We start from the raw sequence: 56,680 nt of genomic DNA on the forward strand, positions 1-56,680 counted from the left end.
CCCGCGTCCGCGTCGCGGGTCTCGGGTTCGCCGACGACCTGATACGTCTCCTGGCCGCGGGCGTCCATCACGGTGATGTCGGGATCGTCGAACACCAGTTGCTCGCCGTCGCTCTTGGTGATGACGACCTCTTCGGCGTCGAGTTCGTCTACGTCGATACCCATCTGCTTCATCATCTGCTTCATCTTACGGGGATCGAGTCCCCCGCCGCCTCCTCCGAACATACTCGACTCGTCGGAGCGTGAAGAAATAAGGTTGGCGGACCAGTCGCGTCCGAGGCGGTGGTCGGAGATGGTCGGGGGGCGGGGATGGCGGTGCCAGTCTAGAGCAGTCAGTCCTCGCCCGCGCCCTCGCGGACCATCACGGCCATCCCGGTGTCGAAGTCGGCCATCGCGTCGGCCGAGAGTTCGGCCCGACCGACGCCGAGTAGCGAACCGTCTTCGTGGACGATGGCAACCTCGTCGCCGGGCCGAATCTCGGGACCTGTCGCGGAGACGAACTTGGCGAAGACGTTCTTGCCGTCTCGGACGAACGGTTCGCTCTCGTCGCCGACGACGACCCGGCCCGCCGGAGATTCGAGCGCGGCCGCGACTCGACGGCCGCCCTCCAGTCCGAGCGTGAATCGGCCGTCTGTGCCGTAGGTCACGAGTCGCTCGGCGTCGGCGACGACCTGCTGTGGCCGCCCCGACGAGGACCGCTTGACCTCCAGGTCTTCGTCCTCGGGGAACAGCGCCGCGCCGACGCCAGCCCCGAACTGGTAGTCTGCGGTCGTCCGGAGTCGGGGGAGGTCGTCGGTCTGACTCGAACTCATTGCACGCGGGTTCGGGTCGCCCGGCGAAAAGCCTTGGCTCTTCGGCCCGGAGCCGTCTCGGAGTCGGGACGAAGACGACGACCCATCGCCGACACTCAGCGTGTCAAGAGGTAACACTAACCGCGTCCCTCAGGAACAATTTGATTGTAAATCATGATGGTTACTGGCGGCTTCGGTTTGATTTATATCCTTGGAGCGATTACGGGCGACTACAATGAAAGCGAACCTCGGCCTCGCACTCGTCGTCCTCGCTGGTGCAATCATCTTCGCAGTCGCAACCACCCAGACGTTCACGACCTACGTCGTCTCGGCCGTCGCGGTCCTCGCCATGGCGGCGGGCGCACTCCTGAGCGGTACCGCCGACGAAGACGGCCGTCCGGTCTGAATCGGTCGTCCGGAGCGACAGTTCGCGGGCAGTCCGCGAGAGTTACAGTAGGAACGTGTCGGGACGCTCCGACATGTCGATGAACGCGTCTGCGGCCTGAATCAGTTCTTCCGACGTCGATTCCTCGAAGCTAGTCACTTCCGTCCGCACGCCCTCGTGTCGGAGGTGCGAACAGAGCCGCGAGAAGTCGCCGTCGCCAGTACAGAGGATGACGGTATCGACGTGGTTGGCCAGCGTCACGGCGTCGAGGCTCATCCCCACGTCCCAGTCGGCCTTCTTCGACCCGTCGCCGAACGTCTTGAGTTCCTTTATCTTGGTCTCGAAACCGATGTCCGCGAGCGCCTCGAAGAACCGCTCCTCGTCCGGACTGTCGGCCTGAATCACGTAGGCGATGGCGCGCGTCAGTTCCCGGTCCTGCACCGACTTTTCGAGGACCGCAGAGTAATCGATGTTTCTGCTGTAGACGCTCTGGGCGGTGTGGTAGAGATTTTGGGCGTCTGCGAGGACCGCGACTCGCTGATGAGAGTGTATCTCGGTCATGAGCCAAGATTGGTACCCCCTGCGATAAAAAGGTCCGCACAACCGTCTCCCGCGCTCGTCCTCGGTCCGTCGAGGGGTCCTCGGAGGTCTACTCCGCGGGCGTCGCTCGCTCGGACAGTTCCAGCGTCTCGGGGTCGAGACGATAATATCGTTCCCACGCGGGCGCGAGGCTGACGACGCGAGTGTCGCCGTTGGTGGTCTCGGCGTGGCGCTCGTGGTGGCCGACCAGACAGAGGTCGGGGTCGAGCGCCTCCAGCAGTTCGTCGATTCGTTCGCATCCGGCGTCGTAGCCGTAGTATATCAGGCCGTGCGGCGCTTCGTGGGTCAGGAGCACGTCCACGTCCTCGACCTGCTTCAGGCGCTCTACGTCCTCGCGGACGAAGTGCCGCCTGCGCTCGCCCGCGAGGTCCGCGCGAGGACGGTCGTACTTGGTCGGCGCGTAGTTGCCCGAGAGGCCCGCGACTCGGAGGCCCGCGACCTCGGCGACGGTGCTGGCGAGCAGGGTGGCGTTCCGGACGGTCACGTCCTCGGGGACGTCGCCGCGCCGGAGGGCGTCGATAGTGTCGAAATCTTCGTTGTTACCGGCGATGAAGTAGGTCGGAGTCGGCAGGTCGTAGTGGAGTAAGTCGCCGGTCTGAAGCGCAACGTCGGCGTCGGCCTCGCGGTAGGCCGCCAACAGCGCGCGGCGCTTGGCGGGGTCGTCGGCGTGGGCGTCTCCGAGAACGAGCATCGGCTGATACTCGGTCGGCGACGAGGTAAGGGCTGTGGCTCGGCGAGAGGAGCGTTTCGAGTCGGTCGTCTGACCGAACGTCGTCACCGAACGACCGAGAGACGACGGTCGGCGCTCCGACTACGTGAGCGTCTCACGACCGTCCTTCGACAGCACCGTGACTGCACCGCGGCCGCACTGGGACCGCTACCGTGAGAGTGCCGGACGACTGCGCGACTGGTCGAGCCAGTGATTCGCGTCGCCGGGCGGAACCGTGAACTGTCCCAAACCACTCCGGTCCGCGGATTGTCACAGACCACGGAATGCGCCGAGTGAGCGCCGATAGGCGCGAACGCGGCGAGGAGGTACGGGGCGCGGTGTGGTGGTAGTGCGGTGGTGGTGCAGTGGTGATAGTGCGGTAGTGGTGCAGTGCTGTACTCCTTGGCTCGAGGAGTAGCTAGCTGCTTCTGTTGTCAGTGAACAACGGACTAGCCACGGCTATACAATGAAAACGACCGGAATACCATCGTGTATATTTCCCAAATAATTGGATACGTTTCTAAGAGCCATCTACGACGAAGGTGTCGGGGAGGAACTCAGTTCCAGCGTCGCGGGGTCGAGTTCGTAGTACCGCTCGCCGACCGCGGCGAGACTCACGACGCGCGTCTCGCCGTACTCCATCTCGGCGTGTTCGTGGTGGTGGCCGACCAGACAGAGGTCGGGGTCGAGCGCCTCCAGCAGTTCGTCGATGTGCTCGCACCCTACCTCGTAGGACTCCTCGACCGGGAGGCCGTGCGGCGCTTCGTGGGTCAGGAGCACGTCCACGTCCTCGACCTGCTTCAGGCGCTCTACGTCGCCGCGGACGAAGTGCCGCCTGCGCTCGCCCTGGAGGTTCGTGCGGGGGCGCTCGAACTGCGTCGGCGCGTAGTTACCCGAAAGGCCCGCGATTCGCAGGCCCTCGATTTCGACCGCCTCGTCGGTCAACAGGAAGGCGTTCGTGACGACGGAGTTTTCGACGCAACCGTGCCGGAGAGCGTCGATAGTGTCGAAATCTTCGTTGTTACCGGCGATGAAGTAGGTCGGAATCGGCAGGTCGTAGTAGAGCAGGTCACCTAACTGCAACGCCACGTCCGCGTCGGCGTCCCGGTAGGCGGCGAACAGCGCGCGCCGGTTGGCGGGGTCGTCGGCGTGGGCGTCTCCGAGAACGAGCATTAATCATCGATTCTACGGTCGGAAAGATAAAACCCACTCTCGCGCGACGGCGACCGACCCGTCGAATACGACGTCAGGCGGGCCGACCGACCCGCCGAGGACGAACCGTGGCTCCCGACTCGGAACGTCAGTCGAACGCACCTACCACCCGGACGGTACGTGGCAGGTATCGCATCCGACGCAAAGACTAAGTTTCCGGGAGAGTGTTGGACGCATATGCACCCCGACGCAACCGCGGCCGTCTTCTCGAACTCGGCCAGCGGTGGGTCGGTCGGTTTTTCGGGGCTGAAACGCACAAAAGGCGGTTACTGACAGGTCCTCGGCGGCGTGGCGAACCGTCGCGGGCCGTACTCGTTCTGTATCACTCACCGACCAGTCACCAGCGAACCAGTCCCAAACACACCATGACACGCACCGACGAACCCTTCAGTGGGGTCTACCCGGCGATGACGACTCCCTTCGAATCCGACGACAGCATCGACTTCGAACAGCTACGAAACGACGCCCAGCGCCTCGCAGACGCCGGCGTGGACGGTCTCCTCGCGGTCGGTTCGACCGGCGAGAGCGCGACCCTCAGCCACGACGAACACGTCGAAGTCGTGGAAGCGGTTACCGACGCCGTCGACGTTCCCGTAATCGCCGGCGCGGGGAGCAACTCCACCCGCGAGGCACTCGACCTCTCGCGTCGCTCGGCCGACGCCGGGGCCGACGCCCTGCTCCTCATCTCGCCGTACTACAACAAGCCCGAACCCGCCGGGATGGAGCGCCACTACCGGACGATCGCCGACGAGGTGGACGTTCCCCAAATCGTCTACAACGTCCCCTCGCGCACGGGCCGCAACGTCGCAGTCGAGACCGCGGTCTCGCTCGCCGAACACGAGAACATCGTGGGGTACAAGGCCGCCAGCGGCGACCTGAACCGAATCGGTGACGTGATCGAGCGCACCCGCGACCGGAACTTCTCGGTCCTCTCGGGCGACGACTTCCTCACACTCCCGATGCTGTCGCTCGGCGCGACGGGCACCATCAGCGTCTCCGCGAACGTCGAACCCGAGCGCACCATTGCGCTCGTCGAGGCCGCCCGGTCGGGCGACTTCGCCGAGGCCCGCGAGATTCACGAGGAACTCGCACCGCTCGTCCGCGCGCTGTTCACCGAGACCAACCCCATCCCGGTGAAGGAGGCGATGGAGATTCGGGGGTACGGCCCGGCCCACCTGCGCTCGCCGCTGACTCGCCTCTCCGAGGGACCGCGCGCAGAACTTGCAGGTATCCTCGAAGAGTTAGACGGGGAACCGACTGAGATACATTCATGACCACGACCGTCGCCGAAACCGAGGAACGACCATGAGCGTATCAGTCGCAGTCACGGGCGCGACCGGCCAGATGGGCCGCGCTGTCCTCGACGCCGCCAGCGCCCGCGAGGACGTGGACGTCGCGTTCGCCGTCAACCGCGACTCGGACGGCGAGGAGGTAGTCGCCGGAGTCCCCGTCGAACCGACCCGCGAGTTCGACCAATTGCTGGCCGACCACAACCCGGACGTCGTCGTCGACTTCACCGGCCCCGCGAGCAGTCAGAACTACGTCGCGGTGGCCGCCGAGGCCGGGGTCGCCAGCGTGGTCGGCACGACCGGATTCGACGACGAGGGCGAGGCGGCGCTCCGCGAACTGGCCGAGTACGCGCCCGTCCTGAAGGCCTCGAACTTCGGGCGCGGCGTGCAGGCGCTGCTCTCGGCGGTCGAGGCGGCAGTCGCCGACCTACCGGGCTACGACGTGGAGGTCACGGAGACCCACCACAACCGCAAGCGCGACGCCCCGAGCGGGACCGCGAACGCGATTCTGGACCGAATCGAGGACGCGCGGGAAGACGACGCCAGCGAGCGCGTCCACGGCCGCGAGGGCGAGGCCCCGCGCGAGGAGGGAGAAATCGGAGTCCACGCCCGCCGGGCCGGGTCCGTCACGGGCGAACACGAGGTTCTGCTCGCTGGCAACCACGAAGAGGTCCGACTGACCCACCGCGCCGAGGACCGCGGCGTCTTCGCCGAGGGAGCTTTGGACGCGGCGGTCTGGCTGGCGGGCCGGGACCCGGGCTGGTACGACTTCGCGGACGTCGTGACAGGAAGTGATACGCAATGAGTCTGGAATCCGACATCGAAGACCTGTGGCATCGCTACGACGACGGGGACCTCTCGGCCGACGCGGCGGGCCGGCAGGAACTCGACCGTCTGGACGCCTTCCTCGACGCGCTCGAAACCGGCGAGGTCCGGGCCGCCGAGAAGCGCGACGGCGAGTGGGAGTCGAACGAGTGGGTCAAGCAGGGCATCCTGCTGAACTTCGGCCTGCGCGAGATTGCGGGCCGGGAGTACGGCGACGTGACCTACCACGACGTGCTTCCCCTGCGCGAGACGGGCGACCTGCCCGAGCGAGGAACCCGCAACACGCCCGACGGAACCGTCCTGCGTCGGGGTGCCTACGTCGGCGCTGATTGCATCATGATGAGTCCGAGTTTCGTCAACATCGGCGCGCACGTCGGCGACGGTACCCTCGTGGACTCCTGCGACACCGTGGGGTCGTGCGCCCAGATCGGCGCGGACGTGAAGTTGGGCGCGAACACCCTCATCGGAGGGGTGCTCGAACCCGTGGAGGACGCCCCGGTCGTGGTCGAGGACGGCGCGTCGCTCGGCGCGGGCTGCCGAGTCACGTCGGGATTCGTCGTGGGCGAGAACAGCGTCGTCGCCGAGAACACCCTCCTCACCCCCCGAATCCCGGTCTACGATCTCGTGGAGGAGGAAGTCGTCTACGGCCGCCTCCCGCCCGAGCGCCGGGCGTTCACCCGGTTCGTGGAGTCGTCGGTCGGCGACCACGACCTGTTCGAGGGCGGGGCGTACAAGCCCGCGGTCGTGGCGATGGACGTCGAGGAGACGACCCTCGAAGGCGTCGAGCGCGAGGAGGCGCTCCGAGAATGAGCGCCGCGCAGGTCCGAAATCCGCCGGTACGACGACTCGCCGACTGGCCCGCCGAGCGACTCCGAGGACTGGCCGACGAGTACGGCACGCCGCTCTACGTCCTCGACGCCGACCGCGTCCGGGAGAACTACCGCCGGATGGCCGACGCCTTCCCGGAAGCCGAGGTCTACTACGCCGCGAAGGCCAACACCACCCGGCCGGTCCTGCGAACGCTCGCGGACGAGGGCGCGGGCGTCGAGTGCGCCTCCGCGGGAGAACTCACGAGAGTCCTCGACGCCGGAGTACCCGCCGAGCGCGTCCACTACACCGCGGTCAACCCGCCCGCCCGGGACCTCGACGTGGCGGCCCGACTCGCCGACGAGCACTCCGGCCTGACGATTACGGCGGGCGCGGCCGACACCCTCGACAGACTGGCCGAGCGCGGATACTCGGGCCGGGTCTGCCTGCGCGTCAATCCGGGCGTCGGTGCGGGCCACCACGAGAAGGTGGCGACCGGCGCGGACGCCAAGTTCGGCGTGCCCTACGACCGCGCCGTCGAAGTTCTCGACGCGGCCGCCGAGGACTTCGAAGTCGTCGGTCTCCACGCCCACGCCGGAAGCGGCATCTCGGGCGAGGACCTCTCGGCCCACCGCGAGCTCGTCTCGCGGATGGGCGACCTCGCGCGCGAGGTCGGCGAGCGCGGACTCGACATCGAATTCGTGGACGTGGGCGGCGGCTTCGGCGTCCCCTACCGTCCGGACGACGACCCCCTCGATTTGGACGCCGTGGCCGAGGCGACCCGCGAAGCCCTCGGGGAAGTCGAGGCGACCCTCGCGGTCGAACCCGGCCGCTACCTCGTCGCCGACGCCGGAGTCGTGCTGACAGAGGTAAACACGGTCAAGGAGGTGCCGAAAGGGGTCGTGGTCGGCGTCGGCGCGGGGATGACCACCCTCGCCCGGCCCGCCATCTACGACGCCCACCACCAGATCCGGAGTCTCGCGTCCGGGGCCGAAACCCGCCCCGAGCGCGAGGTGGTGGTCTCGGGGCCGGTCTGCGAGAGCGCCGACACCCTGGGCGACCACTGGCTTCCCGACCCCGAACGCGGCGACCTGCTCGCGATCGGCAATTCGGGGGCCTACGGCTACGAGATGGCGAGTCAGTACAACTCCCGCCCGCGCCCGGCGTCGGTCGTCCTCGAAGGCGGGACGGCCTCGCTGGCGCGACGGCGCGAGACGATTGCGGACGTGACGGCGGTCGAACCGGAGGACGAAGCATGAGCATAGAGTACGAGAAGTTTCACGGCAGTGGCAACGATTTCGTAGTAGTAGACGCTGACGAGTACGTCCCCGACCGGGGCGCGTTCGCTCGGCAGGTGTGCGACCGCACCGACGGCGTAAACGTCGCCGGCGGTGCGGCGAGCGAAGGAAGCGAGTCGGTAGGGGCGGACGGGACACTGTTTCTGGCGCTCGAATCCCAGTTCTCACCGCCGCGCGTGGTGATGACGCTGGTCCAACCCGACGGTTCGACCGCGGCGATGTGCGGCAACGGCGCGCGGTGTGCGGCCAAGTGGGCCGCCGAGCGAACCGGCGCGGACGCCATCATGCTCGACACGCAGGCGGGCACGCGCCGGGCCGAGATCCGTGGCGAAGACGTGACCATCGAGATGGGCGAACCGTCGTTCGCACCCGGCGAGGTTCCCCTCGCGCCCGACCGCGAGGAACCGCTGGTCGGCGAGTCGGTCGCGGGCGTCGAACTGACCGCCGTGAACACGGGCGTCCCCCACGCCGTCGCGTTCGTCGAGGACGTGGCCGACGTGGACCTCGAAACGGTCGCGCCCGCGATTCGCCACGCCGACGCCTTCCCCGAGGGTGCGAACGTCACCTTCGCGTCTCGGCGCGACGATTCCGGGTTCGACCAGCGAACCTACGAGCGCGGCGTAGAGGGCGAGACCCGGGCCTGCGGCACCGGAGCGGTCGCAATCGCGGCGGTCGCGCGACGACTCGGCCGACTCGAGTGCGACGACGTGGCCGTCTTCCCGCCGGGCGGCCGCCTCGACGTGGCGTTCCGGAACGGTCGCGCGACCCTGACCGGCCCGGCCGAGCGGGAGTTCGAGGGCGAGGTGGCTTCGACGCCCGAACCCAGACGGCTTACCAAGGCATGAGCTTCGGCCACGACGGTTTCCACTCGTGAGCTTCGACCCTATCGGCTTCCTCGAACGCGCAGTACAGACGCCCTCTCACGAGGACGTGACCGAGATGCGAGACCTACTCGTGGAGACGCTCGAATCGGCCGACGCCGAGGTTTCGGTCGACGTAGACGACGCGGGGAACACGCTCGCGGTCCGGGAGTCGGGCCGCGAGGGACCGCACGTCGTCCTCAACACGCACGTCGACACGGTGCCGCCTCACGTCCCCTTCGAGCGCGAGGCGCGCGGGACCGACGACGATACCATTCGGGGTCGCGGCTCCTGCGACGCGAAGGGGCCACTCGCCGCCATCCTCGCGGCGTTCTTCGCCGCCGACCTCGAACGCGGTCGGGTGACGCTCGCGGTCACGCCCGACGAGGAGACGAACTCGACCGGGGCCGCGGCGCTGGACTTCGACCGCGAACCCGACGCGGTACTCGTGGGCGAACCGACGGAACTCGACGTGTGTAACGCCGCCAAAGGCAGATTTCAGGCGACCGTCACGGTCGGCGGCGCGAACGCCCACGCCGCCGAACCCCAGGCGGGCGTCAACGCGGTCCGGGCGGCTGGCGACCTCCTCGCGGCGCTCGACTCGTTCGACGACCGCGAAGGGAGGCCCGACGAAAGCGACGCGCTCGGCGAAGCGACGTTGACGCCGACGACCATCGAGGGCGGCACCGCGACGAATCAGGTGCCGGCGGAGTGTTCGTTCGTCGTGGACCGCCGGAGCGTCCCGCCCGAGACCGCCGACGGCTTCCGGGCCGCGCTGGAGGACCACCTCCGGGCGCACGTCCCGCCCGAAATCCCGGTCGAGGTGTCGGTCTCGCTCGCCGAGCGGACGACACCGTTTCTGGCGGCGTTCGAGACGCCCGCCGATTCCCGGCTGGTCGAGACGCTCCGCGACGCGAGCGGCGGCGAAGTCCGGCCGTTCGGTGCCGCGACCGAGGCGTCGTACTTCGCGGAGATGGCCCCGACGGTCGTGTTCGGGCCGGGAGCGCTGGCCGACGACGAGGGCGCGGTGGCCCACGCGCCGCGCGAGCACGTCCGCGTGGCCGACGTGACGCGCGCCGCCGACGCGATAGAGACGACGCTGACGTCGCTCCTGTCGTAGCGTCCGGTCGTGAGAGGAGAATCGAAGTCCGTTGTTTAATATAGGTATTTGTTGCTTAAAAGTTCTAAAATGTGTCCCTCGGAACCTTATCTCTGGTCTTTAGTCCACGGGACGAGTAGAGAGAACCACTACACGTTCACTGCGACTACCGCCGAATCCAGTAGACCGGGCGATGGGGGAACTGGCGTCTGCGGATGGCCTCCGAAATCGCCGCGACTCCGGTGAATCCCATCGCCAGCGACGCCATCCCGAACTTCGTCCGCCAGTTGAAGAACATCCGCCGCGTCAGGACGTAGTACGTGCCGTCCTTGTCGACGCCGAGTTTCCCCATCTTCTCTCTCTTCCCCGGGAGTTCGTCGGCCCGCCGGACGGCGACCGCCTCGCCAGCGATGGCCCGGTCCACGATCTCCTTCTGGCGACCGACGAGGTCTTCGTACGTCACGAACTCCTCGAGCATCGGGGCCTGGCCCTCCACCGTATCGACCTTCTTCACCTCGTACTCGTACGCGCCGATGCCCGCCATGACCGACCCGACCAGGAGGAAGACGCCGGCGACCAACAGGAGAAACTGGAGGTTCTTTCCCATACCTCGTTCGTGTCCCCTCTTCTACATATCGTTTTCCCTGAGTGGAGCCGTCACGTCCAGAAGACGCTCCGATGCGGGCAGTGATGGCGTCGGATGGCCTCGCTGATGGCGACGACTCCGGCCACGACCATCGTCACCGCGCTCGCGCCGAACCGGGTCCGCCAGTCGAAGAAGAGTCGCCGGGTGAGGAGATACGTCTCGCCGTCGCGTTCGACCGCCAACTGCCCCTTCGCCTCGCGCGGCCCCGGCAGATACCCCGGGTCGCGGACCACCAGTCGCTCGCCCGCGAGTATCTGGTCGACGGTCCGCTGGTCGCGTTCCGAGAGCGCGTCGTAGGAGACGAGCGACTCGGTGACTTCGGGGATCTCCTCGACGGCCCCGAGCGACCGCACCTCGTACTCGAACGCGCCGACGCCGACGACGACTGCGGCGGTTATCAGGAAGACGCCGACGAAGAAGAGGGCGGAGTGGACGCTGTCGGTCACGGAGTGAACGTGTGAGCCAGCCCACAAACCAGGTTCGTTGCACCCTCTCACCAGCCGTGTTCGTGCCGAAGAGCGATTCGGAACACGAGTAGTCCGGCGAATCCCAGAGTCCCCGATGCCGCAGCGAACTTCGTCTCGTAGTTGAAGAAGAGGCTCTCTCTGACCAGGTACCGGTGTCCGTTCCGGCGAACGACGAAGTTACCCTTGTCGAGATTCGTCGGGAGGTCTCCGGGCGCTCTGAAGACCAGTCGACTGCCCGCGATGGCCCGGTCGACGATCCGCTGATCGCGCTCCGAGAGGTCCTGGTACTGATAGCTCGTCACCTCGGCGTCCTCGAACCCGTTCCACTCTGTCGGGGTGTGGTCGATGGGACCCTCGGCGGTGACTTCGTACTCCAGCGCACCGATACCGGTTGCGAACGACCCGAACAACAGCATCACGGCCACGTAGAAGGCGAGGAAACTACTCCAGTTCACGGGCCGGGATTCGTCCCGGTATGGTACTTAAAATTAATCGAGGCTATCGACCATCCCGCCGGCGACGCCCGTGTACCCGGCGGGCGTCAGGTCGAGCAGTTCCTCGCGGGTCTCCTCGTCCACGTCGAGGTCAGCGAAGAGGTCCCGGAAATCCTCCAAGGTCACGCGCCGACCGCGGGTCAGGTCCTTGACGCGCTCGTAGGCGTCGTCGTGGCCCTCGCGTCGAAGGATGGTCTGGACGGCCTCGCCGATGATTTCGGGCGTGGATTCGAGGTCGTCGCGCATGACCTGCTCGTTGGGCACCACCTTGCCGAGTCCCGCCTGTAGCTTGACGTAGCCCAGCAGGCAGTAGGCGAACGCCGACCCGATGTTCCGCTTCACGGTGGAGTCCGAGAGGTCGCGCTGGAGCCGCGAACTGGTGACGTAATCGCCCAGGAACACGAGGTCCGAGTTCGCCTTCGAGAGGTTGCCCTCGCTGTTCTCGAAGTCGATGGGGTTGACCTTGTGGGGCATGGTCGAAGAGCCGGTCTCGCCCTCGGCGGTCTCCTGTCCGAGATAGCGGTCGCTGACGTAGCGCCACGCGTCTCGGTCCAGGTCGAGAAGGACGTTGTTCGCGCCGCGGAGCGCGTCGAACAGTTCCGCGAGGTCGTCGCATGGGTTGACCTGCGTGGTCAGCGGGGCCTGTTCCAGTCCCAGACCTTCCACGAACTCCCGGGCGAAGGCTGGCCAGTCCACGTCGGGGTAGGCCGCGACGTGGGCCGCGTAAGTACCCGAGGCCCCCGCCATCTTCCCCTGCAACCCGTCGCGAGCGTCCTTCACACGGCCGATGGCTCTCCCCAGTCGAGAGGCGAAGACCGCCATCTCCTTGCCGAAGGTGGTCGGGGTCGCGGGCTGGCCGTGGGTTCGCGCCAGCATGGGCACGTCCGCGTACTCGCGGGCGAGGTCCGCGAGCGCCGCCCGAACTTCGCGGAGTTCGGGCAGGAGTACGTCCTCGACCGCGCCTTTCACGAGCAGGCGGTAGGCGAGGTTGTTCACGTCCTCGCTGGTCAGCGCGAAGTGAATCCACGACGAGGCCGATTCGAGGTCCTCGGGGAGATTCTCCCGGACGAAGTACTCGACCGCCTTCACGTCGTGGTTGGTCGCCGAGTAGTCGCCGTACCCCTCGGTCTCGATCTGCTTGACGAGTTCGGCGTCGTCGGCGTCGAACTCCTCGTAGAGGGTTCGGAGGTGTGCGCGGTCGCGGTCGTCAAGTTCCAGCGGGGTCGCGTCGAGGTCGGCCAGCGCGACGAGATACTCTACTTCGACCTGCACGCGAGCGCGCACGAGTGCGGCCTCGCTCGCGTACTCGCGCAGGGGTTCGGTTCGCCCGGCGTATCGGCCGTCGAGCGGCGAGACGGCGTAGAGGGAGTTCATACCCGAATCTGCCCGGGCGCGCGGCAAAAGCGTGTCGGTCGAAGTCGTCACGGTCTTGCATACTGCGTGGCAAGAGGAGATGATATGGCCCGAATGTATGCTCGTTCGTGGATATCTGCTCGGTCGCAATCGCAATACATTTCTGCCGAGACGGCGCGGCTTCGAACATGACGCGAATCGCTGGACTCGCCAGTAACCGCGGACGGAACCTGATGCACCTCGCCGACCGCGCCCCCGGCGGCGCAGAACTCGGCGTCGTCCTGACCAACGACTCCGACGCGCCCGTCTTGGAGAAAGCCGAGAAGCGCGGACTCCCGACCGAAGTCGTCGCACGCGACGAGGACGAAACGCGCCGCGAACACGAGCGCCGCGTCGTCTCCGCCCTCGCGGAGTACGACTTCGACCTCGTCTGTCTCGACGGCTACATGCGCATCCTCTCGGACGAGTTCCTCGACCAGATGCCCCTCACGCTGAACGTCCACCCCTCGCTCCTGCCGTCGTTCCCGGGCATGGACGCCCACGCGCAGGTCCTCGACTCGGACGTGAAGACGACGGGTTGCACGGTCCACGTCGTCACCGACGCCACCGACGACGAGGGCAACGTGGTCGAGGACGACGTTGACGGCGGCCCAATCGTGACTCAAGAGCCGATTCCGGTGTACGATGGCGACGACGAGAGCGACCTGAAAGAGCGCGTCCTCTACGAGGGCGAGTTCAAGGCCTACCCACGTGCTGTCCGGTGGTTCGCGGAAGGGAAACTGGCGGTCGCGGACGACCGAACCGAAGTCCGCGTCGAGGCCGACGACGGCGGCCAGTTCCCGGCCCGGAGCGTCGAGACGACCGACCGGATAGCCGACTTGCGGTACGGCGAGAACCCCCATCAGGACGCCGCGCTCTACGGGGACGCGACCTGCGAAGAGGCCAGCGTCGTGGACGCCCCGCAGTTGAACGAGGGCGCGAAGGGCATGGGGTACAACAACTACAACGACGCCGACGCCGCGCTGAACCTGGTCAAGGAGTTCGACCGGCCCGCCGCCGCGGTCATCAAGCACACCAACCCCGCGGGATGCGCCACAGCCGACAGTCTCGCGGCGGCCTACGACCGGGCGCTCGCCACCGACCCAAAGAGCGCGTTCGGCGGCATCGTCGCCCTGAATTGGGAGTGCGACGAGGCGACCGCCGAACAAGTTACCGACTCGTTCAAGGAGGTCGTCGTCGCACCGGGCTACACCGATTCGGCGCTCGACACCCTCTTCGAGAAGGACAACCTGCGCGTCCTCGACGCTGGCGACGAGGAAGACTTCGGCGAGACTACCGAACGCACGACCGAGAAGGACCTCGTCGGCGGCCGACTCGTACAGGAGCGAGACCTGCAAACCCCGACCCGCGAGGAGTTGGAGGTCGTCACCGACCGCGAACCCACCGACGACCAACTCGACTCGCTGTTGTTCGCGTGGCAGACCATCAAACACGTCAAGTCCAACGCCATCCTGTTCGCCGACGGTACCGAGACGGTCGGCGTCGGCGCGGGACAGGTCTCGCGGGTCGACGCCGTGGAAATCGCCAAGATGAAAGCCGAGAAGGACGCCGAGGGGAAGTCGGCCGAGGGCGCGGTCATGGCCTCCGACGCCTTCTTCCCCTTCCCCGACGCCATCGAGGCGGCCGCCGAGGCGGGCATCGAGGCCGTGGTTCAACCCGGCGGGTCGGTCAACGACGACGACGTTATCGAGGCCGCCGACGAACACGACATGGCGATGGTCTTTACCGGGAGTCGGTGCTTCCGGCACGACTGACCGAAAGGAAGGAGTCGTCTAAAGCTCGTCAGAACTTGCTTCTGACGGTGCTTCCGGCACGACTGACCGCTCCCGTCCTCGGCCCGAAGAAGAGATTGAAGTGTGGTCGTCACCAACCACGAGACGATGGGACTGTTAGACGACGGGAAGGTCAAGCTTCTCCTCGGGGGATTCGTCCTCTCGCTGTTCGCGCTCGTCGGCATCGCCGGGGTCGGACTCCTCGCCGCGCTGTCGGCGCTCGGCACGGCCCCGGCGGAAGCGTCCCTCGTCTTCGTCCTGCTGAACGCCGTCGTGCCGTACCTCGTCGCGTCGGCGCTCGTCGGGATGCTCTCCGTTTTCCTCCTGGTCGGTCTCGCGGTCGCTGTAGTCCGGAGCGCGTCGGTGCCCCGAAACGACCGCCTCGCGCGACTCGCCCGGTTGTTCGAACGCTACTCCTCCGAAGCGCGGGACCTCGGGCTTTCGGACCGACTCGAATCCACGACCGAGGACCGCATCGAGGACCTCAAGCAGGAGTACGTCGAGGGCGAGATTACCGAACTGGAGTACGAGCGCCGACTGCAGGACCTGATGAGCGAGGAGAGCGTCAGCGACGAGCGCGTTCGCCGGGAGCGCGACCGGACCGACCGCCAGCGCGACCGCGAGTTCGAGTGGTAGGGCGGAGACATCTAAGCAGTTACTTCGGCAGTTTATACATTTCTATAATACCGACATGTAATTCTAATACATAGATATAGGTGTTTAGTTAGCGCCCGAGGACCGAATTCCAAACGGTCGGTGACGCCCGGAGTTCGCCTGCACAGTTCCGACTCCGACACGCCTAAGCGCGCCGCGTTAGTTCACGCAGATATGGACTACCACGAGGCGGCGAACTTCCTGTTCGACCTGCGTCGGTTCCGCCCGAAGCCCGGGACGGAATCGACCGCGGAGCTACTCGCCCACCTCGGCGACCCCCACGACGGGGTCGATTTCGTGCAGGTAGCCGGGTCGAACGGGAAGGGTTCGACCGCCAGAATGGCCGAGCGCGCCCTGCGGGAGGCGGACCTCGACGTCGGACTCTACACCTCCCCGCACTTCGACGACGTGCGAGAGCGCGTCCGGGTGAACGGCCGGAAGATTCCGAAAGCCGCGCTGACCGAGTACGTCGAGTCGATTCGGGAGTACGTCGAGGACCGGGCCGCGGACGGCGAAGCACCGACCTTCTTCGAGGTGATGACCGGACTGGCGCTCTGGCACTTCGGCCGCGAGGACGTGGACGTCGCAGCCCTCGAGGTCGGCATCGGCGGGAAGTACGACGCGACCAGCGTCGTGGACCCCGTCGCCAGCGCGGTCACGAGCGTCACTCTGGAACACACGGGTATCATCGGCGAGACCATCGAGGAAATCGCCCGCGACAAGGCCCACGTCGCGCCCGCCGACGTACCCCTCGTGACCGCGACGACCGGCGAGGCGCTGGAGGCGGTCCGCGAGCAGGCGGGCGACGTGATACGGGTCGGCGAGGCCGACGCGGACGACGAGACCGACGCGCCAGACGTGCGAGTCGAGTACGGCGGCCGGACCAACCACACTGAGGCCGCGGTCTCGCTGGCTGGCGAGGGGTGGGAAGTCGCGACCGAGATTCCCCTGCTCGGCGAGTATCAGGCCCGGAACGCGGGCGTGGCGGCCGCGCTCGCCCGGCAGGTCGCCGACGTGAGCGATTCCGAACTGGCTCGCGGCCTCCGGAAGGCCGACTGGCCCGGCCGGTTCGAGGTGATGGGCAGAGACCCCGTCGTCGTCCTGGACGGGGCGCACAACCCCGGCGCGTGCGAGGCCCTCGCCGAGACGCTCTCGGAGTTCGACGGCGAGGTCGACGACTTCCACCTCGTCTTCGGCGCGATGCACGACAAGGACCTCCGCGGGATGGCCGACGCACTTCCGACTCCCGACCGGGTGGTGGCCTGCCAGCCGAATCTCGATAGGGCGGAGGACGAGGCGGTCGTCGCCCGTGCCTTCGAGGAGTCCGGGGCGGGCGAGGTCCTGACCCGCAACTCGGTCGAGGGCGCGCTGGAGGACGCCCTGAACGCCGCGAGTCAGGACGACCTCGTACTGGTCGCGGGGTCGCTGTTCGCGGTCGCGGAGGCCCGGTCGCGGTGGACCCGGGCCGAGATTCCCAAGCGCATCCGGAATCTGGACGACGCCCGCGAGGCGCTGTCGGGCGCGGACGTGACCGACCCCGGCGTCTGGCGGATGCGCGGCAAGGCGGTCCACCGCGTCCTCAAAACCCGCGTGCAGGTCAGACAGGCCCGGTATCTCAAAGAGGAGATGCTCTCGCTCGGCGGGGAGTGTGCCGTCTCGGGTATCAACGAACAGGACGACCAGAACGTCGACGTGGTGCTGATGGGCACCCTCGCGCAGTTCGAGCGCCTCGCCGAGAAACTCGACGGCCAACCGTACGGCCTGTCGGTGTTCGCCGACGAACTCCGCGAGGCGCTGGGCATCCGGACGGACCCGGATACGCGGGGCTACCCGTGGGAGGAGGGCACCGCCGTGATGGGCATCCTGAACGTCACGCCCGACTCGTTCCACGACGGCGGACGGTACGAGGCGGTCGAAGATGCGGTGGCCCGGGCAGAGGAGATGGTCGAGGCGGGCGTGGACGTCATCGACGTGGGCGGCGAGTCCACCCGACCCGGCGCGGACGAGATTCCGGTCGAAGACGAGAAAGACCGCGTGGTCCCGGTCGTCGAGCGAATCGCAGACCTCGACGCGATGGTCTCCATCGACACCCGGAAGGCCGCAGTCGCCGAGGCCGCCCTCGAAGCGGGCGCGGACGTACTCAACGACGTATCGGGCCTCGAAGACCCCGAGATGCGCTTCGTCGCGGCCGACCACGACGCGCCCATCGTGGTGATGCACAGCATCGACGCCCCGGTCGTGCCGGACAGGGACGTGCACTACGACGACGTGGTGGAGGACGTGATAGACGAACTGGAGGAGAAGGTCCTGTTAGCCGAGAAGGCGGGTCTCGACCGCGAGCAGATAATCGTGGACCCCGGTCTGGGCTTCGGGAAGTCGAGAGAGGAGAACTTCGAACTCCTCGGCCGGACCGACGAGTTCCACGCGCTGGAGTGTCCCGTGCTGGTCGGCCACTCCCACAAGTCGATGTTCGACCTCATCGGCGAGGACGAGGACAGAACCGCGGCGACGGTGGCCGGGACAGCCATCGCCGCCGAGCGCGGGGCCGACGTCGTTCGGGTTCACGACGTGGCCGAGAACGTCGCGGCCGTGAACGCGGTGGACGCGGCGGACTCGCCCGAAACGTTCGAAGAGTAACGTACCCCTTTCTCCCGGCTCTTTCGTGTCTCCGCTTTCGCACGTGGGGCGGCGAGAGACTCGTTACCAATCGCGATAACTGAAAGTAGAGTTATGATTCTTCGATTATTTGTTGGAGTCGATGAACGGGCGAGAAATTACCGAACGGATATCTCGCGCCGCGGTCGTCGGACTCGGTACGAGTCAGGGACTGCTGGCGGTCCTCTACTACACCTTCGAGTCGACGGGCCGACCGTTCGACCTGCTGAAACTCGCCATTCCGCTCTTCCTCTCGCTCGCCGTGATTACGCTCGGCGTCGGGTTGTTCCGGAGCGAGACGAGAGCCACGCGCGTCGCCGCTGTCGCGGTCTCGGGGCTGACTGGGATGGTCCTCCTCGGCGTCGTGAGTTCGTTCACGCTCGCTGTCGAACGCCTCGAAGGCGGCGGCGTCGCGGAGTACCGGTATCTCGTGCTTAGCAACGCGAGCATCGGGACCGTCGTCGGGACGCTCCTGGGCGTCTACCGCGTTCGCCTCCAGCAGCGAACCGAGCAGTTGGCGAACGAGGTGAGTCGGCTCGACGAGTTCGCCGGTATCGTCGCCCACGACCTTCGAAACCCGCTCCACATCGCGCAGGGGTATCTGGGGCAACTCGACCGACGCGGAAACGAGGAGGAGATAGCGACGATAGAGCAGTCACACGCCCGGATGGAGCGACTCATCGAACACGTGTTGGACCTCTCCCGTCGGGGCGACGCTATCGGGGAGACGAACGAGGTCGGCGTCGAGTCTGTGGCACGTACGGCGTGGTCCGACGTTCCGACTGACGACGCGGAGTTGCGCCTCCGGACCGACCGAACGATCGACGTCGACGAGCGACGACTCCAGTCGCTGTTCGAGAACCTCTTCCGAAACGCGGTGGAACACGGTCTCCCGGACCAGCAGTCCGAGAGCGACGCCGAGCACCGCGACGAGGGCATCACGGTCACCGTGGGCGAGTTCGAGGACGGATTCTACGTCGCCGACGACGGTCGCGGTATCTCGCCCGAGCGCCGCGAGCGAATCTTCGAGGGCGGCTACTCGTCCCACGAAACCGGGACCGGTCTCGGACTGGCGATAGTACGACAGATCGCAGACGCGCACGACTGGACCATCGACGTGACCGAGAGCGAGAGCGGTGGGGCACGGTTCGAGTTCGCTCTGTGACGACCGTCCGGTGGCCGACGCCGAACCCGTGCGTGAACCGCCGATCGATTCACAGCAATACGACCAGAAGCGCGACCAGTGCCACGACGACCAGCACGCCGCCCGCCACCGCGGCGGGTTCGATCCAGCTCATTCGGTCTTCGGCCTCGTCGTAGGCGGTCAAGTACTCGTCCAGCACCTGCTCCTCGTCGTACTCGGCGAAGTTCCCGTTGTAGTCCATCGGTTCCATCTCGCTCGCCGTGACGAGGGCGTCGGTGAGTTCCTGCTCGCTGGTGGTCCGGAACGCCCGGTTCTCCTGTTCGACCAGTTCGTGGGCGCTCGACTCGACGTGGTACTCCACGACGCCGGCGCACCCGCACGCCAGCGCCCGGAGCAGGTCGGTCGGGAACGCCTCCCGGCGGGCGGTCTGGGCGTAGACGTGCGCGCCCTTGAACGCCGAGAGCCGGTTTTCGAGCGGTTGGTCGCCCGCGAACGAGACGCGGTCCTCGATACGCAAATCGCGGACCTGTCGTTCGTACACGTCGCGCTCGGGACCGTCGCCGATGACGACGGCCGACCAGTCGTGGTCCCGAAGTTCGGCGAGCGCGAGCAGCAGGCTTTCGAGGTTGGCGTCGGCGTCGAGTCGCCGGGAGTAGACGATATCGGCGACGTCGCGGGACGGGGCCGCCCGGATGGCTTCGACGTCGATGCCGTTGGGGACGACCCGGACCGCCTCGCCGTCCGCGCCGAGTTCCCGGACGCGAGTCCGGACGGTCTCGGAGGGTGCGAGAACGAGGTCGGGGACGCTCGCGGCGAGTCGCCACCGCGGGTCGTCGGCGTCGCCCGTGTCGGGCGACTCGTACCAGTCCACCACGAGCGGCGCGCGGAGGACGAGACTGGCGGCTTTCGCGGCGAGAACGTGTGTCGGGTCGGCGGCGGTGGCCTGAATCACGTCCGGGTCGACGGCCCGGAGTGCGGCCGGGAGCGAGACGGCGAATCGGCCCTCGCCGGGTGCCTCCGTGGTGACTGCCCGGTAGGTCACGCCGTCCTGCTCGAACGAGTCGTGGTCGCCGTCCCACCACTTCGCACAGCAGACGACCACGTCGTGGCCCCGGTCAGCGAGCGCCTCGGCGGTGCGCCGGATTCGTCGCGTTGCCCCCGTCCCGCGGTGTTGGGCCACCGTCTCCGAGACGAACGCGACGCGCATACGAAGCGCCACGAAGCGACCCACTAAAAACCCAACCTTTCTCGTCTCCGCGCTCGCTCCCCGCGCTCTCCTGGTGCGCTCCCGTCTCTCGGTCGTAATCGGCGCTCGATTCGCTCGCCCGTCCCACGAGGGCTGTGCGATGCAATCTCGCCCCCGACGTTGTAGCCATCTTTAGAATTCTCAGGAACAACTATGTCAACCCCTAAGCAGTCTATTTACGTCCCGAGACTCCATATAAATTTCTCTAGTCGTTCACTTCGAGGATGAAGTCCGGTGCGGCGTTGTTCGCGCGTCGTCGCCAGCGCCGAAGGTCGTAGGTGTGGAACAGCGCCGTCACTCCGAACACCGAGATGACGAGTAGGGCGTACTGGACGCCCGAGAGGAGCGTGAAGGGGTAGAGTCCGACCCAGACCGAGGCCAGCACGAGGAGGCTCAACGACGCGAGTCCGAGGTACAACTGGTGCCACGGGAGCGAGGTCTGCGGGTCGCTGGCCAGTTGCAGGTCGAGCCTTGCGGCCTTGTCGGTCGAGCGCACCAGACTCCGGTCGGAGTCGTACCGGAGGACGCCCGCCGCCTGAAGTTTCGGCAAGTGAGTCTGGTGGAGCGCGCTGTACACCGACTTCCGTTGGCTCGGGGAGACCTCCGATACGGACGTGTCGTTCTCCCACGCCGCGATCTGCTCGGCGAGTTCGCCGAGTTTCACCGGGCCGCCGTATCGCTGGAGATAGTAGAGGACGTAGCGACGGCGGAGGTTCTTCACGGCGTCGAAGACTTCCTCCCGAGATGTGCGTGTGGTTTCAGATGCCATGCTCGTTGGTGAAAACGGAGGATAGAAACGCTCATAAACCGATTTGACTGTTTACGCGCTCACTCGAATCGTTCAGGATTTCAACCGAAAGTTGTTCGCGAGGGTTCGGAAGAAACTCACCGTTCTGGCGCGGCGGTACGACTCGAACCCGTAGCCGAAACCCGGACGGCGGATCGTCCGACCAGTCGTTCCGAGTGGTCGGCCCGACTCCGGAACCCAACTCGTGGGAGCGAACCTCGACGACATGTCGTCACGAACCGTTCTCGGAACCCTCCGTTACTGGGTCTTCCATTGGATGTTTCGCCTCTGCTCGGCCTATAGTCGTCGGATACTGCACCGCTCCAGCGGGGCCGTCCCGACGGTGGAAACTGCGTACCTCGTTGCCGAATCGAAGCAGACTCGGGTCCGCTCCGATTCGGCTACGACCGGAATCAGTCGTCTTCGTCGGTCGTCGTCTCCTCCGTCGCGGTCGCCGCCTCGCCGGACAGTCGCGCTGGAGGAGATACGCCGCACCCGAGTCGTTGCCGCCCGCATCGCTTCGCGGCGCACCCACGAGCAGGTCGCCCGCGCCGTCGTCGTTCAGGTCCCCGCTGGCGACCGAACTGCCCGCTCGGTCGCCGGGAACCACGCCGACGGCGGTCGCGGCCGCGTTCGAAAGGTTCACTCGTCGCAGGAGTCGCTCGGCGCGAGCCCCGACCGCCGACGCCGAAGGCAGTTGCCGCCACGAGTAACGTTACGACCGTAACCGCCCAAGACCGAGTCCGATTCGTTCTCGGTCGGGTTTCGGCGGATTCTCGTTTCGTTAATCGCCCGGTGAACCGGCGTAACCGACCGTTTCGAGGGGTGAGTGGGTTGGACGCTGACGACGGGGCTCGGGGCCCTGCCGACCGTCGATTTCCCGCCAGGGTTGGCTGCCGACTGCCGAGGTCCAAAGCGATTTGACTGTCGGGTCGTAATCACGAGCCATGACAACGTACGACTTCGAGCGTTATCTCAACGTGCGGAGCGCACACACTCCGTCGTTCGGTCCCGACGGAGAGCGCCTCTCGTTCCTGATGGACACCACTGGCGTCCCGCAGGTGTGGCGACTCGACGGCCCCCGCGAGTGGCCTCAGCAACTCACCTTCGAGGAGGAGGCGATCAACTTCGCCTCGTGGTCGCCCGAGCGCTACGAACTCGTCTTCGGCATGGACGAGGGCGGCGACGAGCGCACCCAGTTGTTCCGCCTCGACGGCGACGGCGAGACCGTCACCCCGCTCACCGACGAATCCGAATCCATCCACTACTGGGGCGGGTGGAACTCCGACGGGTCGAAGTTCGCGTTCGCGTCGAATCGCCGAGACGAATCCGTCTTCGACGTGTACGTGCAGGGCCGCGACGACGACGAGGCCGAGATGATATACGAGGGCGACGGCTGGTTCACGGTCGCCGGATGGAGCCCCGACGACGACGCCCTCGCAGTCGTCGAGATGCAGTCCAGTTCCGACTACGACGTGTACGTACTCGACGTGGCCTCCGGCGACCTGAACCACCTGACGCCACACGAAGACGACGTGCGTTACGGGCAGGTGAACTGGAGTCCCGAGGGCGACGCGCTCTATCTCACGACCGACCAGGGGGCCGACACCGAGTACCTCGCGCGCCTCGACGTGGAGTCGGGCGACCTCGAACCCGTGGTCGAAGCCGGCGACTGGAACGTCGAGAGTCTGACCGTGGACGAGGACACCGGCCGGTTCGTCTTCGGCCGGAACGTCGACGGCTACACCGAACTGACCGCGGCCGAGTTCACGGGCGAGACCACCTACCGAGAGCTCTCGACGCCCGACCTCCCGCGAGGTAGCGCGAGCGCTGCGACGTTCGACGACGAGGCCGAGCGGTTCGCGCTCACCGTCACGGGGAGTACCGAGAACGCCAACGTCTACGTAGTGGACGTGGAGACGGGCGAGACCGAGCAGTGGACCGACGCGGCGACCGCGGGGCTTCCCAAGGAGTCGTTCGTGGAACCCGAACTGGTCCGGTACGAGACGTTCGACGGTCGCGAGATTCCGGCCTTCTTCTCGGTGCCGGACAGCGCCGAGGCGGGCGAGACCCCCGTCATCGTGGACATCCACGGCGGCCCCGAGAGCCAACGCCGACCCACGTTCTCCGCCGTCAAGCAGTACTTCCTGAATCGCGGCTACGCCTACTTCGAGCCGAACGTCCGCGGGTCGGTAGGGTACGGCAAGGCGTACGCCAGTCTGGACGACGTAGAGAAGCGGATGGACTCGGTGGCCGACGTCGAGGCGGGCGTCGAGTGGCTCCACGACCAACCCGCGGTGGATCCCGACCGAATCGTCGCTATGGGCGGCTCCTACGGCGGATTCATGGTGCTCGCGGCCATCACCGAGTACCCGGACCTGTGGGCCGCGGGCGTGGACATCGTGGGCATCGCCAACTTCGTCACGTTCCTCGAAAACACGGGCGACTGGCGGCGCGAACACCGCGAAGCCGAATACGGGTCGCTCGCAGACGACCGCGAGTTCCTCGAATCCATCAGTCCGACCAACAACATCGAGAACATCGAAGCACCCCTGTTAGTCCTCCACGGCGCGAACGACCCCCGCGTCCCGGTCGGCGAGGCCGAGCAGATAGCCGAGGTGGCGGCCGAGCAGGGCGTCCCGGTCGAGAAACTCGTCTTCGAGGACGAGGGCCACGGCTTCTCGAAGTTGGAAAACCGCATCGAAGCCTACACGACGGTCGCCGAGTTCCTCGACACGCACGTCTGAGGAACCGTAGTCCGAGAGTCGTAGAGTCCGACGGTCACGCACTCGGTGGGCGTTCGTCGGCACCGAGTCGCATCTTCCGGCCGTGATAGACGTGGGCCACGGCCGAGGCCGTGAGGAAGGCCGCCATCCCGCCAGCGAGTGCGGTTCCGGGAATCGCGCTGAAAGGGTAGAGTCCGACCAGCGACGCCAGCGTCACCGACCCGAAGAACGCTCCCAGCAGGAAGTAGTACTGGCTCCACGAGATCTCGTCGCCGGGGACGATTTCGAGGTACACCTGGAGTTCCGCGAGGTCTTCGCCAGGTTTGACGGTGCCTCGCGAAGCGTCGAACTCCACGAGGCCCGCGTCGTCCATCTTCGGGAGGTGGGCCTGCTGGAGGGCGTTATACACTCGGCGGCGCTCCTGTGAGGTAATCTCGTCGGGTCGCTTGTCGTTCTCCCACGCCGCGATCTTGCGGGAGAGATCTCGCAGTTCCGACTCCTCCTCGGCGTCGAGCAGGTAGTGGACGACGTACCGACGACGCTGGTTGCTGAGCATCTCGAACACGACCTCTTGCGAGAAGTCTCCCGGTTCGTCGGTGGGGCCGTCGCGTTCTTCTCGTTCGAGCAGTTCGGCGGACATTTTTGATACGTTCTCCCTAGCCAGTCTCCACCGTTGGCCAATGGCACGTTACACATAATTGTAATCTATTATTTACCTTCCGACGAGTTACACGTGCTCCGCTACGGAAATCATCTGTACGCTATCGAGACCCTTCGATATCGTGCGGTTCTGGACCTGTTTGTGTCGGCTCAGGCGGAGCCTAACGCTCGCTCTGGTAGCGTATGCACTCCCTTCTCGAACCGTTTGTGAGATTTGACGGAGTGTATGAATAACCGGGGAGCTCTCATCGTGTCGAAGTAAGTGCTCCCGACCGAGCGAGGATCCGGCGGGCACGGAACGATCGAACCATGAAGCGGAACATCGAACTCGACCGGCGGAAGGTACTGGGTACAGTCGGGGGCCTCGCGCTCGCGGGAAGCGGGCTCGCGGCGTTCACGGGGAGTGCGGCAGCGGAAGTCGAAACTAAATTCAAGGCCCATAATACTGGCACGGTGACGACTCCGGACGGGAAGATCCGGAAGGTGCTGGTCGATACGACCGGCTCGTTCGCGTGGAAGAACCTCGACTCGGCCGCGGAGTCTGCGACGGTGACCCTCAGCGCCAAGGCGAAGAACGGTTCCAGCTACAATCCAATTGCGACAAAGACCTACAGCATCAATGGACTCTCCGGCGAGCGGAGCTTCGATCTCGACAAGGTCGACCTCACCGACACCGATTATTTCGGCGACGATGATTTCGAGTCGGAAACGGACGGCGAGAAGCAACCAACGGCTATCGACCTGCAAATCTCTGTCACGGTGACTTCGACTGGCTCTGGCGATCCGAACCCGACCGCCAGCGCAGATAGCCGGATGTGGGTCGGCACGAAGAACGCCGAATCGAACGCAGAAGTCGAAGGCGATTCCACCGCCAGCGCGTCGAGTTACGACCAACTCTACACGTTCACCGAAGGCGGTCATCCGAACCTCAACAGCGACGGTGAGGACGACGACGGAGACGGGTCAGACAACGACGTCTACTCGTCCGTCGACGTCGTCGGCGGGAGGCTCCACGTCGAGGCCTACTACGACAACGACCCGAGCTGGGTGACGTACGTCTTCAGGCTCCCGGCGGCGTTCGCGTCGGGGTCGCAGGACAACATTGGCGTCGTCTTCGACAAGGGCGCTAACGGTGCCCCGAATTTCCAAGGGATGTACCACTCTTCAGATGGCATCGGTTACAAGACGTACGACGGAAGCGGTTGGTCCGGTCCGCACTGGGGACAGGACCTTCCGGACTATCTCGAGGTTAACATCAATGATAGCACGGACGCAGTCACCGTGAGCGTGAAGAAGTCGAAGCTCGCGTCGAACTTCCGGGTCGGCTTCAGGCTGGCGTACGCCGGACAGGGAACTGCGAAGCAGTATCCCGCGTCCGCCGGGACGGACAATAGCACGACAGACGACACAGCGGGGACGAACTTCGCGATGTACACCGTTCCGTACCACGAGGCGAACAACTACTTCACTTCGAGCGAGGACTACCTGAGCGAGTCATACTAAACCCAGCGGATTAGTTGTCATCCGACCCGACCCACGACGGCCTCGCGGGGGTTCGACTCCCCCGGTGGGTCCTCCATGAATCTCGACCGACGACGGCTGTTGGGCGTCCTCGCGGGCGTCACCGCGGGCGGCGCGAGCGCGTCCGCGTTCGCGCGGTCCGGCAGTGCGAACGCCGGGGCCACCTTCGACGCGAGCGACGTAACCGTCGAATCCGACGACGGGAGCCTGCGCGCGCTGACGGTCGCGCCCGCGGGAACCACTTCGTGGTCGGGCCTCGAAGCGCCCGCCCGTCAGGTCTCGATCGTGATGTACGCGAAGCTCGACACCGACCTCGAGTACCACCGTCTCGATAGCCAGCGCCTCGGCGCGTCCGGACTCCACGGCGAGACCGACTACGCCTTCGGAACCCGGAACCTGCTCGCCACGTCGGCGTTCTCGGCCGGGGACTTCGAGCCGAGTGGCGACGGCCAGACCCGGACTCGGACGGTCCGCCTCCGACTGGTCGTCACCGTCACCGGGACCGACGGCACGGAACTGACCTCGGGACACTCAGACGCGACGTTCGAGGTGTCGGTCGAGAATCTCCCCGAGAGCGCGGACGCCGACGGCGACGCTAACACCGGGGCCGAGGCAGGGAGCGAGGACGGTGGTGACGACAGCGAAGATGATGGAAAGGGAGGTAGTGGAGACGACCGCAACGAGAACGGCGAGAGCGAAGACAACGACGACGGCGGGAATGGTGAAGACGGCACCGACGGGGAGGATGGAAACGGCAACGGGGAGGACGAAAACGGCGACGACGATACCGACGGAAGCAAGAAAGATAACGGGGAGAAAAAGGAAAATGATGGTCGAGGCGACGGAACCGGTTCGACCACCACGACCGCCGGGGAGTGATCGACGCGGTCATGAACCGAACTACGCTCCTCTCGGCCACGCTCACCAAGCGCGGAGTCATCGTCGCGCTCGTCGTGGGTGCCGGACTCCTCGGCGCGGGGTTCGGGTTCCTGCCCGGACTGCTCGACGGCCCGACCGACGGTCCTGCGGGACCGACGACCGAAACGGCCCAACCGACAACAGCGGCGCAGACGAGTTCAGACGACGGCCCTGGCGACGGAACGACCACCGACGACGCCGAGACCGCCTCGGCGACCACGACCACCGAACCGTCGGACGCGAACGGGCTCGGGTCGTCGACCGACGACGAGCCGACGACCACCTCGACCACGGCGACCCACTCGACCACGACGGCCGACGGGACCGACGACGATACCGACGACTGGTTCGAGGAGGACGAATCGGTCGAGGTGGACGTGCAGGCGGAGGCGAACGCTACGGTCGCGTCGATGTCGGTACCGCCAACCGACGGTACCCCTACCCGAGCAGGAGTCTGAGATTGAACGCGGTCGTGAACCCGCCGAAGACGGCCAGAATCGCGGGCGGGCCGTAGACGACCACCGGGTCGTCGGTGTCCCGGATGGCGACCACCTGGAGGCCGAGACAGAGGCAGAACACGCCGAGCTTCAGGCCGGCCAGTCCCGCGAGTCCGAACTCTCCGACCGCGGCCCGGACGAGTGCGTTCGCCTCTCCGACCGACGAGTCGAAGTACAGCAGCGCGACGGTCGTCACCACGTCGCCGACGCCGTAGGTGGTCGTGGCGACGATCCAGAGCCAGTAGAACTGGTCGGCCTGACCCTCGAACGGCGTTCCGTCGAGCGTGACCCACTGTCGGGAGTCCATCGTTCACTCGCGCGTACGCCGCCGCCAAATACGTATCGGAGAGACGATACGTAGGGCGGGGGGAGACGTCTCCGTATCGAAACCGGGCGCGATTTCCGAGTCGGCAACTGTCCGGGAGCTTTTATGTTCGCCGTGCCCTTCGTCCACCCGTGAGACCACCCAGACACCCGCTGTCCGCCTCCGACGCCGTGACGCACCGACTCGGGGTATCGCGAACCGTTCGAGACAACCGAACTGACGCCACGACGGCACGCGGGTCATGTCGGCGATAGAGACTCGCGGCCTGACCAGGCGGTTCGGCGACGACGTACTCGCCGTCGATTCGCTCGACCTCACGGTCGAGACGGGGGAGATATTCGGCTTCCTCGGTCCCAACGGCGCGGGCAAGTCCACGACCATCAACGTGTTGCTGGACTTCATCCGACCGACCGACGGGGCGGCCGAGGTGCTGGGGTACGACGCCCAGCGCGAGACGCAGGCCATCCGCGAGCGGGTCGGCGTCCTCCCAGAGGGCGCGACGCTCTACGACCGACTGACCGGACGGGAACACGTCGCGTGGGTCGCCGAGACCAAGGGCGCGGACGCCGACCCGGACGCAATTCTGGACCGGGTGGGACTCGACCCGGCGGCCCGCGAGCGCCGGGCCAGCGGCTACTCCAAGGGGATGGGCCAGCGCCTCGCGCTGGGGATGGCGCTGGTGGGCGACCCCGACCTCCTGATTCTGGACGAACCGTCGTCGGGTCTCGACCCGACAGGGATTCAGGAGATGCGCGACCTGCTCCGCGACGAGGCCGACCGCGGCACGACCGTCTTCTTCTCCAGCCACATCCTGCCGCAGGTCGAGGCGGTCTGCGACCGCGTGGGCATCATGAACGACGGCCGACTCGTCGCCGAGGACACCATCGAGGGGCTCCGAGAGGCCTCTGGCGGGAGCAGTCAGATTTCGGCGACGGTGGACCGCGTGCCCGCGGACCTCGACCTCGCCGCGCTCGCGGGCGTCGAGCGGTGGAGCGCCGACGGGAACGCGATTACCGCGGTCTGCTCGAACCCCGGCGCGAAGATGGACGTACTCGAGCGAATCGACGAGGTGGCGACGGTGCGCGACATCCACTCCGAGGACGCCTCGCTCGAAGAACTGTTCAACCGGTACACCGACGAGAACCCGGGTGACTCGACCGGCAGCGAGACCGGCGACTTGCCGGGGGTGACGGCGTGAGTCTCCTCGCGGTGGTCCGCAAGGACTTCAAGGACGTTCGCCGGGCGAAGCTGCTGTGGTTCGTCGGCGGCATCTACACCCTGTTCGCCGTGCTGTTCTTCTACACCGGTAGTACGGGCGAGGACCCCCGCGTCCTGCTCCAACTCTGGAACATGTCGGGACTCGCCGTGCTGTTCATCCCGCTGGTCGCGCTCGTGGCGGCCTACCTCTCTATCGCTGGCGAGCGAGAGTCCGGGAGCATCAAGTTCCTGCTCTCGATACCGAACCGGCGAGGCGAGGTGGTGTTCGGCAAGTACCTCTCGCGGGCCGGCCTCGTGGCAGGTGCCATCCTGCTCGCGTTCGGGGTCGCCGCAGTGCTCTCGACGGTGTGGTACCCCGAGGTCGATTTCCCGACGTTCGCCCGCGTGGTCGGTCTGACGCTCCTCTTCGCGCTCGCCTACGTCTCGGTCGCGGTCGGCATCTCGGCGCTGACGGCCTCCCGGTCGCGGGCCATGGGCGGCGCTATCGGCTACTTCTTCGTGTTCAACGTCCTCTGGATTCAGGGGTCGGCGTTCTCGGTCGTGGGCGCGCTCCGGTTCGTCTTCGAGGACACGCTGGGCGTCGAAATCGCCGAGAACACGGAGCTACTCGTCCAGAGTCTGAGTCCCGCGACCGCGTACCTCCAGTCGCTCCGACTCGCGTTCCCCGAGGGGTACCGCGACCTGCCGCCCGCCGACCCCTCGACGCCGTTCTACCTCGAACCCGAGTTCATGCTGGTCGTCCTCGCGGCGTGGGTCGTCCTCCCGTTACTCGTGGGCTATCTGCGCTTCGAGCGCGCCGATCTCGGATAGCGACCGACACCTCCTTTTTCCGGACGGCCGAAGCGTCGGCCATGACGATAGCCGAGCGTTCGCGCCGCCGGGTGCGAGACGCGCTCGACCGCCTCGAACGCGAGTACGGACCGGTCGAGGTTGTCGAGAAGACGTGGGAGCACCCACCGGAGGCCTACCGGCAGGTCCGCCAGCGGTTCGAGGCCGGAACCCTCGGTGGCGGTGGCACGTGGATTACTGACGATGCGGGCCGGGTGCTCCTCGTGCGCCACGAGGGCGAGTCCGCGTGGAGCGACCCCGGGGGCCAGCAAGAACCAGACGAGAGTATCGAGACCGCGGCCCTGCGCGAGACGAAAGAGGAGACCGGTGTCGAGGCCGAAATCACGGGCGTCCGGCAGGTCCACCGCCTCGAAATTCTGGACGACGCCAGCGAGAAGCCGCCGATCCACCGACTCATCGTCATCTTCGACGGTGAACACGTCTCGGGCGAAATCCGGCCTCGGGAGGGCGAGATTGCCGAGGTGCGCTGGTGGGGCGAGCGACCCGAGGACCTGCTGTACGACGAGTTGGCCGAGTTTCCGATTCCGGCCGCGGAGTGAGGGGGCAGACGGTTGCGCCAACTATCGGCAGTTCCGAGCGCGGCGGACAGATGTAAGTCTCTCACCGGACTACGTTGGTCCATGCCATTGCTAGGCAGCGAATCGACCGGGAGCGTCGCGGAAACCGCACGGCAAGCCGAGGAGAAGGTGACCGAGGAGTCGCCGCCCAAGACCCACTCCACGTCGTTCAAACTCGCCCGCGTGCTGTTCGGTGGCGTGCTGGCGTTCATGGCGGTGGACAACTTCCGGAACCTGGAGGAGACCATCGAGTACGCCGAGAGTCAGGGCGCACCGATAGCCGAAACCTCGGTGCCGTTCATCAGCGGGAGCCTGCTGTTCGGCGGCCTCGGCATCGCGGCGTGGAAACTCCCGCGCCTCGCGGCGGGTGCGGTCGCCACTTTCTTCGTGGGTACCACGCCGATCATGCACGACTTCTGGACGATAGACGACGAGCAGGAGAAACAGCAGCAGATGATCCACTTCCTGAAGAACGTCGCGCTCCTCGGCGGTGCGCTCGCGTTCCTCCGCATCGGACAGGACGACTGAACAGTTCGAGCGAGTAGTCGTGGCGTTTTAGCGTTCAGATGACGCCCGTCGTCTCGGCGGCTTCGAAGGCGGCCGCTTCGCTCATCCCGTTGCCCAGAATCGTGTAGCGGTCCCGGATTTCGTGGGCCGCGGTCAACGCCGCGATGACCGTCTCGTCGTCGATGCCGAGGTCGTCGGCGGTCGTGGGCGCGCCGATGGTTTCGAGCGCGCGGCGGACGCCCTGCCAGTTGCCGCCGTGGAGATACTCCGCGACGATGGTGCCGACGCCGACCTGATGGCCGTGGAGCGCGGCGTCGGGGACCATCCGGTCGAGTTGGTGGCTGAAGAGATGTTCCGCGCCGGAGGCGGGCCGCGACGAGTCGGCGATGGACATGGCGACCCCCGACGAAACCAGCGCCTTGACGACTACCCACGCAGACTCCTCCAGACCCTGCTTGATGGAGTCGGCGTTGTCCACCAGCATCTCGGCGGTCATCTCGGCGAGCGCGGCCGAGTAGTGGGAGTACTCGACGTTCTGGAGTCGGTTCGCCAGTCGCCAGTCCTTGACCGCGGTGTAGTTGCTGATGATGTCGGCGCAGCCGGCGGTCGTGAGTCGCCACGGCGCGTCGGCCAGAATCTCGGTATCGGCGACGACCGCGAGCGGTGGCTCCGCGGCCACGCTGTGTCGGGTGTCGCCCTCCGGGACCGACCCTCGACCCGAGACGATGCCGTCGTGACTCGCCGCGGTGGGGACCGAGACGAACCCGGTGCCGAGGTCGTCGCTCGCCATCTTGGCGATGTCGATGGCCTTCCCGCCGCCGACGCCGACGAGATAGCCCGCGTTCACCTCTCGGGCCACCTCGATGACCCGCTGGACGGCTTCGAAGCTCGCTTCCTCGATTTCGACCACCGCGGGGTCGTCGCCCGCGTCCTCGAAGTCGGCCGCCACGCGCTCGGCCGCGACCTGCCGCGGCGTCGGACTGGTGACGACCAGCGGACGCCCGGCGAGGTGGAGTTCGGAGACGGCCTCGACGGTCTGGTCGAGGACGCCGTGACCCACCACGACGTTGCGCGGTAGCCGAATCCACGTCGTTTTGTCGAACATGTCCGCTACTCTCTCGCGGGCGGGGAAAACAGTTTACCTCTCTTCTGGAACGTGTTCGCTCTCGACAGGAGACGACCGGCGAGTTAGAAGGTCGTCGTTTTCTGCGGACCGCGACCGCCGACTCGGAAGAAGTTGGAAATAAAAATACGTCTTGAGAAAATATTAAAATTTCCTAAAGACACCTAAATACGTTTGCCGGCTATTTCCGGAGGGTCCCGCGCGAGGACCGCCACCCGGAGTTCGGCGACCGCTGGACGGTTCGGAGCGCGTGGCGGACCGCCAGCAGGTGGCGAGCGAACACGGCACCCGCCAGCAGCGCCGCGCCGACCACGGCGTTCGCCGAGAAACCCCCGACGGGGACCGTGACGAGCCACTCGGGGAGGAAGACCAGTCCGGAGACGACGAGGAACCACGCGGTCGCGCCCGCGGCCTGAAGGACCGCCAGTCCGATGGTCGCGCGCTGGACCAGCGACGCGAGCGGATTCCGGCCGCGGACGGCGTTGTCCATCACGGTGTGGCGAGGGACGAGCGCGACCGCGAACGCCAGTCCGGCGCCCACGACGACGAGGAGGCCGTCGGCCCACCGGACCGCCGCGAACCAGCCGACCCACAGCGCGGTCTCGGCCAGCGCGAGCGCCGCGACCGCCCGCGCCGGAACCGGGCGACTCCACCCGTTGACCGTGACGTGAGCGAGCAGTCCTTCGACGAGCATCCCCGCCGAGAGAGCGACGACACCGATAAGCGCGGACGCGGAGAGCGGGTCGGCGTCGGCCACCAGTCCGAGCCAGACCGACAGCGCAGTGACCTCGACCGCCGTCAGACAGACGACGCCGATACCCCTGACGGTCGTCCGAATCATCTCCCGTATCATCGTCGGAGCGGCGAGTAGACGGACGTTCGGTGACGACGATGCAGTGGCATGTAGTGACAGTGGGCCTCCGGGGTGTTTGTTATCAGCCTCCTGAAAACGGTAGCGAGGACCTGCGAGTGGTCTCAAATCGGGATTAACCGTGCGAACAGCGTGTTTTCGGACCGTGTTTAAAGTAAACCTGACACGAATGCTCAGAGCGTGTCCAGCACGCCGAGGACGCGCTCTTCGGTCTCGCGGCCGGGGTCGTACTCGCGACCGTCGCGGTCGCTAGCGAGGTGTTCCTCGACGGTCGCTTCCATCGCCTCCGAGAGCGGAGTCGAGTCCCACCCAAGATTCGCCAGCTTGTCGGTGTCGAGGACGTGAGGGTAGTCCCGGTAGAGCACGAAGTCGTCGGGCGAGAGGTCGGCGGCCGCGAGTTCGCGCTCGCCCGCGTGGACGATTTCGATGTCGGTGTCGAGCGCCTCGGCGACGAGTTCGAGCATCTCGTCTATCGTCACGATACGGCGGTCCCCGACGTTGTAGGATTCGCCGGGCGTTCCCTCCTCGGCGACGACGCGGAGCGCGCTCGCCACGTCCTCGACGTAGGCGCGGTGCCAGACGTTGTCGCCGTCGCCGGGCACGACCACGCGGTCGTAGTCGGCCACCCGAGAAATCCAGTAGTCGAGTCGCTCGGTGTAGTCGTACGGGCCGTAGACGATGCAGGGCCGGACGCTGTAGGCGTTGACGCCGCGGTCGGCGGCCGCCCGAATCGCTCGGTCGCCCTCGGCCTTCCGGTTGCCGTAGGTGTCGCCCGAGTCGTCGGTCGCCTGCTCCATCGTGCAGGGCCGGAGTTCGGTCTCGTCCTCGCGCTTGGGAATCTCCTCGTTGCCGTAGGCGTCGCCCGACGAGATGTAGACGTATGCGTCCACGTCCGAGAAGATCTCCGTGGCGGCCCGGACCTCCCGGGGTTTGTAGGCCACGCAGTCGAAGACGGCGTCGGGTTCGACCTCGCGTCTGGCCTGTTCGAGCGCCGACTCGTTGGACCGGTCGCCCTCGTAGTGGCTGACGCCCTCGGTCTCCTCGAACGGATTGTCGTGGTTCCCGCGATTGAAGATGGTCACGTCGTAATCGTGGTCGAGCAGGTCCGAGACGAGGTGGCGGCCGATGAACCGCGTGCCACCGACGACGAGTGCGGTGTCCATGTCCGCGCTTGGTCGCCGTGTCTGAAAGGCCTACTGGAGTCGGAAATCCGTCGTCGCCGACCGAAGTCGAGGCGTCCGGTCTCGGCCGAAATCGCTCCACCGAACCGGAGCGTCACTTCGCCGGAGCGAGAACTTCACGAACAATCATTTCTGAGTAAAAATCGAAACGATTGCTTTAGGTTCCTGAATATATCGAATCGGTCGTTCGGTTTTTGGCTAATTTGCCGGAATCGGGTACAACGTTTATCAGTGAAAACGACGAATAGACGTAGCATGGGACAGAGAGAGGCCGACTCAGACGGAATCGAAATCCGCGAAGCCGAATCGGGAGACGGCGAGGGTATCCGCGACGTCGCACTGGAGTCGCTCCGCGCCTCCTACGCCGACGTACTCGACGAGGAGGTCATCGAGACCGCGGTCGAGAACTGGTACGCCGACGAGGCGATGGACGCCGAACTCGAAGAGGAGGGGATGCTCTATCTCGTCGCGGTGGCCGGCGGCGAGGTGGTCGGGTTCTCCCAGAACCTCCTGTCGGAGGAGGGCGGAACCGGGACCATCCTCTGGCTACACGTCGACCCCGACAACCGCGACAAGAACGTCGGGACGACCCTGCTGAACCAGACGATGGCGAACCTCTCTGAGCGCGGCGTCGATCGCATCGCCGCGGAGGTCCTCGCGGAGAACGAGCGCGGTTGCACCTTCTACGAGGCCAACGGCTTCGAGAAGGCCGACGAACGAGAGCGCGAGATCGGCGACGAGACCTTCGTCGAGAACGTCTACACCCACGAGGGGAGCGCCAAGTTCGAGACCCGAGAGTTCGAGGACCAGACCCTCTACGTCAACTGGGCCGAGAGCAACCGCGGGTCGAAGGCCCCCTTCTACGCGGCCTACAGCGACGAGGACGGCGAGGAACTCTACGGTTACTTCTGCTCGAACTGCGAGAGCTTCGACACCGCGATGGACTCTATGGAGCGACTGGAGTGCAACGACTGCGGGAACCAGAAGAAGCCGGTGCGGTGGGACGCGTCGTATCTGTAGGCACCTTCGCCGCTCCGACCGTTTTACCCGGAATACACTGCGAACTTCTGTTCTTTTTCCGAGCGATAGCGCGGCTCTACTCGGAGGACGCCCCGTCGCGGTCGAACTGGATTAGATAAGTCTAAACCTGAACTTCAACCGCCAACATTATTATATTAGGTTCTTCTTCGAACGACTATGGACGATACGATCCGCTCTCCGACTCGGCGTACTCTCTCGCGGAGACGAGCTATCGCTGCCGGTTCCGGTCTCGTCGCTGCCGGTCTCTCTGGCTGTCTCAGTAGCGTCAGCGGCGGTCGAACAGACGGGGACACGACGACGGGCGGTTCCGACGACGGTCCGGTCGCAGTCGCTTCGTTCTTCAGCTTCTACGACTTCGCTCGGACCGTCGCGCGTGACACGCCGGTCGAAGTGCGGAACCTCGTCCCGACCGGCCTGCACGGTCACGGATGGGAACCGAACGCGAGCATCACGAGGGAGATTATCGAGGCGGACGCGTTCATCCACGTCGGGCCGGACTTCCAGCCGTGGGCCGACCGAGCGATACAGACCATCGAGGACGACGACGTCGATACGAATCTCATCGATAGCCGCGAAGGCATCGAACTGGCCGATCTCGCAGCGACACTCGACCCCGAGGAGGAGGGCGTCGGCGAGGGTCGGGGGAAGGACCCGCACTTCTGGCTCGACCCCCAGCGCGCCAAGAAATCCGTCGACAACATCACCGACGGACTGGTCGAACTCGCTCCCGACCACGAGGACGCACTCCGGGACAACGCCGAGACGTACAAGTCCGACGTTCTCCAGCGAATCGACGAGGATTATCGAGCCATCTTCGACGAGGCCTCGCGGAACGTGGTCCAACTCGCCGCGCACAACGCCTTCCAGTACATCGGCCTGCGCTACGGCGTCGAGATGCGTCCGCTCGTCGTGAACCTCGCGGCCAGCGGCGACGTCAAGCCCTCGGACATCGTGGAGGCGAAGACGGTCATCGAGGAGAACGACATCGATTACATCGGAAACGGCGTCTTCGAGTCCCGGAAGCCCGCGAAGCAACTGGTTAGCGAGACGCGAGTCGAGGCGTACTTCCCGGTGACGCCGTACGCCGGCGTCCGGGAGGAGTGGGTCGAGAACGACTGGGGATACGAGGAGATCGCCTACAACATCAACATGCCGACCTTCGAGGTCGTCCTCGGCAACGAGGCTCCCGAGGAGGCCGGTCCCGACGGTTGGAGCGACGAGTGGAGGAACTTCGAATGAACGCCACGGAGACCCGAGCGGGGGCGTCGGACCAGCCACCGACTCCGCCGATAGTCCTCTCGGACGTCGAGTTCGGCTACACCGCGACCCCGGTCGTCGAGGACATCTCGGTCCGAATCGACGACGGCGAGTACGTCGCCATCGTCGGACCGAACGGCTCCGGGAAGTCGACGCTGATGAAACTCATGCTGGGACTCCTTCGCCCCGACGAGGGGACGGCCAGCCTGTTCGGCGAACCGGCACATCGGTTCGACGACGGGTCGCGTCTCGGCTACGTGGCCCAGCACGCGAACGCCGCCAAGGAGATGCCCATCACCGTGCGCGAGGTGGTGAAGATGGGCCGGTTCCCGCACGTCGGTTTCGGACGCCTCTCGGAGGAAGACTGGGAAATCGTGGACGGGGCGCTCGAAACGGTGGGCATGACCGCGTTCGCGGACCGTCGTGTGACCCAACTCTCCGGTGGCCAGCGCCAGCGGGCGTTCATCGCTCGGGCACTCGCCGGCGAGGCCGACCTCCTCGTCCTCGACGAACCGACGGTGGGCGTGGACGCCGAATCGGTCGAGGCGTTCTACGGCCTCCTCGAATCGCTGAACGAGGCCGGAATTACGATTCTCCTCATCGAACACGACCTGAGTGCGGTCACCCAACACGCCGAACGAGTCGTCTGTCTCAACCGCGAGGTGTACTTCGACGGGCCGACCGGAGAGTTCGTGGAGAGCGACGCGCTCCGCCGTGCGTTCGGGACCGCCGCGAACTTCGTGGGTGATAGCGGATGATGGCCAGTCTCGTCGGGCCGTTGCAGGGGTCCCTGGTCGGACCGTTGCAGGCGTCCCCGCTCGGTTCGGTCCTCGAACCGCTGTACGTGATTCTCGAACTCTGGTCGGGGTTCGTGTTCTGGCTCGCGGGAGTGACGGGACTGGAGATGCTCCAGTATCAGTTCATGCATCGGGCCATCCTCGTGGGGCTCTGCATCGGCGTGATGGCCCCGCTCATCGGGACCTTCCTCGTCCACCGACAACTCGCGCTCATCGGCGACGCGCTCGCGCACACGGCGTTCGCGGGCGTCGCGGTCGGACTGTTCATCAACGCCGTCCTCAACGTCCGCATCTCGCCCTACCTGACGGCGGTCGTCGTGGCGATGATTTCGGCGTTGCTCATCGAACTCATCTCGGAGGCGACCGACGCCTACAACGACGTGTCGATGGCGATCGTCCTCTCGACGGGGTTCGCGCTCGGGACGACGCTCATCAGTATCAACGCGGGTGGGCTGGCAGTCGGCGTCAACCAGTACCTGTTCGGTAACCTCTCGACCGTCTCGAAGGAGAGCGCGGCGATACTGCTCGTGTTGTTCGGCATCGTCGTCGTGACCGTCGGCGTCACCCGGAATCAGTTGCTCTACGTGACGTTCGACGAAACCGCCGCGGAGGTGTCCGGGCTGTCGGTGGACTGGTACAACCGCGTGATGGTGATGTTGACCGCACTCGTGGTCGTCGGTGCGATGCAAATCATGGGCGTCATTCTCGTGGCCGCCATGCTCGTCGTCCCGGTCACCGGTGCGGCGCAGGTTTCGCGGAGTTTCACCGAGTCGCTGCTCGTCTCCGTCGTCCTCGCCGAACTGGCAGTCCTGCTCGGCATCGGGGTCGCGTACTACGGGCAGGCCACGGCCGGAGGCGTCATCGTCCTCGTCGCTGTCGCGATTTACGTGGTAGCCGTCTTCCTCGGGAAGCTACAGACGACGCTCGGCGAGGAGACGACCCCAGAGATCGGGAGTATCGAGGCCGAGAACACCAAGACCGGGTCGGACTGAGATGGGTCGCCACGACCGAGAGGCGTCGAACTGCTCGGAGTCCGCCACGTCGCTGACGCCGACCATGGAGGACTACCTCCGTCACATCTACAGACTCCAGCGAGAGACCGACGAGTGGGTGGCCAACTCGACGGTGGCCGACCGCCTCGGCGTCAGCAACTCGACGGTGACGAGCATGTTCGAGGCGCTCGCGGAGCGGAACCTCATCGAGCGCGAGAAGTACCGCCCGGTGCGACTCACCGACGAGGGTCGGACCGCGGCACTCCATATCGTGCGTCGGCACCGTCTCGCCGAGACGATGCTGTTCGAAATCTTCGGCTACGGAATCAGCGAGGTGGACTCGGAAGCGGACGTCCTCGAACACCACCTCAGCGACCGACTCTGCCGCGAGGTCGAGCGGATACTCGACGCGCCCGAAACCGACCCGCACGGGGACCCGATTCCGGACGTGAACCTCGCCGTTTCCGAGGACGACGGCACGCGCTCGCTGGCGGAGGTGTCCGAATCGTCGCGCGTCGAGGTGGTCCGCATTCTGACGCAGGACGACGAGGTTCTCGACCACCTCGTCTCGAACGGCATCGAACCGTCGGCGGTACTCGTTCTGGACGAAACGACACCGTTCGGGATGGTGAACGTCACCGTCGCCGACGCGGACCGCCGGACCAGCCTTCCCGAGACGATTGCAACCAAGGTCCTCGTCGATACGGTGGCCGAGATGTGAACGGTGGCCGGAGCGTGAGCCGTGGGTTCGACCGCGTCGAACCCGCCGACAACCGCCGATGCAAACGAATACACTGGTTAAAGAAATACAGATATAGTTATAAGAAATAACACCATTTCCGATACCGCGCTCAATCCGCCTCGCTCGTCATCACCCGACCGCCTTCCTCGCGCACGCTGGCTCGCGGCGGCGGCGAGTTCCGAACGTCCTCGCGGCCTTCCTCCGTCACGGCGCGCTCGTACGCCTCGGGCATCACCTTCACGAACTGCGACAGCGCGGCGTCCCAGTTCTCCAGCAGTTCCGCGGCGCGCTCGCTGTCGGTGTAGGCCGCGTGATTCTCCACGAGTCTGCGGAGGACGCGCTCGTCGCGTTCCGAGAGCGAGGAGTCGAGGCTCACCATCCCCTCGTTGACGCTCTCTCGGAAATCTCCGGATTCGTCTCGGACGTACGCCACGCCGCCGCTCATCCCCGCGGCGAAGTTCTTGCCCGTCTCGCCGAGGACCGCCACGATTCCGCCGGTCATGTACTCGCAACCGTGGTCGCCGACGCCCTCCACGACCGCCTTCACGCCGGAGTTGCGGACCGCGAAGCGTTCGCCAGCGACGCCGTTCACGTAGACCTCGCCGCCGGTCGCGCCGTAGAGCGCGACGTTGCCGACCACGACGTTCTCGGTCGGATCGTAGGCCGCCGAGTCGGGCGTCGAGACCGCGATGCGGCCGCCCGACAGCCCCTTGCCGAGGTAGTCGTTGGCCGCGCCTTCGAGGTGGAAGTCCACGCCCGACTGGAGGAACCCGCCGAAGCTCTGGCCCGCCGTGCCGCGGAACGAACACGAGAGAGTGCCGTCGGGCAGGCCCGCCTCACCGCGTTCCTCGGAGATTCGCCCCGAGAGCATGGCGCCGACCGCGCGGTCCTCGTTGCCGATTTCGGTCTCGACTTCGACCGGTTCGGCGTCCTCGACCGCCGACCCGGCGGCCGCGAGCAGGTCGCGGTCGAGGTGGTCGTCGAGTCCGTGCGTCTGCTCGCGGGTCTTCGTGCGTTGGGGTCCGCCCTCGGGGTCGTGATCTGCGGGTTCGGCGAGGACCGAATCGAGGTCGAGACGGCGAGCCTTCGGGTGGTCGGTGTCGCGCTGTTCGAGACAGTCCACCCGGCCGACCATCTCCTCGACCGTCTCGAAGCCGAGTTCGGCCATGATCTCCCGTAGTTCCGCGGCGATGAACTGCATGTAGTTGACGACGTGTTCGGGTTCGCCGGGGAATCGCTTGCGAAGGTCCTCGCGCTGGGTGGCGACCCCGACGGGACAGGTGTTCTCGTGGCACTGGCGGGCCATCACGCATCCCGAGGTCACGAGACTCGCGGTGCCGAAGACGTACTCCTCGCCGCCGAGGAGGGCCGCGACCGCAACGTCTCGGCCGGTCTTCAGGCCGCCGTCCACGCTGACCCGAATCCGCGAGCGCAGACCGGTCTCCCGGAGCATCTGGTTGGCTTCGGCCAGCCCCAACTCCCACGGCAGGCCCGCGTGCTTGATGGAGGTCCGGGGACTCGCGCCCGTGCCGCCGGAGTGACCCGAAACGTGGACCACGTCGGCGTTGGCCTTCGCCACGCCCGCCGCGATGGTGCCGATGCCGTCCTCCGAGACCAACTTGACGTTCACGTCGGCGTCCGGGTTGGCGGCCTTGAGGTCGAAGACCAACTGCTTGAGGTCCTCGATGGAGTAGATGTCGTGCTGTGGCGGCGGCGAGATGAGACCGACGCCGGGGGTGGCGTACCGGACGTGGGCTATCATCTCGTCGACCTTGCTCCCCGGCAGGTGGCCGCCCTCCCCGGGCTTGCTCCCCTGGGCCATCTTGATCTGCAACTCGTCGGCGTTGGCGAGATAGGCGCTGGTGACGCCGAACCGGCCCGAGGCGACCTGCTTGACGTTGCACTCGCGCTCGGTGTCGAAGCGTTCCGGCGGTTCGCCGCCCTCGCCGGTGTTCGACTTGGCTCCCAGGCGATTCATCGCAATCGCGTTGTTCTCGTGGGCCTCGGGCGAGAGCGACCCGAGACTCATCGCGGCCGTGGAGAACCGCTTGACGATGCTCTCGACCGGTTCGACCTCCTCGACCGGAATCGACTCCCGGCCCTCGGCGTCGAAGTCGAGCAGGCCCCGGAGGGTCTGGAGGTCGCCGTTCTGGTCGTTGACGGCCTCGGCGAACTCGCCGTAGGTCGCCTCGTCGCCTCGCCGGACCGCGCGCTGGAGGGTGCCCACCGTCTCGGGGTTCCACTGGTGGCGACGACCGTCCGAGCGATGCTCGAACTCGCCTTGGCGCTCGGGTTCGGGGTCGGTACCGGGTTCGCCATCCTCGCCGAACGCCTTCGCGTGGCGCTCGCGCAGGTCGGACTCGACCTCCGGGATTCCGACGCCCTCGGTCCGGGCCGGGGTGCCCTCGAAGTACTCGGCCACGAACTCCGAGTCGAGTCCCACGGCCTCGAAGATCTGGGCACCGCGGTAGCTCTCGACCGTCGAGATGCCCATCTTCGCCATCGTCTTCTGGAGACCGTCTTCGAGCGCGTGGACGTAGGCCTCGATGGCCTCCGACTCGTCCGTGCCGTCGGGTCCGGCCACGACGTCCGCGATGGACTCGAAGGCGAGCGTGGGGTTGACCGCGCCCGCGCCGTAGCCCACGAGACACGCGAGGTGGTGGACCGTCCGGGGGTCGCCCGACTCCACGACGAGTCCGGCACGATTCCGCAGGCCCTCCCAGACCAGGTGGTGGTGGACCGCGCCCGTGGCCAGCAGACTCGGCACCGCGAGGCGGTCCGGTCCGATATCGCGATCCGAGAGGACGAGAATTTCGGCCCCTCCCTCGACCGCCTCACTGGCTTCCCGGCGGACGCGCCCGACCGCGGTTTCGAGGTCGGTCGCTGAGTCGTAGGTCAGGTCCACGGTTTCGGTCGGAATCGGGCAGTCGCGCACGCCGTCCATCTCGGCGTCGGTCAGGACCGGCGAGTCGAGGACCAACTGGCGGGCGTGGTCGGGCGACTCGTCCAGCAGGTTGCGCTGGCACCCCAACCGACTTTCCAGACTGGTCACGCAGTCCTCCCGGATGTAGTCTATCGGAGGGTTCGACACCTGCGCGAACAGTTGCTTGAAGTACGAGAACAGCGGTCGGTTGAACCCCGAGAGAACCGACAACGGCGTGTCGTCGCCCATCGACCCCACGGGGTCCTTGCCCGCCTCGGCCATCGGTTCGAGCAGGTTGTCCAGTTCGTCGTGGGTGTAGCCGAAGGCGGTCTGGCGCTCGCGGAGGTCGTCCGGCGACTTCCGGGTGATGGGACCGGAGGGCGCGTCGAGTTCGACCTGCTCGGACTCGACCCACTCGCCGTATCGCTCGTCGGTCAGGTCGTCGAACACCTCGGCGTCGGGCACGACTCTGCCCTCCTCGGGGTCGGCGAGGAAGAGTTGGCCGGGTTCGAGTCGGCCGCGCTCCCGAATCTCGGTCTCGGGGGTGTCGAGCGCCCCGGCCTCGCTGGCCATCACGAGGCAATCGTCGGTCGTCACGTCGTACCGACAGGGCCGGAGACCGTTTCGGTCGAGGACTGCGCCGACGCGCTCGCCGTCGGTCGCGGCCACGAGCGCCGGGCCGTCCCACGGTTCGAGCAGGGAGGCGTGGAGGTCGTAGAACTCCTTGCGGTCGTCGGCCATGTGGTCGTCGTTGCGCCACGCCTCGGGGACCATCATCCGGAGCGCGTGGGGGAGTTCGCGCCCGCCCCGAAGCAGGAGTTCGAGGGCGTTGTCCACCGCGGCGGTGTCGCTCCCCTCGGGGTCGGCGACGATCGGGGTCACGGAGTCCGGGTCGAACGCCTCCGATTCGAGGTCGTTCTCCCGGGCGCGCATCCAGTTGACGTTGCCGCGAATGGTGTTGAACTCGCCGTTGTGAATCACGCGACGGTACGGGTGGGCGAGGTGCCACGCGCCGAGGGTGTTGGTCGAGAACCGGGCGTGGACCATGGCGAAGGTGGTTTCGAGGCGGTCGTCCCGGAGGTCCGGGAAGTAGCCCGGGAGTTGCTCGCCCTTGAGCAGCCCCTTGTAGACGACGGTCTGGCGGTCGAGCGAGCAGACGTAGAACCGGTCGGACCCCGCGAGGTCCACGCCGTCGACCGACCGTTCGAGTGCGCGCCGGGCCACGTAGAGGTTCCGGTCGAAGGTCTCGGGGTCGAGTTCCCCGCCGTCCGCGGGCCGGACGAAACACTGCCAAATCTCGGGTTCGGCGTCGAGCGCGGTCTGCCCGAGGTCGGCGTCGTCGGTCGGGACCTCGCGCCACGCGAACAGGTCCAGTCCCTCGTCGGCGAGTACGGACTCCGCGAGCGACTGCAGTCGTCCGCGGGCGGTAGCGTCCTTCGGGAGGAAGACGGTTCCGACCGCGTACTCGTCGGGGTCGGGGAACTCGTTCGGGTGGTCGGCCACTTCGTCGGCGAAGAAGTCGTGAGGCTTCCGGAGCAGGACCCCCGCGCCGTCGCCGGTGTTCTCCTCCGCGCCGGTCGTTCCGCGATGTTCGAGGTTCGCCAGCAGGTCGAGTCCGTCGGCGAGGACGGCGTGGTCGGTCGTCCCGTCGAGATTCATCACGACGCCGACGCCGCAGTTCGCGCGGTAGTCGTCGGGGTCGGCGAGCAACTGCTGGTCTCGACCGTCCGATTGGCCTCGGTCTCCGGAGTCAGAAGGTGGGTACTCGCTCATGAACGAATCATTCGCGAACCGCTACAAGAGGATACCCCTGAATGGCTAAGGGTATGTTAATGCCAAATAAGGGGCCTTATATTCATCTCGTTTTCAGCTACGATGCCGATATCGAACGACGATGCCGAGTTGCCGTCGTACTACGGGTATATTCATCGACGTATCTCTAAGTCCGCCGGAACCTCGCTCACCACTCGGTCAGCGCCCGAGTCCCGTAGTTGTGCGAGAGAACGCCGAGGAACGTGAGAACGCCGCTGAAGGCGGCGGCCGCGCCGACGAAGAACACCCACTCTATCTGCATCGACATCAGGGCCCCGCCGAGCATCGGCGCGAGGACGCTTCCCGGTCGCCAGACCAACTCCCGGATGCCGAAACTCGACGCGACGCTTCCGTCGTCGGTTCCCTCGTCGGCGAACAGCGCCATGCTCGCGGGTTCGCGGATGCTGTCGGCGACGCCGAGCAGGGCGTTGCACGCCAGCAGCGGAAGGAAGGCGGCCGAGAGGTTTCCGACGACGGGGAAACTGGCGGGCAGGCCGAGCGCCGCGCCGACGTCGGGCGTGAAGGGGACGGCGATTGCGACGAGGCCGTAGAGGCCGCCGCCGACGAAGACGAACAGCGAGCGCCCTGCGCGGTCGGACCAGCGGCCGGTGAACGGTTGGCAGAGCATGTTCGTCACCTTCTCGGCGGTGAGGACGAGGCCGACGGCGAGCGGTGCGCTGTAGCCGAGACCCGCGCTGACGCCCGCGTAGATGGGCACCCACGTCCGAACGAGCGTGACCGCGACGGCGTACTGGGCGCGGAAACTGGTCAGGGTCAGCAGTCTGCGATTGAACGCGAGACCCGCGAACGGGTTGCCCCGAATCCGGGTCTCGTCGGCGTCGAGCAGATACCAGACGCCGGCCATCGCCGGGACGAGAAGCGCGACCAGCACGGTGTACACCGCGTCGAAACCGCCCCAGCCGTACAGTCCGCCCGCCGCGAGACTCCCGAGGATGCCCGCCGCTAGTCGCCACGAGTTGGCCTTCCCGATGTAGTTGGCCCGACTGTCGCGAGGTGCGAGTTCGCCGACGAGCGCCAGCGACATCAGCCCCGACCCGGTGACGGCGACGCCCTGTAGCCCACGGACGAGGATGAACTGCCACGACTCGGCAGCGGGCGTCGAGACGAGCGCGAACGCGACGTAGCTCAGGACGCTCACGCCGAGGACGCCGACGAGGACGAGTCGCTTGTCCCCGCGGTCGCCCGCCCACGCCAGCGGGACGGTGGCGAGGGTCTGGGCACCCGTGAACGCCGTCGTGAACAGGCCGACGACGAGTCCGGTAGCCTCGAACAGCGAGATGTACTTCGGTAGGAGCGTCAGGAGCGTGACGAATCCGAACCCGGACGCGAACCGGGTGAGGTAGAGCGCGTAGAACTGAAATCTGTCCTCGTTCACACAGGGAACGCTCCCGGCGACGGAAAAGCCGTTTCGGAACGCGGGCGGAGCGATAGGAGACACATTTGTATTCCTTTCACAAATATTTCTGTTCTTATAGCAACGCTGTATATTGTCTCCAGACGGTAAGCGATATCCACCCGTCTCCGAAAATCGGCCGACTGCAATATATTAACGCCCGGTTAGAAGACGCCACGGGACGCAGGTATTGTCATGGCTTGGCATCTCACGCTCGACGACGAGACGTACGAGCAGGTCCGGCAGAACTTCGAGTGGGACGTCCCCGACGACTACAACATCGCCCGCGACGTCCTTCGGAAGCACGACGACCCGAAGGGAAGCGTGGCCCTCTTCCAAGCGTACCCCGACGGGCGGCGCGAGACCTACACGTTCCACGACTTGGACCGGAGGTCGAATCAGGTGGCGAACGCGCTCGCCGACGCGGGCGTCGGGTTCGGCGACCGCGTGGCCGTCGTGATTCCGCAGAAGCCCCAGAACCCTATCACCCATCTGGCGTGCTGGAAACTCGGGGCGATTTCCGTCCCGCTGTCGGTTCTGTTCGGCGAGGAGGGACTGGGCTACCGACTCCGCCACAGCGGCGCGAAAGCGGTGGTCGCCGACGCGAGCGTGCGCGAGACGCTGGCGGAGGTCCGCGACGACTGCCCGGACCTCGAGACCGTCGTGGAGGTTGACGGCGACGCGGAAGGAGACGAAAACGACGGCCGGGCGGGCGACGGGGACCACCAGGCGGACGGCTGGGGCGAGGCCAAATCGTTCGAGGAGTTCGTGGCCGGACACTCCCGCGAGCGCGGCCTCGCCGACACCGATGCCGACACGCCCGCCATCATCATCTACACCAGCGGGAGCACGGGACCGCCGAAGGGCGCGCTCCATACCCACGACGTCTGGCTCGGCCACTGTCCGGCGTTCTACATGTACTTCGAGCGCGACGTGTTGGAGAAGACGGTGGCGTGGACGCCCGCCGACTGGGCGTGGATCGGCGCGCTCGGCGACCTGGTCTTTCCGGCGTGGCACTACGGCCGTCCGGTGGTCGGCTACCCGATGGGGAAGTTCGACGCCGAGGAGGCGTTCGAGATCATGGACGAGTTCGGCGTCACCGACGCGTTCCTCCCGCCGACCGCGATTCGGATGATGATGGAGGTCGAGAACCCGACCGAGCAGTACGACCTCGACGTGGACGCCATCTGCTCGGGCGGCGAACCCCTCACGCCCGAGATTCTGGAGTGGGCCGACGACGAGTTGGCGGGCGTCGTCGTCAACGAAATCTACGGCCAGACCGAATCGAACCTCTCGGTCGTCAACTGTCGGGACTGGTTCGAGGCCCGACCGGGGAGCATGGGCAAGCCGGTACCGGGCCACGACGTAGCAATCGTGGACCCCGAGACCGGCGAGGTCGTTCCGCGCGGCGAACCCGGTCAAATCGCAGTCCGGCGCGACGGCAACCCGGCCCAGTTCGAGGGCTACTGGAACGAATCCGAGAAGACCGAGCGCGTCCGGGTCGGCGACTGGCACCTGACCGGCGACATCGCGGTACAGGACGACGATGACTACGTCTGGTTCAAGTCCCGCGACGACGACCTCATCATCACCTCGGGCTACCGCGTCGGCCCCGGCGAGGTCGAGGCGGCCATCCTCGAACACCCGGTCGTCGAGCAGGTCGGCGTCGTCGGCGTCCCGGACGAGACCCGCGGCGAGATCATCAAGGCGTTCGTCCAACCGGTTTCCGGCGTCGAGGGCGGCGACTCCCTCCGCGAGGAGATTCGTGAGTTGGTGCGCGACCAGTTAGCCAAGTACGAGTACCCCCGCGAAATCGAGTTCGTGGAGTCGCTCCCCCAGACCACGACCGGGAAGATTCAGCGGAAAGAGCTTCGGAAGCGCGAAAAAAGAACCGAGTAGAGACGAACTACTCCTGGCCGCTTCCCTGCATCAACTCCTGAATCTCCTCGTCCTCGGCCAACTCCTCGGGGTCGCCGCTGTCTACGATTTCGCCGCGCTCGACCACGAAGATGCGGTCCACGATGTCCGGGACGTGGGTCACGTTCGACTCCGCGACCAGCACCGCGATGCCGCGGTCGTTGATAGCCCGGATGTGTTCCTTGAGGTTCGAGACGACCACGGGGGCCAGTCCCTCCAGCGGTTCGTCCAGCAGCAGCAAGTCCGGTTGGAGCGCCAGCGCGCGGCCGATGGAGACCATCTTGGCCTGCCCGCCGCTGAGGTTCTCGACCTTCGCGTCCCGGCGGTCGTCCAGTTCCGAGAACACGTCGTACACGTCCTCGACGACGGCGTCCTCGTCGGTGACCCCGCGCTCGTCGCCCACCGTCCAGATGGGCAGACGGAAGTTCTCGTCCACGCTCATGCCGGTGAACAGCTTCCGGTCCTCGGGTTGGTAGCCCAGTCCGAGCCCCGGAATCCGGTCGGAGTCCATCTGGGTGAGTTCCTGGCCGTCGTAGCGAATCGACCCGCTCAGGACCTCCGTGAGGCCCATGATGGACCGGAACGTCGTGGTCTTGCCCGCGCCGTTCCGGCCGACGAGGCCGACCGCCTCGCCCTCCTTCACGTCGAGGCTTAGGTCGTGTGTCACGTCGAACCCCTCGACCGCGGCGTTCACGTCGGTCAGTTCGAGTAGACTCATTCTTCCACCCCCAGCAGGAGGCGGCGGAGGTCCTGGTCGGTCTCTATCATCGTCGGCGGTCCCTCGCCGTGGACCTGCCCCTGATGGAGCGCGATGACGCGGTCGGCGTACTCGGTTACGATGTCCATGTCGTGTTCGATAGTGACGGTCGTCACGCCCTGTTCCTTGCTCACGTCGGCGATGGTGTCGATGACGTACTCCTTCTCGCTGGTCGAGACACCGGCGGTCGGTTCGTCCAGCAGGAGGTAGTTCGGGTCGAGTCCGAACGACATCGCCACGTCGAGGAGTTTTCGGGTGCCGTGGGGGAGTTCCTCGGCCACCGCGTCGGCCTCCTCCGAGAGGCCGAACCGCGCCAGCAGGTCCTCGACTCTCGACTCGACTTCGGCGTGTTCGTCCCGCAGGCTGAACATGCTCGACGTGAGGTCGCGCTCGGAGAGGACCGCGGTCCGGAGGTTCTCCCTGACCGTCATCTCCTCGAACAACTTGACGACCTGAAAACTCCGGACGAGGCCCTCGTGGACCCGCCGCTCCGAGGCCATCCCGGTCACGTCGTCGCCGTCGAGCAACACCCGACCCTCGTCGGGGTCGAGACGGCCCGTGAGCAGGTTCACGAGCGTCGTCTTGCCCGCTCCGTTCGGACCGACGATGAACACCATCTCGCCGGGTTCGCGGCCGAACTCGACGGTCACGTCGTCGGTCGCCAGTACCTTGCCGAACGACTTCACGAGGTTCTTGGCTTCCAGCATCTTATCGCACCCCCAACATCGCCCGCACGTTCTTCGCCCAGTCGCCGAGGGCCGTCACGAGCGCGCTCGTCGCGCCCGCGAACCACGACCCGACGACGCTGGGGTCGTCGACGAACTCCCGGCCGCGCTCCCGGACGTTGCCGTCGGGCCTGAGCGACCCGACGATTCCCTCCGGGAACCCGTACACGATTATCAGCAACACGACGCCGGTCAGCGCGTCGAAGTAGTTCGTGAAGTCCTTCCCGGCGTCCTGCAGGAAGACGAGTACGACGCCGCCCACGAGCGGGCCGATTAGGGTCCGGAATCCACCGAGGATGGCCATGAACAGGATGTCGCCCGACCGGAGGAAGTACAGCACCGGGCCGGGCCGGACGTGCTGTTGGACCAGCGCGTAGATGGACCCGGCGAGACCGCCGTAGACGCCCGAGATGACGAACGCGGTCCAGACGTACCGCCGAACCGGAATACCGATGAACTCCGCCCGGGTTCGGTCCTGTCCGATGGCGTCCAGCGCGGCCCCGAACGGCGACTTCACGAGTCGGTACATCACCAGCAGGGAGACGACCGCGAAGACGACCGTCAGGTAGTACAGCAGGACGGCGTAGGCGTCCGCGTCGAGCGCCAGTCCGAAGATGAGTGGCTGATTCGCCTCGCCCGGCCGGACCGGAAGTCCGTCGCTGGACCCCAGATACCCCTGGCCCTGGACGAGGGCGTACAGCAGTTGGCCGAACGCCAGCGTCAGCAGCGAGAAGTAGAGGCCGGTGTGGCGAAGCGACAGATAGCCGATTACCGCGGCCATCAGCGCCGCCGCGAGAACCGCGGCGAGCACCAGCACCGACATCATCGCCACGTCCAACTTCGCGGCGAGCAGGGCCGTCGCGTACGCGCCCGTCCCGAAGAACGCGGCGTGGCCGAACGACACCAGTTTCGTGTGGCGAAGCAGGAGGTTCAGTCCGACCGCGGCCAGACCGAACGCGAGTCCCTGATGGACGACGCTGAGTTGCACGCTGGCGCTCAGTCGCGCGAGGTCCGGCACCGCGAACGCGACGAGGAGACCGACCAGTGCCAGTACGGCCTGCTTGCGGGTCAGTTCGAGACCCTTCATCACGCGAACTCGGGTCTCGCCGTCTCTGCTGACGAGGCCCGGCCACGCGCGCTTTCCGGTACCGTCGCTCATTCGGTCTCACCCCAGGTTCCGAACAGGCCCTCCGGCTTGACCAGTAGGACCAGCGCCATGATGGCGAACGGCGCGGCGAGTTCGAGCGCGGGCACCTGCCACGTCGCCCACTTGCTCAGCACGCCGACGAGGAGGGCCGCGACGAACGCCCCCTGAAGGCTCCCGAGACCACCGATGACGATGACGACGAACGAGAGGACGAGGGGGTTCGCGCCCATCTCCAAACTGGCGTACGACTGGGGGAGCGCCATCGCGCCAGCGAATCCGGCGAAGAACGCGCCGAGCGCGAAGACGAGGGTGAACGTCCGCTGGGTGTTCACGCCGATCGCGGTCGCCATCTCGCGGTCGATGGCGGTCGCCCGGATGATGCGGCCGGTCTTCGTGCGGTCGAAGAACCAGAACAGTCCAACGACCACCACCGCGCCGACCGCGATGACGACGACGTTGTACGTCGGGTAGGTGAGTCCGACGAACTCCGCCACCGGAATCGAGTTGATGCCACTGTAGACGCCCTGTATCCGTTGCGGCGAGGGTCCCCACACGAACTTGTTGAAGTCCTTGATGACGAGGAGCAACCCGAACGTCAACACGAGTTGGTACACCTCGTCGCGCTCGTAGATGGGTCGAAACAGCGTCGATTCGAGCAGGACCCCGACCGGGACCAGTACCAGCGCGGCGACCACCGCGCCGACCAGCACCAGTGCGAGGAACACCGCCTGCGAGGCCGGACCGGTCGGCGGACCGACCAGTCCGGTCAGATAGCCGAGGACGCTGAACGACACGTACGCACCGAGCGCGAACAGTTCGCCGTGCGCGAGGTTCAGCACGTCCAGGATACCGAGGATAATCGTCAGCCCCGAGGCGATGAGAAACAGGATGAACCCGTACTGCACCCCGTGGAGCGTGTGTGTGATGAAATTTTGTAGTGCAACCATGATGGAAATCGTCGTGTTTACGAGTACGAGTTAGCGTGCTCGACCGCCGACCGTGGTCAGGACCAACTGTCGATCCAGTTGGCGGACTTGGTTCCCGGCGGCGGCGACACCTCTCGCGGGTCGTACATGTTCACGTCTTCGAGGACGGCCGCGCCGAGGTCCGACGACCAGTTCATCTCACCGTAGTAACTGTTTGACATGCCCTGATGGCCCTCGGACATGACGTGGTAGCCTGCGGGCGTGTAGAAACCGTGACCTTCGAGCGCCGTCGCAATCTGGCTCTGAGACGGCCAGCCACCCACGATATCGACGGCCTTCTGGGTCGCGGTCGCCCACGCGGCGACTGCGCCGTAACCGCTCATGAAGTGGGCGCTCGGCACGATGTCCCACTGAGACATCGCTTCGTCTCGAAGCTCTTTGCCGGGTTGCCAGCGGTCGGTCGTGGGTTCGCCCCAGTAGTAGTTCCGCGAACCGGAGATGGCGCTCGCCTGCTCGACCACGTCCTGACTCAGGTCGTTGACGGCGCTGTAGAGCACCGAACCGACGAGTTGAGTGTTCTCGAACATGTTGTTCGCGGCAGCCTGACTCATCAGGGTGGTCACGTCGCCGCCCCAGCAACTGGAGAACGTCACGTCGGGTTGTTCGTCGTTGACCTGCGTGATGTGGGTGGACATGTCGTCGGCCATCAGGTCGGGGTACCCCTCGTAGACGACTTCCACGTCGCCCGCGAGTTTCCGGATGGCTCGCTTGAACACGCCGAACTCGTCCTTCCCGAAGGCGTAGTTGGGGTTGATGCCCGCGATGGTGTTGACGTTGTCCGCGCCGAGGCGCTGAACCGCTTCGCGGGCGGCCGAGACGCACTCCATCACGTCGTAGTTCTGGAACCGGAACGAGTAGGTCGGGTCCGTCACCGTCTCCTCGTAGAGGGTGGTTACGGTGCCGTCGGTGCTGACGTTGATGACCTCCTGAGACTCGACTTCGGGAGCCATCGCGGCGTGGCCGCCCGAGGAAATCGGTCCGAAGGTCACGTCCTTGCCCTCCTCGACGAACTGATTGTAGTTCTCGACGTGGGAGTCGCCCTCGTGTACCACGTCGAGGTTCATCTCGCGCCCGGCGACCCCGCCAGCGTCGTTGATGCGTTGGACGGCGAGTTCTGCACCGTACCGGGCCTGCAACCCGAGGACGGCCGCCGCGCCCTCCGTGAACGTCTGGAGTCCCGCCTCGATCGGTTCGTCGGGAACGTCGCTGCTGGATTGACCGCTGTCTTCCTGTCCGCTACCGAGGAGCGAACTACACCCGGCGAGCGCCGCCGCGAGTGCAGTTCCGCCCGCCGCCTTCAGCATGGTCCGCCGTTCGATGCTACCAGAAGTTGTCTCGTCCTTCGTCATGAAATCACCTAGTATTTCTCTGCGCAACGGTCGGCGCGACACCGCGTCGAACCGCCACACGCACGCTTCCCGTGCGCATCAATACCATGTATCAATACGCCTCGTTCTCGTTGCTAATAACCCGGGGTTAATCACTTAACGTCGAGAACTCGGTTCCGGCGAAGGGAAAGCCCTATGTGGGTGAGTTACAATCCTTCCCCCAGACGGACTCTCGGGAACTATGATAACAATTTCTATGGACATGGAGCAGTACGACTGTCCATTCATCGCCACCAGCGACGACCACGACGTGACGTTCACCACGCTTCACTGGGACTTCAACCCGAGCGTCGACCAACTAGAGACCCGAATCGTGGTAGACGGCGAGGACCGGGGGGCGCTCTCGAACGGCCTGTCGGCACTGCGCGACCACGACAACATGCGCGACTACGAACTCCTCTCGAAGCGCGGCGGTGCCGCCCACGTCCGGACCGCCATCGCCGAGACCGACGCGATGGCGACCATCCGCGACCACGACGGCTACATCACCGGGCCGTTCCACATCGAAGACGGTTCCGAGACGTGGAACGTCGGCTTCGACAGCCCCGAGGTCACCGACACCGCGCTGGCCGGACTGGAGCGCAACAACGAGTTCGACGTCGTCTCGCGCGAACGCCTCCGCCTCGACACACTCCAGCGGTTCGCCCGCAACGCCGACGCCGCGGCCACGCTGGTAGAAGGCTGTTCGGACCTCTCGAAGGTCGAGCGCGACACGCTGGCGGCCGCGGTCGAACACGGCTACTTCGACACGCCGCGGAACGGAACGCTCGAGAACATCGCCGACGAGTTCGGCGTCTCCTGCCCGGCGGTCTCGAAGAACCTCCGGCGCGCCCAACGGAAGGTCAACGAGCGCGTGGTGGACGCCCTCGACAGTCTGCGGTGAGCCGATAGTTCGGTGTGCAGAGCGGTCGGGCGACTGACCGGCCGGACGCCCGAACGGAAAGATTCCTCAAGACATACAAATACGGTTCAGCAGTGTAGTATCGTTTTCTTCGGCATCGTTTTCGATTCCCAGGGCGGGGTAGAGCGGACTACCCCAGATTCGCTAGCCGGTTCAGCGCGAAGATGGTCCGGAACACGTCTCCGGCCTTCCCCCTATCGAAGACCAGCTCGTCGGTCCCGACGACGTGGTCCAGTACGTCGCGCGAGGCGTGTTCCGGCGCGGCCGCGATGCCCGCGTCGTTCTCGGCGACCCACTTCATCACCCGGAGGTCGCTCTTGCTGTCGCCGAGGACGGCCGCGAAGGGGTCGTCGACGTCCAGTACGTCGAACGCGGCCTCGACGCCCACGACCTTGTTGAGTTCGAGGCTCCCGATTTCCGCGGCGTCGGCCTCGTAGTAGGCCACGTCGATTCGCTCGAAGGCGGTCCGAACCGACTCGGGGACGTCCGCCGGGTCGGCGTCGGGCACCTCGCCTTCGCTTTCGAGGACGCCGCGGATTTCGGGGTCCTGATTCGCGTAGTAGGCCCGCGCCCAGTCGCCTGCCCGTTCGGAACCGTCCTCCGCGTCGTCGCCGACCTCCTCGGCGACTGCCGCGCCGAGGAGGTCGAGTTCGTAGACCAGCGCGTGGTCGATGACCTCGCGGGCCCGCTGGCTTCCGGTCTCGAAGTTGGGCTTGAGCGTGACGTTGAACTCGTTGCCCTGCAAGTGACACCCTCTCCGGAGGTCTTCGGGGGCTTTCGAGAGGACCTGCGAGCGCACCGCGTCGAAGATGGCACGCACGTCCGAATCGAGGTCGTCGTAGAGCAGTCGCTTGGTGTCCGCGCCGTGGCCGGGCGTGAACACGCCGGTTCCGGCCTCGTAGACGACCGAGAGGTCGCCCGAATGGACGATCTCGTTTCCGAGGCCCTGAATCAGGAACCCCTTGACGTTTTCGAGGGTCTGGCCCGTGCAGACCACGATTGGCATCCCGTCCTCGTGGAACTCCGTCAGGAGGTGGAGGGTCTCCCGGGGAATCTCGTTGTCGGTGCCGCCCGCCGACCGCAGGGTCTCGTCGACGTCGAGGACGAGGACGTTCACGCCGCGGTCGTACTTCGCGTACAGGTCGAGCGCGGTGAACGCTTGGTCGCGGGACGCCCGCGCCGCGAGTTCGCAGAAGGTCTCGCCCGTGGCGGGGAAGGCGTCTCGGACCTCGGCCTTGCGCTCGTCCAGTTCGTCGCCGACCTCCTGCCAGTGTTCGAGGGCGATGCGCGAGTCCACCGGCGGAAACAGGTCAACGAAGTTCTGCAACGCCCGGAGGGTCCCGGCGTCGAACTCGTCGTAGAGTCGATAGAGTTGGTCGTACCGCTCCATGCCGGAACTGTGTCGCTCTCGGGGATAAAGGTCGGGGTCGGCGCAAAACGTCGGAAGGCGTCCATCAGGAGCGACTGCAGGATTCCGAACGTGGCCCGAACGCGGACCCCGACGAGGAGAGACGGGGCGCTGGCTACTGCCGACGCCGATGAGACCGCAACCGCACGGCACCGCGCCTCGATTATTCGCCGAACCTTAGGTCCCGGCCCTCCGAGAGGGAGACATGATCGGGAAACTCGACCCCGAAGCCCTCGCTCGCGTCCTCGCTCGCACGGGCGCGCACGACGATTCGGTAGTAATGGGACCCCAGTACGGAGAGGACGCCGCGGCGATGCGACTCGGCGACGGGAGCGTCCTCGTGGTGAACTCCGACCCCCTCTCGCTGGCGAAGGAGCGACTCGGCACGCTCGCGGTCCACGTCGCGTGCAACGACGTGGCGGCCTCGGGGGCCGACCCCCGGTGGCTCACGAACGTCATGTTCCTGCCCGACGACGACCCCGAGACGCTCGACGTGCTGACTCGCCAGATGGACGACGAGGCCAGCGATTTGGGGATCGCTATCGTCGGCGGCCACTCCGAGTACACCCCCGCGCTGGAGCGCCCGATGGTGTCGATGACCGCGATGGGACTGGCCGACGAGTACGTCCCGACCGGCGGTGCGGAGCCGGGCGACCGCGTCGTCCTCACGAAGGGCACGGGCGTCGAGGGGACCGCGGTGCTGGCGACCGACTTCCGCGACGACCTCGACCTGCCGGACGACCTGCTGGCGCGCGCCGAGGGGTTCTTCGCGGAGATTAGCGTCGTGCCGGAGGCTTACATCCTCCGGGAGTCGGCCACCGCGATGCACGACCCGACCGAGGGCGGACTCCTCAACGGCCTGGTCGAGATGGCGACCGCCTCGGGCGTCCGCCTCGAAGTCGACCGGAGCGCGGTCCCCGTCCGCGAGGAGACCGCCGAAATCTGTGGGGCGATGGGCGTGGACCCGTTCCGCATCTTCGGGTCCGGCGCGCTGTTGGCGACGGTTCCCCCGGAAGCCAGCGACGACGCCCTCGCGGCCCTCGAAGCGGAAGGCATCCCGGCGAGCGAAATCGGAACCGTCGAAGCGGTCGACGGGGACGACGCGGGCGTCGAGATCGACGGCGAACTCGTTCGGAGCGCGGTTCGGGACGACCTCTACGACCTCTGGGAGTAGGAGAGCGAACGATACTCTGAAACCACGAGTAGAACGAGTCGAGTGCCGTGGACGCTGGAACGTGCGCGGTGGGTGGAACTGACAGGCAGCGAGTTCGACCGAGCCACCCGACGGAGATGTTTACTCGTAGTAGAATAAATCTTTTTGCCCCTCCCGGACTAACCCCTTTCCATGGAAGCAGTTGTCATCCGGCGGGGCGAGACTTCGCCGACGGTCACCGAACTCCAGCGTCCGGACCCCGGGCCGGGCGAGGTACTGGTCAGGACGCTTCGGGTCGGTGTGGACGGAACCGACCGCGAGGTCATCGCGGGAAGCCACGGCGGCTTTCCGGCGGGCGAGGACCACCTCGTTCTGGGTCACGAAGCGGTCGGGGTCGTCGTCGAGGCCGACGACACGGCCTTCGAGGAGGGTGACGTGGTGGCTCCCACAGTCCGCAGACCGCCTGCCGAGGGGCCGAACGAGTACTTCGAGCAGGGCCAACCCGACATGGCTCCGCCCGAGGCGTGCGTCGAGCGCGGCATCGACGGCGCGCACGGGTTCATGGCCGAGTACTTCACGAGTCCCGCGGAGTATCTCGTGCCCGTGCCCGAGGAGGTCGCTGAGTGGGGATTCCTCGTGGAACCCATCAGCATCTCCGAGAAAGCCATCGAACACGCTTACGCCGCTCGGTCGGCGTTCGACTGGGACCCCGAGACTGGTCTCGTCCTCGGCAACGGAAGCCTGGGCCTCCTCACGCTCGCCATGCTGGAAAATCGGGGCTACGACCGCACGTACTGTCTCGGGCGGCGCGACCGGCCCGACCCCACCATCGACATCATCGAGGAACTGGGCGCGTCGTACGTCGACTCGCGCGCGACGCCCGTGGCGGAGATTCCCGACGCCCACGAACCGATGGACTTCGTGTACGAGGCCACCGGGTACGCGAAACACGCCTTCGAGTGCATCGAGGCGCTCGCGCCCGGCGGAGTCGGCGCGTTGCTGGGCGTGCCCGAACCGTGGGAGTTCGAAATCGACGGCGGGCGACTCCACAAGGAGTTCGTGATGAACAACAAGGCGCTGGTCGGAAGCGTCAACTCGAACGTCTCGCACTTCGAGGCCGCAGTCCGGACGCTCGGCGGCCTCCCCGCGTGGTTCCTCGACGATCTCGTGACGGCGGTCCACGACCTCGCCGACTACGAGGCCGCATTTGCGGAG

At 66.2% G+C, this 56,680-nt stretch carries 53 protein-coding genes (2 of these 53 only partly in view); 28 read left to right on the forward strand and 25 right to left on the reverse strand.

Features of this window, described 5'->3' with window-relative positions; translation table 11 throughout:
• Together E2484_RS01480 and E2484_RS01485 are read right to left on the reverse strand one after the other, a co-directional pair.
• A protein-coding gene (locus E2484_RS01480; protein ID WP_137283450.1) for a nascent polypeptide-associated complex protein crosses the window boundary here: on the reverse strand, positions 1-224 show its 5' portion. 184 nt of this gene lie to the left of the window's left edge; the window shows 224 of its 408 coding nt (coding positions 1-224); the start codon lies at positions 222-224; its stop codon lies off the left edge, out of view.
• Positions 225-331: 107 nt separating this feature from the next.
• Positions 332-811 (reverse strand): PUA domain-containing protein, encoded by a 480-nt coding sequence (locus E2484_RS01485; protein ID WP_137283451.1) that lies wholly within the window; start codon positions 809-811, stop codon positions 332-334.
• A gap of 214 nt (positions 812-1,025) precedes the next feature.
• On the opposite strand from E2484_RS01485, the gene E2484_RS24645 reads away from it, so the two are divergent.
• On the forward strand, positions 1,026-1,196 hold the full coding sequence (locus E2484_RS24645) for a hypothetical protein (protein WP_170977200.1): 171 nt from the start codon (positions 1,026-1,028) through the stop codon (positions 1,194-1,196).
• 42 nt (positions 1,197-1,238) lie between these two features.
• Here the strand turns inward: E2484_RS24645 and E2484_RS01490 are convergent, their stop codons facing one another.
• From E2484_RS01490 to E2484_RS01500, 3 genes are all read right to left on the reverse strand, one after another.
• Positions 1,239-1,736, reverse strand: coding sequence for a LabA-like NYN domain-containing protein (locus E2484_RS01490; protein WP_137283452.1), 498 nt, complete (start codon positions 1,734-1,736; stop codon positions 1,239-1,241).
• 88 nt (positions 1,737-1,824) lie between these two features.
• Positions 1,825-2,466, reverse strand: a complete 642-nt coding sequence (locus E2484_RS01495) for a metallophosphoesterase family protein (RefSeq protein ID WP_137283453.1) — start codon at positions 2,464-2,466, stop codon at positions 1,825-1,827.
• A gap of 549 nt (positions 2,467-3,015) precedes the next feature.
• A complete protein-coding gene (locus E2484_RS01500; protein ID WP_137283454.1) occupies positions 3,016-3,657 on the reverse strand; it encodes a metallophosphoesterase family protein in 642 nt (213 codons plus the stop codon).
• A gap of 404 nt (positions 3,658-4,061) precedes the next feature.
• Between E2484_RS01500 and dapA the strand changes: the two genes are divergently transcribed.
• Genes dapA through E2484_RS01530 form a run of 6 tightly spaced genes read left to right on the forward strand, consistent with a single transcriptional unit; the run spans position 4,062 to position 9,895 of the window.
• Positions 4,062-4,970 (forward strand): 4-hydroxy-tetrahydrodipicolinate synthase, encoded by a 909-nt coding sequence (gene dapA, locus E2484_RS01505; RefSeq protein ID WP_137283455.1) that lies wholly within the window; start codon positions 4,062-4,064, stop codon positions 4,968-4,970.
• 31 nt (positions 4,971-5,001) lie between these two features.
• Positions 5,002-5,790, forward strand: a complete 789-nt coding sequence (gene dapB / locus E2484_RS01510; RefSeq protein WP_137283456.1) for a 4-hydroxy-tetrahydrodipicolinate reductase — start codon at positions 5,002-5,004, stop codon at positions 5,788-5,790.
• On the forward strand, positions 5,787-6,620 hold the full coding sequence (locus E2484_RS01515; protein WP_137283457.1) for a 2,3,4,5-tetrahydropyridine-2,6-dicarboxylate N-succinyltransferase: 834 nt from the start codon (positions 5,787-5,789) through the stop codon (positions 6,618-6,620). The genes dapB and E2484_RS01515 overlap by 4 nt, the downstream gene beginning before the upstream one ends.
• On the forward strand, positions 6,617-7,876 hold the full coding sequence (gene lysA / locus E2484_RS01520; protein ID WP_137283458.1) for a diaminopimelate decarboxylase: 1,260 nt from the start codon (positions 6,617-6,619) through the stop codon (positions 7,874-7,876). The genes E2484_RS01515 and lysA overlap by 4 nt, the downstream gene beginning before the upstream one ends.
• The gene (gene dapF, locus E2484_RS01525) at positions 7,873-8,760 is read left to right on the forward strand and encodes a diaminopimelate epimerase (RefSeq protein ID WP_137283459.1); all 888 of its coding nucleotides are present in this window, start codon (positions 7,873-7,875) and stop codon (positions 8,758-8,760) included. The genes lysA and dapF overlap by 4 nt, the downstream gene beginning before the upstream one ends.
• Before the next feature lie 25 nt (positions 8,761-8,785).
• The gene (locus E2484_RS01530; RefSeq protein ID WP_137283460.1) at positions 8,786-9,895 is read left to right on the forward strand and encodes a M20 family metallopeptidase; all 1,110 of its coding nucleotides are present in this window, start codon (positions 8,786-8,788) and stop codon (positions 9,893-9,895) included.
• A 145-nt stretch (positions 9,896-10,040) separates the two neighbouring features.
• Here the strand turns inward: E2484_RS01530 and E2484_RS01535 are convergent, their stop codons facing one another.
• The 4 genes from E2484_RS01535 to purB are packed head-to-tail and all read right to left on the reverse strand — an operon-like array spanning position 10,041 to position 12,855.
• Positions 10,041-10,481, reverse strand: a complete 441-nt coding sequence (locus tag E2484_RS01535; protein WP_137283461.1) for a hypothetical protein — start codon at positions 10,479-10,481, stop codon at positions 10,041-10,043.
• Positions 10,482-10,531: 50 nt separating this feature from the next.
• Positions 10,532-10,966, reverse strand: a complete 435-nt coding sequence (locus E2484_RS01540; protein WP_137283462.1) for a hypothetical protein — start codon at positions 10,964-10,966, stop codon at positions 10,532-10,534.
• Positions 10,967-11,013: 47 nt separating this feature from the next.
• A complete protein-coding gene (locus E2484_RS01545; protein WP_137283463.1) occupies positions 11,014-11,442 on the reverse strand; it encodes a hypothetical protein in 429 nt (142 codons plus the stop codon).
• A gap of 33 nt (positions 11,443-11,475) precedes the next feature.
• Positions 11,476-12,855: an adenylosuccinate lyase gene (gene purB, locus E2484_RS01550; protein WP_137283464.1), complete on the reverse strand. Its 1,380-nt coding sequence runs from the start codon at positions 12,853-12,855 to the stop codon at positions 11,476-11,478.
• 167 nt (positions 12,856-13,022) lie between these two features.
• Between purB and E2484_RS01555 the strand changes: the two genes are divergently transcribed.
• The 4 genes from E2484_RS01555 (at position 13,023) to E2484_RS01570 (ending at position 19,140) form a co-directional block, all read left to right on the forward strand.
• Positions 13,023-14,648 (forward strand): formyltransferase family protein, encoded by a 1,626-nt coding sequence (locus tag E2484_RS01555; RefSeq protein ID WP_137283465.1) that lies wholly within the window; start codon positions 13,023-13,025, stop codon positions 14,646-14,648.
• Between the two features lie 126 nt (positions 14,649-14,774).
• Positions 14,775-15,302, forward strand: coding sequence for an SHOCT domain-containing protein (locus E2484_RS01560; RefSeq protein WP_137283466.1), 528 nt, complete (start codon positions 14,775-14,777; stop codon positions 15,300-15,302).
• Between the two features lie 192 nt (positions 15,303-15,494).
• Complete coding sequence (gene folP, locus E2484_RS01565) at positions 15,495-17,957, forward strand: dihydropteroate synthase (RefSeq protein ID WP_137283467.1); 2,463 nt, start codon at positions 15,495-15,497, stop codon at positions 17,955-17,957.
• 121 nt (positions 17,958-18,078) lie between these two features.
• Positions 18,079-19,140, forward strand: a complete 1,062-nt coding sequence (locus E2484_RS01570; RefSeq protein ID WP_137283468.1) for an ATP-binding protein — start codon at positions 18,079-18,081, stop codon at positions 19,138-19,140.
• A gap of 49 nt (positions 19,141-19,189) precedes the next feature.
• Here E2484_RS01570 and E2484_RS01575 read toward each other — a convergent pair whose 3' ends face one another.
• The 3 genes from E2484_RS01575 to E2484_RS01585 all read right to left on the reverse strand — a co-directional run bounded on the left by E2484_RS01575 (position 19,190) and on the right by E2484_RS01585 (position 21,798).
• Entirely contained in the window at positions 19,190-20,326 is a 1,137-nt protein-coding gene (locus tag E2484_RS01575; RefSeq protein ID WP_137283469.1) for a glycosyltransferase family 4 protein, read from the reverse strand.
• Between the two features lie 244 nt (positions 20,327-20,570).
• Complete coding sequence (locus tag E2484_RS01580) at positions 20,571-21,134, reverse strand: DUF7344 domain-containing protein (protein WP_137283470.1); 564 nt, start codon at positions 21,132-21,134, stop codon at positions 20,571-20,573.
• 250 nt (positions 21,135-21,384) lie between these two features.
• Complete coding sequence (locus tag E2484_RS01585) at positions 21,385-21,798, reverse strand: integrin alpha (protein WP_170977201.1); 414 nt, start codon at positions 21,796-21,798, stop codon at positions 21,385-21,387.
• Positions 21,799-22,099: 301 nt separating this feature from the next.
• Between E2484_RS01585 and E2484_RS01590 the strand changes: the two genes are divergently transcribed.
• A complete protein-coding gene (locus E2484_RS01590) occupies positions 22,100-23,899 on the forward strand; it encodes a S9 family peptidase (RefSeq protein WP_137283472.1) in 1,800 nt (599 codons plus the stop codon).
• A gap of 34 nt (positions 23,900-23,933) precedes the next feature.
• Here the strand turns inward: E2484_RS01590 and E2484_RS01595 are convergent, their stop codons facing one another.
• Positions 23,934-24,518, reverse strand: a complete 585-nt coding sequence (locus tag E2484_RS01595) for a DUF7344 domain-containing protein (RefSeq protein WP_137283473.1) — start codon at positions 24,516-24,518, stop codon at positions 23,934-23,936.
• A gap of 329 nt (positions 24,519-24,847) precedes the next feature.
• Between E2484_RS01595 and E2484_RS01600 the strand changes: the two genes are divergently transcribed.
• The 3 genes from E2484_RS01600 to E2484_RS01610 all read left to right on the forward strand — a co-directional run bounded on the left by E2484_RS01600 (position 24,848) and on the right by E2484_RS01610 (position 27,435).
• Positions 24,848-26,041 (forward strand): hypothetical protein, encoded by a 1,194-nt coding sequence (locus tag E2484_RS01600; protein ID WP_137283474.1) that lies wholly within the window; start codon positions 24,848-24,850, stop codon positions 26,039-26,041.
• 75 nt (positions 26,042-26,116) lie between these two features.
• Positions 26,117-26,938 (forward strand): hypothetical protein, encoded by an 822-nt coding sequence (locus E2484_RS01605; protein WP_137283475.1) that lies wholly within the window; start codon positions 26,117-26,119, stop codon positions 26,936-26,938.
• Positions 26,939-26,949: 11 nt separating this feature from the next.
• The gene (locus tag E2484_RS01610) at positions 26,950-27,435 is read left to right on the forward strand and encodes a hypothetical protein (protein WP_137283476.1); all 486 of its coding nucleotides are present in this window, start codon (positions 26,950-26,952) and stop codon (positions 27,433-27,435) included.
• Here E2484_RS01610 and E2484_RS01615 read toward each other — a convergent pair.
• On the reverse strand, positions 27,416-27,781 hold the full coding sequence (locus E2484_RS01615; RefSeq protein WP_137283477.1) for a hypothetical protein: 366 nt from the start codon (positions 27,779-27,781) through the stop codon (positions 27,416-27,418). The genes E2484_RS01610 and E2484_RS01615 overlap by 20 nt on opposite strands.
• 259 nt (positions 27,782-28,040) lie before the next feature.
• Here E2484_RS01615 and E2484_RS01620 point away from each other — a divergent pair, with 259 nt between their 5' ends.
• The 4 genes from E2484_RS01620 to E2484_RS01635 all read left to right on the forward strand — a co-directional run bounded on the left by E2484_RS01620 (position 28,041) and on the right by E2484_RS01635 (position 30,951).
• Positions 28,041-28,997 (forward strand): ABC transporter ATP-binding protein, encoded by a 957-nt coding sequence (locus E2484_RS01620; RefSeq protein ID WP_137283478.1) that lies wholly within the window; start codon positions 28,041-28,043, stop codon positions 28,995-28,997.
• Complete coding sequence (locus E2484_RS01625; RefSeq protein WP_137283479.1) at positions 28,994-29,827, forward strand: ABC transporter permease; 834 nt, start codon at positions 28,994-28,996, stop codon at positions 29,825-29,827. The genes E2484_RS01620 and E2484_RS01625 overlap by 4 nt, the downstream gene beginning before the upstream one ends.
• A gap of 41 nt (positions 29,828-29,868) precedes the next feature.
• Positions 29,869-30,405 (forward strand): NUDIX domain-containing protein, encoded by a 537-nt coding sequence (locus E2484_RS01630; protein WP_137283480.1) that lies wholly within the window; start codon positions 29,869-29,871, stop codon positions 30,403-30,405.
• A gap of 81 nt (positions 30,406-30,486) precedes the next feature.
• On the forward strand, positions 30,487-30,951 hold the full coding sequence (locus E2484_RS01635; RefSeq protein WP_137283481.1) for a DoxX family protein: 465 nt from the start codon (positions 30,487-30,489) through the stop codon (positions 30,949-30,951).
• Between the two features lie 34 nt (positions 30,952-30,985).
• Here E2484_RS01635 and E2484_RS01640 read toward each other — a convergent pair whose 3' ends face one another.
• The 3 genes from E2484_RS01640 to E2484_RS01650 form a co-directional block, all read right to left on the reverse strand.
• Positions 30,986-32,035 carry an NAD(P)-dependent glycerol-1-phosphate dehydrogenase gene (locus E2484_RS01640; protein ID WP_137283482.1) on the reverse strand — a complete coding sequence of 350 codons (1,050 nt, stop codon included), beginning with the start codon at positions 32,033-32,035 and terminating at the stop codon, positions 30,986-30,988.
• Between the two features lie 199 nt (positions 32,036-32,234).
• A complete protein-coding gene (locus tag E2484_RS01645; RefSeq protein WP_137283483.1) occupies positions 32,235-32,894 on the reverse strand; it encodes a hypothetical protein in 660 nt (219 codons plus the stop codon).
• 203 nt (positions 32,895-33,097) lie between these two features.
• A complete protein-coding gene (locus E2484_RS01650) occupies positions 33,098-34,087 on the reverse strand; it encodes an NAD-dependent epimerase/dehydratase family protein (protein WP_137283484.1) in 990 nt (329 codons plus the stop codon).
• Between the two features lie 273 nt (positions 34,088-34,360).
• Between E2484_RS01650 and E2484_RS01655 the strand changes: the two genes are divergently transcribed.
• From E2484_RS01655 to E2484_RS01675, 5 genes are all read left to right on the forward strand, one after another.
• Positions 34,361-35,125 carry a GNAT family N-acetyltransferase gene (locus E2484_RS01655; protein ID WP_321111482.1) on the forward strand — a complete coding sequence of 255 codons (765 nt, stop codon included), beginning with the start codon at positions 34,361-34,363 and terminating at the stop codon, positions 35,123-35,125.
• Between the two features lie 177 nt (positions 35,126-35,302).
• A complete protein-coding gene (locus E2484_RS01660) occupies positions 35,303-36,385 on the forward strand; it encodes a metal ABC transporter substrate-binding protein (protein ID WP_137283485.1) in 1,083 nt (360 codons plus the stop codon).
• Entirely contained in the window at positions 36,382-37,161 is a 780-nt protein-coding gene (locus tag E2484_RS01665) for a metal ABC transporter ATP-binding protein (protein ID WP_137283486.1), read from the forward strand. The genes E2484_RS01660 and E2484_RS01665 overlap by 4 nt, the downstream gene beginning before the upstream one ends.
• Positions 37,161-38,192, forward strand: coding sequence for a metal ABC transporter permease (locus E2484_RS01670; RefSeq protein WP_137284036.1), 1,032 nt, complete (start codon positions 37,161-37,163; stop codon positions 38,190-38,192). Before E2484_RS01665 ends, E2484_RS01670 begins: the two co-directional genes overlap by 1 nt.
• A gap of 1 nt (position 38,193) precedes the next feature.
• Positions 38,194-38,913, forward strand: coding sequence for a metal-dependent transcriptional regulator (locus E2484_RS01675; RefSeq protein ID WP_137283487.1), 720 nt, complete (start codon positions 38,194-38,196; stop codon positions 38,911-38,913).
• A gap of 130 nt (positions 38,914-39,043) precedes the next feature.
• Here the strand turns inward: E2484_RS01675 and gltB are convergent, their stop codons facing one another.
• Entirely contained in the window at positions 39,044-43,630 is a 4,587-nt protein-coding gene (gene gltB, locus E2484_RS01680; protein ID WP_137283488.1) for a glutamate synthase large subunit, read from the reverse strand.
• 187 nt (positions 43,631-43,817) lie between these two features.
• Positions 43,818-45,065: an MFS transporter gene (locus E2484_RS01685; RefSeq protein ID WP_137283489.1), complete on the reverse strand. Its 1,248-nt coding sequence runs from the start codon at positions 45,063-45,065 to the stop codon at positions 43,818-43,820.
• 213 nt (positions 45,066-45,278) lie between these two features.
• On the opposite strand from E2484_RS01685, the gene E2484_RS01690 reads away from it, so the two are divergent.
• Positions 45,279-46,982 (forward strand): AMP-binding protein, encoded by a 1,704-nt coding sequence (locus E2484_RS01690; protein ID WP_137283490.1) that lies wholly within the window; start codon positions 45,279-45,281, stop codon positions 46,980-46,982.
• Between the two features lie 7 nt (positions 46,983-46,989).
• On the opposite strand, the gene E2484_RS01695 is transcribed toward E2484_RS01690, so the two are convergent.
• From E2484_RS01695 to E2484_RS01715, 5 genes are all read right to left on the reverse strand, one after another.
• Positions 46,990-47,718 (reverse strand): ABC transporter ATP-binding protein, encoded by a 729-nt coding sequence (locus tag E2484_RS01695; protein ID WP_137283491.1) that lies wholly within the window; start codon positions 47,716-47,718, stop codon positions 46,990-46,992.
• Complete coding sequence (locus E2484_RS01700; RefSeq protein ID WP_137283492.1) at positions 47,715-48,464, reverse strand: ABC transporter ATP-binding protein; 750 nt, start codon at positions 48,462-48,464, stop codon at positions 47,715-47,717. Before E2484_RS01700 ends, E2484_RS01695 begins: the two co-directional genes overlap by 4 nt.
• 1 nt (position 48,465) lies before the next feature.
• A complete protein-coding gene (locus E2484_RS01705) occupies positions 48,466-49,569 on the reverse strand; it encodes a branched-chain amino acid ABC transporter permease (RefSeq protein WP_137284037.1) in 1,104 nt (367 codons plus the stop codon).
• A 68-nt stretch (positions 49,570-49,637) separates the two neighbouring features.
• Positions 49,638-50,576 carry a branched-chain amino acid ABC transporter permease gene (locus tag E2484_RS01710; protein WP_137283493.1) on the reverse strand — a complete coding sequence of 313 codons (939 nt, stop codon included), beginning with the start codon at positions 50,574-50,576 and terminating at the stop codon, positions 49,638-49,640.
• A gap of 56 nt (positions 50,577-50,632) precedes the next feature.
• Positions 50,633-51,919, reverse strand: a complete 1,287-nt coding sequence (locus E2484_RS01715) for an ABC transporter substrate-binding protein (RefSeq protein ID WP_137284038.1) — start codon at positions 51,917-51,919, stop codon at positions 50,633-50,635.
• Positions 51,920-52,184: 265 nt separating this feature from the next.
• On the opposite strand from E2484_RS01715, the gene E2484_RS01720 reads away from it, so the two are divergent.
• The gene (locus tag E2484_RS01720) at positions 52,185-52,886 is read left to right on the forward strand and encodes a helix-turn-helix domain-containing protein (protein ID WP_137283494.1); all 702 of its coding nucleotides are present in this window, start codon (positions 52,185-52,187) and stop codon (positions 52,884-52,886) included.
• A 148-nt stretch (positions 52,887-53,034) separates the two neighbouring features.
• Here E2484_RS01720 and E2484_RS01725 read toward each other — a convergent pair whose 3' ends face one another.
• Positions 53,035-54,294: an HAD family hydrolase gene (locus E2484_RS01725; RefSeq protein ID WP_137283495.1), complete on the reverse strand. Its 1,260-nt coding sequence runs from the start codon at positions 54,292-54,294 to the stop codon at positions 53,035-53,037.
• Between the two features lie 223 nt (positions 54,295-54,517).
• On the opposite strand from E2484_RS01725, the gene E2484_RS01730 reads away from it, so the two are divergent.
• A complete protein-coding gene (locus tag E2484_RS01730) occupies positions 54,518-55,486 on the forward strand; it encodes an AIR synthase family protein (protein ID WP_137283496.1) in 969 nt (322 codons plus the stop codon).
• Positions 55,487-55,657: 171 nt separating this feature from the next.
• Positions 55,658-56,680, forward strand: partial view of a glucose 1-dehydrogenase gene (locus tag E2484_RS01735; RefSeq protein WP_137283497.1) — the 5' portion only. 45 nt of this gene lie beyond the right edge of the window; only the first 1,023 of its 1,068 coding nucleotides appear in the window; its start codon is at positions 55,658-55,660; its stop codon lies beyond the right edge, outside the window.

Source organism: Halorussus salinisoli (assembly GCA_005239435.1).
GTDB lineage: Archaea > Halobacteriota > Halobacteria > Halobacteriales > Haladaptataceae > Halorussus > Halorussus salinisoli.

Excerpts from the sequence above, each read along its gene's own strand:
- lysA (WP_137283458.1), top strand. The coding sequence starts at position 6,617 with ATGAGCGCCGCGCAGGTCCGAAATCCGCCGGTACGACGACTCGCCGAC.
- E2484_RS01675 (WP_137283487.1), top strand. The coding sequence starts at position 38,194 with ATGGGTCGCCACGACCGAGAGGCGTCGAACTGCTCGGAGTCCGCCACG.
- E2484_RS01605 (WP_137283475.1), top strand. The coding sequence starts at position 26,117 with ATGAATCTCGACCGACGACGGCTGTTGGGCGTCCTCGCGGGCGTCACC.
- E2484_RS01495 (WP_137283453.1), bottom strand. The coding sequence starts at position 2,466 with ATGCTCGTTCTCGGAGACGCCCACGCCGACGACCCCGCCAAGCGCCGC.
- E2484_RS01610 (WP_137283476.1), top strand. The coding sequence starts at position 26,950 with ATGAACCGAACTACGCTCCTCTCGGCCACGCTCACCAAGCGCGGAGTC.
- E2484_RS01710 (WP_137283493.1), bottom strand. The coding sequence starts at position 50,576 with ATGGTTGCACTACAAAATTTCATCACACACACGCTCCACGGGGTGCAG.
- E2484_RS01635 (WP_137283481.1), top strand. The coding sequence starts at position 30,487 with ATGCCATTGCTAGGCAGCGAATCGACCGGGAGCGTCGCGGAAACCGCA.
- gltB (WP_137283488.1), bottom strand. The coding sequence starts at position 43,630 with ATGAGCGAGTACCCACCTTCTGACTCCGGAGACCGAGGCCAATCGGAC.
- E2484_RS01515 (WP_137283457.1), top strand. The coding sequence starts at position 5,787 with ATGAGTCTGGAATCCGACATCGAAGACCTGTGGCATCGCTACGACGAC.
- E2484_RS01630 (WP_137283480.1), top strand. The coding sequence starts at position 29,869 with ATGACGATAGCCGAGCGTTCGCGCCGCCGGGTGCGAGACGCGCTCGAC.
- E2484_RS01725 (WP_137283495.1), bottom strand. The coding sequence starts at position 54,294 with ATGGAGCGGTACGACCAACTCTATCGACTCTACGACGAGTTCGACGCC.
- E2484_RS01730 (WP_137283496.1), top strand. The coding sequence starts at position 54,518 with ATGATCGGGAAACTCGACCCCGAAGCCCTCGCTCGCGTCCTCGCTCGC.
- E2484_RS01595 (WP_137283473.1), bottom strand. The coding sequence starts at position 24,518 with ATGTCCGCCGAACTGCTCGAACGAGAAGAACGCGACGGCCCCACCGAC.
- E2484_RS01490 (WP_137283452.1), bottom strand. The coding sequence starts at position 1,736 with ATGACCGAGATACACTCTCATCAGCGAGTCGCGGTCCTCGCAGACGCC.
- E2484_RS24645 (WP_170977200.1), top strand. The coding sequence starts at position 1,026 with ATGAAAGCGAACCTCGGCCTCGCACTCGTCGTCCTCGCTGGTGCAATC.
- E2484_RS01580 (WP_137283470.1), bottom strand. The coding sequence starts at position 21,134 with ATGGCATCTGAAACCACACGCACATCTCGGGAGGAAGTCTTCGACGCC.
- E2484_RS01670 (WP_137284036.1), top strand. The coding sequence starts at position 37,161 with ATGGCCAGTCTCGTCGGGCCGTTGCAGGGGTCCCTGGTCGGACCGTTG.
- E2484_RS01560 (WP_137283466.1), top strand. The coding sequence starts at position 14,775 with ATGGGACTGTTAGACGACGGGAAGGTCAAGCTTCTCCTCGGGGGATTC.
- E2484_RS01535 (WP_137283461.1), bottom strand. The coding sequence starts at position 10,481 with ATGGGAAAGAACCTCCAGTTTCTCCTGTTGGTCGCCGGCGTCTTCCTC.
- E2484_RS01665 (WP_137283486.1), top strand. The coding sequence starts at position 36,382 with ATGAACGCCACGGAGACCCGAGCGGGGGCGTCGGACCAGCCACCGACT.
- E2484_RS01650 (WP_137283484.1), bottom strand. The coding sequence starts at position 34,087 with ATGGACACCGCACTCGTCGTCGGTGGCACGCGGTTCATCGGCCGCCAC.
- E2484_RS01660 (WP_137283485.1), top strand. The coding sequence starts at position 35,303 with ATGGACGATACGATCCGCTCTCCGACTCGGCGTACTCTCTCGCGGAGA.
- E2484_RS01575 (WP_137283469.1), bottom strand. The coding sequence starts at position 20,326 with ATGCGCGTCGCGTTCGTCTCGGAGACGGTGGCCCAACACCGCGGGACG.
- E2484_RS01695 (WP_137283491.1), bottom strand. The coding sequence starts at position 47,718 with ATGAGTCTACTCGAACTGACCGACGTGAACGCCGCGGTCGAGGGGTTC.
- E2484_RS01590 (WP_137283472.1), top strand. The coding sequence starts at position 22,100 with ATGACAACGTACGACTTCGAGCGTTATCTCAACGTGCGGAGCGCACAC.
- E2484_RS01715 (WP_137284038.1), bottom strand. The coding sequence starts at position 51,919 with ATGCTGAAGGCGGCGGGCGGAACTGCACTCGCGGCGGCGCTCGCCGGG.
- E2484_RS01500 (WP_137283454.1), bottom strand. The coding sequence starts at position 3,657 with ATGCTCGTTCTCGGAGACGCCCACGCCGACGACCCCGCCAACCGGCGC.
- E2484_RS01690 (WP_137283490.1), top strand. The coding sequence starts at position 45,279 with ATGGCTTGGCATCTCACGCTCGACGACGAGACGTACGAGCAGGTCCGG.
- purB (WP_137283464.1), bottom strand. The coding sequence starts at position 12,855 with ATGAACTCCCTCTACGCCGTCTCGCCGCTCGACGGCCGATACGCCGGG.
- E2484_RS01700 (WP_137283492.1), bottom strand. The coding sequence starts at position 48,464 with ATGCTGGAAGCCAAGAACCTCGTGAAGTCGTTCGGCAAGGTACTGGCG.
- E2484_RS01645 (WP_137283483.1), bottom strand. The coding sequence starts at position 32,894 with ATGATTCGGACGACCGTCAGGGGTATCGGCGTCGTCTGTCTGACGGCG.
- E2484_RS01600 (WP_137283474.1), top strand. The coding sequence starts at position 24,848 with ATGAAGCGGAACATCGAACTCGACCGGCGGAAGGTACTGGGTACAGTC.
- dapA (WP_137283455.1), top strand. The coding sequence starts at position 4,062 with ATGACACGCACCGACGAACCCTTCAGTGGGGTCTACCCGGCGATGACG.
- E2484_RS01615 (WP_137283477.1), bottom strand. The coding sequence starts at position 27,781 with ATGGACTCCCGACAGTGGGTCACGCTCGACGGAACGCCGTTCGAGGGT.
- dapB (WP_137283456.1), top strand. The coding sequence starts at position 5,002 with ATGAGCGTATCAGTCGCAGTCACGGGCGCGACCGGCCAGATGGGCCGC.
- E2484_RS01570 (WP_137283468.1), top strand. The coding sequence starts at position 18,079 with ATGAACGGGCGAGAAATTACCGAACGGATATCTCGCGCCGCGGTCGTC.
- folP (WP_137283467.1), top strand. The coding sequence starts at position 15,495 with ATGGACTACCACGAGGCGGCGAACTTCCTGTTCGACCTGCGTCGGTTC.
- dapF (WP_137283459.1), top strand. The coding sequence starts at position 7,873 with ATGAGCATAGAGTACGAGAAGTTTCACGGCAGTGGCAACGATTTCGTA.
- E2484_RS01655 (WP_321111482.1), top strand. The coding sequence starts at position 34,361 with ATGGGACAGAGAGAGGCCGACTCAGACGGAATCGAAATCCGCGAAGCC.
- E2484_RS01555 (WP_137283465.1), top strand. The coding sequence starts at position 13,023 with ATGACGCGAATCGCTGGACTCGCCAGTAACCGCGGACGGAACCTGATG.
- E2484_RS01485 (WP_137283451.1), bottom strand. The coding sequence starts at position 811 with ATGAGTTCGAGTCAGACCGACGACCTCCCCCGACTCCGGACGACCGCA.
- E2484_RS01640 (WP_137283482.1), bottom strand. The coding sequence starts at position 32,035 with ATGTTCGACAAAACGACGTGGATTCGGCTACCGCGCAACGTCGTGGTG.
- E2484_RS01705 (WP_137284037.1), bottom strand. The coding sequence starts at position 49,569 with ATGAAGGGTCTCGAACTGACCCGCAAGCAGGCCGTACTGGCACTGGTC.
- E2484_RS01720 (WP_137283494.1), top strand. The coding sequence starts at position 52,185 with ATGATAACAATTTCTATGGACATGGAGCAGTACGACTGTCCATTCATC.
- E2484_RS01620 (WP_137283478.1), top strand. The coding sequence starts at position 28,041 with ATGTCGGCGATAGAGACTCGCGGCCTGACCAGGCGGTTCGGCGACGAC.